Source organism: Actinopolymorpha sp. B11F2 (genome assembly GCF_040195635.1).
In the GTDB taxonomy this organism is placed as follows: Bacteria; Actinomycetota; Actinomycetes; order Propionibacteriales; family Actinopolymorphaceae; genus Thermasporomyces.
Genome location: NZ_JBEFTX010000002.1, coordinates 1 through 57671 on the forward strand (window position 1 = coordinate 1; position 57671 = coordinate 57671).

At 66.0% G+C, this 57671-nt stretch carries 45 protein-coding genes and 4 pseudogenes (1 of these 49 running past the window's edge); 21 read left to right on the forward strand and 28 right to left on the reverse strand.

The annotated features are described in order from the left end of the window. Nucleotides 1-197: 197 nt before the first annotated feature. The 6 genes from ABN034_RS03915 to ABN034_RS03945 all read right to left on the reverse strand — a co-directional run bounded on the left by ABN034_RS03915 (nt 198) and on the right by ABN034_RS03945 (nt 6962). Entirely contained in the window at nt 198-665 is a 468-nt protein-coding gene (locus ABN034_RS03915) for an HAD family hydrolase (protein ID WP_349689593.1), read from the reverse strand. 910 nt (nt 666-1575) lie between these two features. After that, nucleotides 1576-1989, reverse strand: coding sequence for a VOC family protein (locus ABN034_RS03920; protein ID WP_349689594.1), 414 nt, complete (start codon nt 1987-1989; stop codon nt 1576-1578). Nucleotides 1990-2326: 337 nt separating this feature from the next. Next, on the reverse strand, nt 2327-3229 hold the full coding sequence (locus ABN034_RS03925; protein WP_349689595.1) for a phosphotransferase: 903 nt from the start codon (nt 3227-3229) through the stop codon (nt 2327-2329). Between the two features lie 336 nt (nt 3230-3565). Next, complete coding sequence (locus ABN034_RS03930; protein WP_349690064.1) at nt 3566-3907, reverse strand: hypothetical protein; 342 nt, start codon at nt 3905-3907, stop codon at nt 3566-3568. 458 nt (nt 3908-4365) lie between these two features. Next, nucleotides 4366-5418, reverse strand: a complete 1053-nt coding sequence (locus ABN034_RS03940; RefSeq protein ID WP_349689597.1) for a glycoside hydrolase family 43 protein — start codon at nt 5416-5418, stop codon at nt 4366-4368. Nucleotides 5419-6485: 1067 nt separating this feature from the next. Next, on the reverse strand, nt 6486-6962 hold the full coding sequence (locus ABN034_RS03945) for a DUF2243 domain-containing protein (protein ID WP_349689598.1): 477 nt from the start codon (nt 6960-6962) through the stop codon (nt 6486-6488). Between the two features lie 575 nt (nt 6963-7537). Between ABN034_RS03945 and ABN034_RS03950 the strand changes: the two genes are divergently transcribed. The 7 genes and pseudogenes from ABN034_RS03950 to ABN034_RS03980 all read left to right on the forward strand — a co-directional run. Further along, nucleotides 7538-7999, forward strand: coding sequence for an SRPBCC family protein (locus tag ABN034_RS03950; protein ID WP_349689599.1), 462 nt, complete (start codon nt 7538-7540; stop codon nt 7997-7999). A gap of 275 nt (nt 8000-8274) precedes the next feature. Further along, the gene (locus ABN034_RS03955; protein WP_349689600.1) at nt 8275-9168 is read left to right on the forward strand and encodes an SDR family oxidoreductase; all 894 of its coding nucleotides are present in this window, start codon (nt 8275-8277) and stop codon (nt 9166-9168) included. Between the two features lie 246 nt (nt 9169-9414). Further along, nucleotides 9415-10938, forward strand: a complete 1524-nt coding sequence (locus ABN034_RS03960; RefSeq protein WP_349689601.1) for an FAD-dependent oxidoreductase — start codon at nt 9415-9417, stop codon at nt 10936-10938. Between the two features lie 295 nt (nt 10939-11233). Beyond that, nucleotides 11234-12298, forward strand: coding sequence for a phosphotransferase (locus ABN034_RS03965; protein ID WP_349689602.1), 1065 nt, complete (start codon nt 11234-11236; stop codon nt 12296-12298). A 163-nt stretch (nt 12299-12461) separates the two neighbouring features. After that, complete coding sequence (locus ABN034_RS03970) at nt 12462-13409, forward strand: aminoglycoside phosphotransferase family protein (protein WP_349689603.1); 948 nt, start codon at nt 12462-12464, stop codon at nt 13407-13409. 428 nt (nt 13410-13837) lie between these two features. After that, nucleotides 13838-14464 carry a GGDEF domain-containing protein gene (locus tag ABN034_RS03975; RefSeq protein WP_349689604.1) on the forward strand — a complete coding sequence of 209 codons (627 nt, stop codon included), beginning with the start codon at nt 13838-13840 and terminating at the stop codon, nt 14462-14464. A 202-nt stretch (nt 14465-14666) separates the two neighbouring features. Then, nucleotides 14667-15251: pseudogene (locus tag ABN034_RS03980) on the forward strand (histidine phosphatase family protein); the annotation flags it as partial. Nucleotides 15252-15515: 264 nt separating this feature from the next. Here ABN034_RS03980 and ABN034_RS03985 read toward each other — a convergent pair. From ABN034_RS03985 to ABN034_RS04015, 7 genes are all read right to left on the reverse strand, one after another. Next, on the reverse strand, nt 15516-18020 hold the full coding sequence (locus ABN034_RS03985) for a glycoside hydrolase family 3 protein (protein WP_349689605.1): 2505 nt from the start codon (nt 18018-18020) through the stop codon (nt 15516-15518). 3 nt (nt 18021-18023) lie between these two features. After that, entirely contained in the window at nt 18024-20444 is a 2421-nt protein-coding gene (locus ABN034_RS03990; protein WP_349689606.1) for a glycoside hydrolase family 2 protein, read from the reverse strand. 2 nt (nt 20445-20446) lie between these two features. Continuing rightward, nucleotides 20447-22468, reverse strand: coding sequence for an alpha-L-arabinofuranosidase family protein (locus ABN034_RS03995; RefSeq protein ID WP_349689607.1), 2022 nt, complete (start codon nt 22466-22468; stop codon nt 20447-20449). Nucleotides 22469-22544: 76 nt separating this feature from the next. After that, a complete protein-coding gene (locus ABN034_RS04000; protein WP_349689608.1) occupies nt 22545-23465 on the reverse strand; it encodes a carbohydrate ABC transporter permease in 921 nt (306 codons plus the stop codon). Next, complete coding sequence (locus ABN034_RS04005; RefSeq protein WP_349689609.1) at nt 23462-24400, reverse strand: carbohydrate ABC transporter permease; 939 nt, start codon at nt 24398-24400, stop codon at nt 23462-23464. Before ABN034_RS04005 ends, ABN034_RS04000 begins: the two co-directional genes overlap by 4 nt. Further along, on the reverse strand, nt 24397-25917 hold the full coding sequence (locus ABN034_RS04010; protein WP_349689610.1) for an ABC transporter substrate-binding protein: 1521 nt from the start codon (nt 25915-25917) through the stop codon (nt 24397-24399). The genes ABN034_RS04005 and ABN034_RS04010 overlap by 4 nt, the downstream gene beginning before the upstream one ends. Before the next feature lie 104 nt (nt 25918-26021). After that, nucleotides 26022-27245: an ROK family protein gene (locus tag ABN034_RS04015; protein WP_349689611.1), complete on the reverse strand. Its 1224-nt coding sequence runs from the start codon at nt 27243-27245 to the stop codon at nt 26022-26024. A 198-nt stretch (nt 27246-27443) separates the two neighbouring features. Between ABN034_RS04015 and ABN034_RS04020 the strand changes: the two genes are divergently transcribed. After that, nucleotides 27444-28370 (forward strand): nucleotidyltransferase domain-containing protein, encoded by a 927-nt coding sequence (locus ABN034_RS04020; RefSeq protein ID WP_349689612.1) that lies wholly within the window; start codon nt 27444-27446, stop codon nt 28368-28370. After that, on the forward strand, nt 28370-31246 hold the full coding sequence (uvrA, locus tag ABN034_RS04025; RefSeq protein ID WP_349689613.1) for an excinuclease ABC subunit UvrA: 2877 nt from the start codon (nt 28370-28372) through the stop codon (nt 31244-31246). The genes ABN034_RS04020 and uvrA overlap by 1 nt, the downstream gene beginning before the upstream one ends. Nucleotides 31247-31313: 67 nt before the next feature. On the opposite strand, the gene ABN034_RS04030 is transcribed toward uvrA, so the two are convergent. Together ABN034_RS04030 and ABN034_RS04035 are read right to left on the reverse strand one after the other, a co-directional pair. Next, nucleotides 31314-32213, reverse strand: coding sequence for a nucleotidyl transferase AbiEii/AbiGii toxin family protein (locus tag ABN034_RS04030; protein ID WP_349689614.1), 900 nt, complete (start codon nt 32211-32213; stop codon nt 31314-31316). Next, nucleotides 32210-32815, reverse strand: coding sequence for a type IV toxin-antitoxin system AbiEi family antitoxin domain-containing protein (locus tag ABN034_RS04035; RefSeq protein ID WP_349689615.1), 606 nt, complete (start codon nt 32813-32815; stop codon nt 32210-32212). The genes ABN034_RS04030 and ABN034_RS04035 overlap by 4 nt, the downstream gene beginning before the upstream one ends. A 187-nt stretch (nt 32816-33002) precedes the next feature. Here ABN034_RS04035 and ABN034_RS04040 point away from each other — a divergent pair, with 187 nt between their 5' ends. Continuing rightward, the gene (locus ABN034_RS04040) at nt 33003-33818 is read left to right on the forward strand and encodes an LLM class flavin-dependent oxidoreductase (RefSeq protein ID WP_349689616.1); all 816 of its coding nucleotides are present in this window, start codon (nt 33003-33005) and stop codon (nt 33816-33818) included. Between the two features lie 192 nt (nt 33819-34010). Here the strand turns inward: ABN034_RS04040 and ABN034_RS04045 are convergent. Further along, nucleotides 34011-34301: pseudogene (locus ABN034_RS04045) on the reverse strand (GNAT family N-acetyltransferase); the annotation flags it as partial. Nucleotides 34302-34540: 239 nt separating this feature from the next. On the opposite strand from ABN034_RS04045, the gene ABN034_RS04050 reads away from it, so the two are divergent. The 5 genes and pseudogenes from ABN034_RS04050 to ABN034_RS04070 all read left to right on the forward strand — a co-directional run. Continuing rightward, complete coding sequence (locus ABN034_RS04050) at nt 34541-35854, forward strand: erythromycin esterase family protein (RefSeq protein ID WP_349689617.1); 1314 nt, start codon at nt 34541-34543, stop codon at nt 35852-35854. 41 nt (nt 35855-35895) lie between these two features. Continuing rightward, on the forward strand, nt 35896-36729 hold the full coding sequence (locus ABN034_RS04055; RefSeq protein ID WP_349689618.1) for a helix-turn-helix domain-containing protein: 834 nt from the start codon (nt 35896-35898) through the stop codon (nt 36727-36729). A gap of 215 nt (nt 36730-36944) precedes the next feature. Then, a pseudogene (locus ABN034_RS04060) lies at nt 36945-37235 on the forward strand (FAD-binding protein); the annotation flags it as partial. 373 nt (nt 37236-37608) lie between these two features. Beyond that, on the forward strand, nt 37609-38097 hold the full coding sequence (locus ABN034_RS04065) for an FAD-binding oxidoreductase (protein WP_349689619.1): 489 nt from the start codon (nt 37609-37611) through the stop codon (nt 38095-38097). Between the two features lie 37 nt (nt 38098-38134). Continuing rightward, nucleotides 38135-38500, forward strand: a pseudogene (locus ABN034_RS04070) (PPOX class F420-dependent oxidoreductase); the annotation flags it as partial. Nucleotides 38501-38644: 144 nt separating this feature from the next. On the opposite strand, the gene ABN034_RS04075 reads toward ABN034_RS04070, so the two are convergent. The 9 genes from ABN034_RS04075 to ABN034_RS34260 all read right to left on the reverse strand — a co-directional run bounded on the left by ABN034_RS04075 (nt 38645) and on the right by ABN034_RS34260 (nt 47502). Beyond that, nucleotides 38645-39547, reverse strand: coding sequence for a hypothetical protein (locus ABN034_RS04075; RefSeq protein WP_349689620.1), 903 nt, complete (start codon nt 39545-39547; stop codon nt 38645-38647). Between the two features lie 222 nt (nt 39548-39769). Beyond that, entirely contained in the window at nt 39770-40465 is a 696-nt protein-coding gene (locus ABN034_RS04080) for a MerR family transcriptional regulator (RefSeq protein WP_349689621.1), read from the reverse strand. Between the two features lie 185 nt (nt 40466-40650). Beyond that, a complete protein-coding gene (locus tag ABN034_RS04085; RefSeq protein WP_349689622.1) occupies nt 40651-41031 on the reverse strand; it encodes a VOC family protein in 381 nt (126 codons plus the stop codon). Between the two features lie 42 nt (nt 41032-41073). Further along, nucleotides 41074-42255, reverse strand: coding sequence for an MFS transporter (locus tag ABN034_RS04090; protein WP_349689623.1), 1182 nt, complete (start codon nt 42253-42255; stop codon nt 41074-41076). 118 nt (nt 42256-42373) lie between these two features. Beyond that, a complete protein-coding gene (locus tag ABN034_RS04095) occupies nt 42374-43282 on the reverse strand; it encodes a carbohydrate ABC transporter permease (RefSeq protein ID WP_349689624.1) in 909 nt (302 codons plus the stop codon). Then, nucleotides 43279-44235, reverse strand: a complete 957-nt coding sequence (locus ABN034_RS04100; protein WP_349689625.1) for a carbohydrate ABC transporter permease — start codon at nt 44233-44235, stop codon at nt 43279-43281. Before ABN034_RS04100 ends, ABN034_RS04095 begins: the two co-directional genes overlap by 4 nt. Further along, the gene (locus ABN034_RS04105) at nt 44232-45608 is read right to left on the reverse strand and encodes an ABC transporter substrate-binding protein (protein ID WP_349689626.1); all 1377 of its coding nucleotides are present in this window, start codon (nt 45606-45608) and stop codon (nt 44232-44234) included. The genes ABN034_RS04100 and ABN034_RS04105 overlap by 4 nt, the downstream gene beginning before the upstream one ends. A 620-nt stretch (nt 45609-46228) precedes the next feature. Further along, a complete protein-coding gene (locus tag ABN034_RS04110; protein ID WP_349689627.1) occupies nt 46229-47182 on the reverse strand; it encodes an anti-sigma factor RsbA family regulatory protein in 954 nt (317 codons plus the stop codon). After that, complete coding sequence (locus tag ABN034_RS34260; protein WP_502878963.1) at nt 47179-47502, reverse strand: STAS domain-containing protein; 324 nt, start codon at nt 47500-47502, stop codon at nt 47179-47181. Before ABN034_RS34260 ends, ABN034_RS04110 begins: the two co-directional genes overlap by 4 nt. A 363-nt stretch (nt 47503-47865) precedes the next feature. Between ABN034_RS34260 and ABN034_RS04115 the strand changes: the two genes are divergently transcribed. The 4 genes from ABN034_RS04115 (at nt 47866) to ABN034_RS04130 (ending at nt 50845) form a co-directional block, all read left to right on the forward strand. Next, complete coding sequence (locus ABN034_RS04115) at nt 47866-48135, forward strand: GlsB/YeaQ/YmgE family stress response membrane protein (protein WP_349325614.1); 270 nt, start codon at nt 47866-47868, stop codon at nt 48133-48135. Between the two features lie 15 nt (nt 48136-48150). Further along, the gene (locus tag ABN034_RS04120; RefSeq protein WP_349689628.1) at nt 48151-48978 is read left to right on the forward strand and encodes a DUF1206 domain-containing protein; all 828 of its coding nucleotides are present in this window, start codon (nt 48151-48153) and stop codon (nt 48976-48978) included. A 228-nt stretch (nt 48979-49206) separates the two neighbouring features. After that, on the forward strand, nt 49207-50304 hold the full coding sequence (locus ABN034_RS04125) for a PP2C family protein-serine/threonine phosphatase (RefSeq protein WP_349689629.1): 1098 nt from the start codon (nt 49207-49209) through the stop codon (nt 50302-50304). Between the two features lie 142 nt (nt 50305-50446). Next, entirely contained in the window at nt 50447-50845 is a 399-nt protein-coding gene (locus ABN034_RS04130; protein ID WP_349689630.1) for an ATP-binding protein, read from the forward strand. Nucleotides 50846-50931: 86 nt separating this feature from the next. On the opposite strand, the gene ABN034_RS04135 is transcribed toward ABN034_RS04130, so the two are convergent. Then, nucleotides 50932-52755, reverse strand: coding sequence for a protein kinase domain-containing protein (locus ABN034_RS04135; protein ID WP_349689631.1), 1824 nt, complete (start codon nt 52753-52755; stop codon nt 50932-50934). A 446-nt stretch (nt 52756-53201) separates the two neighbouring features. Between ABN034_RS04135 and ABN034_RS04140 the strand changes: the two genes are divergently transcribed. After that, a complete protein-coding gene (locus tag ABN034_RS04140) occupies nt 53202-54143 on the forward strand; it encodes a phosphatase PAP2 family protein (RefSeq protein ID WP_349689632.1) in 942 nt (313 codons plus the stop codon). A 210-nt stretch (nt 54144-54353) separates the two neighbouring features. Here the strand turns inward: ABN034_RS04140 and ABN034_RS04145 are convergent, their stop codons facing one another. Continuing rightward, nucleotides 54354-54833, reverse strand: a complete 480-nt coding sequence (locus ABN034_RS04145; protein WP_349689633.1) for a pyridoxamine 5'-phosphate oxidase family protein — start codon at nt 54831-54833, stop codon at nt 54354-54356. A 691-nt stretch (nt 54834-55524) separates the two neighbouring features. Then, on the reverse strand, nt 55525-57414 hold the full coding sequence (locus ABN034_RS04150; protein ID WP_349690049.1) for a CHASE3 domain-containing protein: 1890 nt from the start codon (nt 57412-57414) through the stop codon (nt 55525-55527). Between the two features lie 165 nt (nt 57415-57579). Here ABN034_RS04150 and ABN034_RS04155 point away from each other — a divergent pair, with 165 nt between their 5' ends. Next, on the forward strand, nt 57580-57671 hold the start of the coding sequence (locus ABN034_RS04155; protein ID WP_349689634.1) for a response regulator. It continues 619 nt past the right edge of the window; the window shows 92 of its 711 coding nt (coding positions 1-92); its start codon is at nt 57580-57582; its stop codon lies beyond the right edge, outside the window.

Here is a 57671-nt window from a genome sequence, read left to right on the forward strand (position 1 = left end):
CCCGACCGGAGACCCAGTTGGAACACCCCGGACAGCGAGGTCCGGGGAATCACCACGCCCTCACACCCGCCAAGACACCCACCACTCCTCAAGCCCCGACTACCAAGCCGATCGGTGGATCCGGGCTTAGAGTACGGGCGCAAACAAGACGCGACACGACGGCACCAGCCAAACGCGATGTCGAGCTCGCATCGAACTCAGTCGCCCGGTGGCCGCGACGGTAGAGATCGGAGTGCGCGACCGGCGGTCGAATCCGCAGGTAGAAGCGAGACCAGTGCGTCCTGCACCTCGCTCACGCCTCGGGTCTGCTCTGCACGTATCCCCAACTTTCTAGCCGCCAGGACATGGTCGTTGCAGTCGTCAAAGAAGAGAAGCCGGTCGGCAGTCATGCCGATCGTGCGAATTACGTGGTGGTACATCTCCGGATCAGGTTTCATCATCCCTAGCTCGTGCGATACAAAGGTCCAGTCGAAGTAATCGACGATCCCCCAACGGTCGAGATGCTGTTGCCAGTGCGCCGGGTTAGTGTTGCTCAGGCATCCCATCCGGATGGTCCCGTGAAGGCTGCGAACCAACTCGACCGATCCCGCAAACGGTCCGGCGGACCATCGAGCAAAGTCATCCACAAACTCGGCGGGCGTGAGATCGAGTCCCCAATCCCTCACAACACCTTCACCAAAGGCGTCGGCATCGCACTGCCCACGTTCGAAGGCCTGTACCCACTTCGACGTAACCCATTTCGAGCGCAGCGCCGGGCCATCCTCTTCGCCGGACAGTTCGGCTAGCCGTTGAAGCCCCGCCGAAATTCATCAGCACGCCGCCGAGGTCGAATAAGATTGCGTCGGGCCTCGGGCTGTCGGTCTCACTCACGATGGCTCCCTTCATAGCTCACACAGCTCCGTTCGATCGCCGAGGAACGACAGGCTCACTTCTTTCCGGTATGGCTGACCTGCCCGGAGGAAGAGCTTGTCAGGCGTGTCGCGCTACCGGCAAGGGCCGAGCGGCAGAAGATGATCGACCCCGACAGCCTGCTTCAAACGCTACGCACCAAGGGTCTGTTTCCCGCTCCGCCAGACGCATTGGTCCTCGACACCTCCACGATGCCTCCGCACGCGGCTGCAAAGCGGGTCATCGACTGGGCCCGTGAGGACAGGTGAGCATGGGTTCCGCCGTGTAGCGCGTGGCCCGTCGTGCCACCCTCGTGTCCCAAGCCGGGAGCCGAGCATGGTGACAGCAATCAGTGACGGTCACGACAACCGACCCCGACGCAGGGACACTCAACGCTCAGGTCGGCCTGAGCGACCGATACGACGGCCTTGGTGACTGTCCTCATCGCGAAGCGCGCAATACCAGCACTTGCCATCCGCACCACGACCGCGAACAACCTAACTCGTTCAGACGGCACGTCATGAGCGTGCCAGATCAATTCAGCGGTGTAGTCGGCAACGGATGGCGGCTACAACAGCTGCTGCAGCAGAGGAGGCGTACGTCGTCGCCATGAGTGCGCCGGCATCTCCCTCGACGATTCCGAACCTGCCGCCGACGGCGAGGACGACGCCGACGGAAGACTTACCCCTACACTCCAGGACCGCAAAATACATTTCCTTCCGGGTCCGCCCAAACCCAATGGATGGACGACGCCTCTTCGGGCTGGGTGATTCTCTCGACCCGGCGAGCGCCAAGCCGCTCCAGCCGTGAGACCTCCGCCTTAACCTGATCCGCCGTGGGCAGGACGCCGGGCCCAGGTGGAGCCATACCAAGGTCGAGATGGAACCTGTTGCCCTTCGACGTACCGGCGCCGTGCTGGACATGCTGGTTGATCCCCTGACAGGAAAGACGCGGCCAGCCACCGCTCGGATCATTGAGCTCGACCCATCCCGGCGAATCCTCCACCACGACATAGCCGAGTACGTCGGCATAGAAGCGTGCGAGTCGCTGAGGATCCGTCGAGTCGAGCACGACTCCAGCCAAGAATCCACGTACATTCATCGAAGCCTCCCAATGCGATGACGTCGGCTATAGGCAGACGAGGCTACGAGGGTCACCCTGACATCTACTGTCAGCAGCCATTGTTCCCTGCGGCCGGCAGGGGCGGCGTGATGCAGTCAACCACCACCACCGGGTCGACCCCACATGAACACGCGTGGGCGAGCTACAGGCGCCCGACCTGGGAGCCTCCCTCACGTGAGGGGTCGAGCTGACCGTCGTCATGCCATACACGTGATCAGACCAGGTACGCCGAGATCGAGCCGTCGATGCGCACGCCGTACACATGGGGCCCGCCAGCATGTGAGGGCCAGTGCAGGGAGCCACCACTGCCGACGCCTCACTCGACGTCATACGGATTCTTCAGCTTCTCCACGAGGTCAGCGGGGGGAATGCATTCCCAGACCCACGCTGCCCGTCCAAGCGTGGGAAGCATGTTGAGCTCGGCGTCTGAGAGCGGGCGGACCGCCTGGTAGCCGTAGAGAACGGCCGCTCTAAAACGTTCGGGAATCCGGGTGTAGTAGTAGGCGAGGTCATAGGCGCGCCAGCCGTATCCGCACAGGTCGAAGTCGAACCAAGTGACCTGTCCGCCGTCGGTGAAGTGAATGTTGAGAACCTGCGGATCGGCGTGGATGACACCCCAACCGCCCGGCCCAGGCTTGAACGCCTGCAGCCGGCGCCTGATTTCCGAAACGTGACCCCGGATGAACTCGACGGCGCCCGAATCGGACTCCCTGGCTGAGGCTTCCAATCTCTTCAAAGGGCGATCCAGAAGATGTCGTTCGTCGAGCGCATACCGGTTGTACATGGTCCGAAACCCATCGCTCGCGACATGGATCGCGGCAAGCGTCTGGCCTACCCGGCGAGCGTGCTCCTCGGTGTCGGCACCGGCGCGACCCGGAGCCCAGGTGAAGAGTACGCAGTAGCGGTTCCCGGTCGCCGTCTCGATCAAGCCCAGGGAGTCGCCGTCGCGACGTCGTACCGAGACCGACACCGGCACGCCTTCAGCGTGGAGGTGGTCCAGCAGGCTGAGTTCAAATCGAAGGTCACCTTCGCCGGCAATCCATGGCTTGTTCTGTCCGTGCAGCCTGAGCGCGTAGCAGGATCCATCGACCTCGACCGCGTAGGTGTCGTTGAGCCCTGACTCCATCAGCCGACAGCCGGTTGGGATACCGACGTCGTACTCGGTCGCCACCATACGAACAAGGTCATCCATCGCACCTGCCCGGTCGTGAGAGTTCATCCATTCTCCCTGCGCGGTGTAGTTGCCAGCGCCATCCGTCGATCTCGCGATCCATACCGTACGCGCCCCCAAGGGCTCGACTCATCGTCCGAGACCGGGACGGCAGGAAGTCGCTGCGCCCGAGAACGGACTCATAGCGCGTGGGTCGGCGCGTGCCATCCCACGTGCAACAACGGGCGGTCAATGAGGGTCATGAACGGGCAACTGCGGGCAGTCACGCTCCGCCATGTGGCCTGGTCAAGGTGGTGGGCAGGGACGGCAGCACTCGGTGATGGGCGTGTCGTAGATGTGTAGTGCGGTCATCGCGTGATCCTTCGATCTGAGTTCCCGCTCATATCAAAGAAGATCAACGCGATGACCGCGAACCCGAGTAGTACACCTGACCGGTTTCTGCACGAGCAGCTGGCGTCCGCGTCGCCGGATCTGCTGCGGCAGCTGCTTGGCACGTTCATCGACGGGCTGATGGGCGCTGATCTTCTCCATCCCACTTGTCGCCACCACAGTCATTGACGCGCTCCTTGGCGACACCATCGGCCGGGATCGGTGGGTCGCCTTCGCGATCATGTCCGCGACCGCTGTCCTCGTCAGGTACTGGCAACGAACCATCGTGACCAGCGAAGGGATCTCCATTTGCTGGTTCATCGAACGAAATGTGGCATGGAGCCAGATCAGCGCCATCACGTTGGAGCGTGAACTCGGCGAACGGTTCATCACCCTGCACGTATCAGGCAAGAGGCGGCCTCTGCCCGCCCCCCGGACAATCTCCCGGATCGGAGTCCGCGAGGTTGAGGATGCCTATCACCTCGTCACACAGACCTGGCTCAAGCTGCGTGGTCCCGAATGGCAGCCGCCGGCCGCTCCACAATGGAACCCCTGGGGAACACCGCCGCCGACAGACGAAGCCCATGGATGACCTGCAAGTGATGAGCGCAGGTGGGTGGTCCCCAAGACCCGGACGCCGTGCCACCGCACGGCCGTGATGAAACGAAACGCAGTCGGACAGACTCCGTGCCCCAAGCCATGGACGATCACTGTCTGCAACGGTCAACCACGGTCACGACAACTCGCCAGGTCGGTGCCAGCCGACTTCTGACCAGTGTTCGGCGGGTCGGGCAGCCTGTGTGTAAGGCGAGGGCTCAGAAGAGGATCGGCTCGAACGGGTTCTCCTCGTTCGGTCCGTCGATCACTGGCCCTTCGTCGGTGAACTTCAGCCGGGACAGCCAGACCAGGCGGCCGGGAGGCGACCCGACGGCGTCAGGCTGCCAGGCGTGGTAGACGTACCACCAGTGCGGCCCGACCTTGATCGGCATGCCGTGGCCAGGGCCGGCGGCGACGTCGTTGCCGGCAAGGATCGGACCGTTGCCCTGTTTGGTCCACGGCCCGGTGATCCCGGGCGCCGTTGCCCAGCAGACGCCGTAGGTGTTCCTCCAGTACTCGCCGGTCGAATAGAAGCAGTAATAGACGCCCTTGTGGATGATCACGGACGCGCCCTCGATCGTGTAGATCTCGTAAGGCTGGTCCATGCCGATGATGCGCTTCGGCTCGCCGACCAACTCCAATCCGTCGTCGGTGAGCCGCTGGAGGTAGATGTAGGACGGCAGGCCACGAGAGTTCCCGTCGTTCTTCCACAGCAACCACAGCGAGCCGTCAGCGTCTCGGAAGGGTGACGCATCGATGCTCCCGCCCTCGTCGACCTGACCGATCAAGGGCGTTGTGCGCTCGTCCACGAACGGCCCGGCCGGAGATTCGGCCAGGGAAACCGAGATTGCCTGCTGGTTCATGTCGGCGCGGCGAGCGGTGTAGTAGGACAGGTAGCTCTGTCCGACCTGGATGACCTCGGGCGCCCAATGTCGACCTGGCACAGACCACGGCGCGATCACCGGCATCCCGTTGCCGACCTCGGTCCAGTTGACCAGATCGGGAGACGTCAGCACCGGCATCGCGCCCATCTGACCTGCGGTCGAGTACAGCCAGAATGCTCCGTCGGCGTACAGCACCGCCGGATCGGGGTGGTTCGTCGGTTCAACGGGATTCTGATACCCGCCGGTGCCCTGGGCGCGGGCCGGGATCGTGTCGCCCAGGGCTGCGATGGCCGCGGCGCCGCCGGTGGCGCCCAGCAGCGCTCGCCGGCTGACGGACCTGGCGGGACGGAATGGCTCGAAGGAACGCGATGCGGAGGTCGGTTTCAATGCTTCTCCTGTGACCCTTGGCATGGGTACGCCCACTGAGGGCGAACGGACTGAATCACGATATTGACGATCTCTCACGTTGTAAATCAGATCGGCCAGCCATCTCTGCGCCGCGAACCTGCTCGTGGCTCCCGCGCACGCGGACCGCAGCCGCCGAGATCTAAGGCGCTGAAGACGCCGGCCACGCGCGCGTCGCGGCGAAGAGGGGCGGTCGCCAGGCAACGTGCAGTCCGGCGACAACCCGGGCAAGAGGCAGGACGTTGAGGGCTCACCCGGCCACGGCGGATGTCAATAGCTCTGACAATGAACGGGAGTACGTGCGTCCTCAGAGCGTGACCGCGCGTGCCGTTGGTCTCTATATGGTCCCCGTCTTCTAGCTGACGATCAGCTTGAAGTGTCGAAACAAGCCCGTCGCGGATGGGATCACGTGTACCGACCTGGCGGTGCTGTAGTAGGGGCTCATGGAGGCAACGGCTGCTAGGTACCGCCAGGTGATGGAGAACCTTGGTTGGGTCATCGAGGTCCTGAAGGTCGAGGCAGGCAACGGTGACGTTGCGGCCCGAAACTGGTGGATGAGGCTGGCGTCATTGCGGGAGTGGGTCAATGCTCAGGAGGATGATCCTGACGCGGTGCTAGAGGCCATCCGAGAACAGGTGCACTCCTTGTACGAGCCGGCGCGTGGGCTCGGTGAGTTCTATCGGCACCATGACGACTTCGACGTCAGGGTGAGACTTAACGAAGAGTGGACACAGCGCATAGGCACGCTGCGCCCGCCTCGGGCTCGTCCAGGTACCCGAGGCGGGCGTACCTGACCGGTGCCTGCCGCGTTGGCAGTGGCCCCACCTTCTCCAACATCGCCCGCCACGCGGGCGCCCCCGGAGCTGGTCGGCCTGTCGTCGGTGGAGACCTTCTCATCTCCTTTGGCCGACTTGCTCGAGCAGCCGAGAGCACAATGACTCCATGCCCGCCTCGACCTTGCATGAGCCTCCAGGACTCAAGCGCAATCTGCAGCTCGGACCCTGACCTGCGAGGACTGCATGACCACGGCAGCGGCGGCTTGGTGGCGATCACCTCCCGCTGGCTCCCGCAACAGCCGGCCGCGTGGGTGTCGGCCTGGACAGCGCCAGACCGGCGATGAGCAGGATTGCACCTACCGTGAGAAATCCGAGGTCGAACAAGAGTTCGTTCGGTCCTGGGCGGACGTGGTGCACCCCGAGGATCTGATGGTCGACGATTCCTTCGAGCAGGTTGAACAAACCCCACCCTGCGAGTAGCGCACCGATGAACTGCGTGCCGTTCGATGCTTGTCCGTTGCTTCGGACCAGGAAGAGCCCGATCACGACGACAGTCAGGCACAAGAGGTGGAAGATGCCGTCCCCGATCATGTTCGTTCGCATGCCTTGCTCGGTCTCGATGGTGACCCACCCCGACAGCATGTGGTGCCAGCCCAGGATCTGGTGAGCGACGATCCCGTCGACGAATCCACCAAGTCCGAAGCCGGTGACAATGCCAGCCGCACGGCCAGCCGCATAGGAGCCGGGCACACCTCACCGCCGTCCTCGTCTAGCCTCGGGATTTCACGCCGCTCACCCGACGACGTGAAATCCCGAGGCTAGACCGTTCGATGGAGCGGTCCACGACACACGTCAGAGGGATCCCGCGCGGACAGCTCCAAGCCCTACCTCTGATGGGGTCCGGTTGCCGGCCGTGCACGAGCCCAGCCGGAGCCCACTCCAGAAGACCGGACTTCCTTTACGAAGATACAACCGACCACCCCGGCCGGTGTCCTTCAGGTCTTCGACTTCCTTCACCGGCGCGCCGGTGTAGGAAGGACTCCGAGCCCTGGCGGAAGATCATGCGGCGAAGGACCGGTCGAATGAGACCCGGCAATGCGGGAGCGAGTGACCATGCGCGGGCTGTCGCAGTGCGCCTGGATTGCGGTGCCCGTGACGGATGTCGCTTCGTGACAGGACGTCATCCCCTGCCCTGGAATCGCTCTGGTGTGAGGCTGGAGACAAGCCCGCGGCAGGAAGAAAAGCTCCCCCATGTAGCTCGTCACTGCCGGGCGGGCCGTGAATATAGACGACTGTTTACCCAGTGGAGGGTGGTGTGGTTGAGGATGACGACAGAAGAGTCGATCGTCGTAGACGTTCCGGTGCGGGCGGTCTATAACCAATGGACTCAATTCGAGGACTTCCCGCGGTTCATGTCTGGAGTCGAGCGGGTTGTCCAAGTGGACGACACACACAATCACTGGGTTACGAATATCGGTGGAGTACGGCGAGAGTTCGACACTCGCGTCACCGAGCAACGTCCTGATGAGCGGATAGCGTGGACGACCGAGGAGGGCGAGGTTCGCCAGGCCGGCATCGTAACTTTCCATCGACTGGACGAGACGCACACCAAGGTGATGGTCCAGCTCGACATGGAGCCCGAAGGGGTTGCCGAAGCGGTTGCGGAGAAGCTGGACGTGGTAGGCAAACAGACGTCGGCTGACCTGCGAAAGTTCAAGGCGTTCATCGAAGCCCGTGGCACCGAAACTGGCGCCTGGCGCGAAGAAGTCGACCGCCCACAGCCCTAGATCTTGGCGCTCCTGCGTGACCCGAACGTCCTGGGATGGTGCGCGCCGGAAGCTGGGTGTGAGATGCCTCCCAAGACGGCCTGCCCAGAAGCTCGCGGACTTCTGTCGCGGCATTTCGACTGGGAGGTGGTGACGAGCGACCCGGAATGGGTGGCCCTTGCGCAGCCATTCCGGCATCTGCCTGTCCTTCCAGCAAGCGGGGACATATGTGCCACCAGCCGGCCTGAGCTGGTTCTCGGATGGAGTGTGGATGGAGTACAGGAGGGAGCGGCACCGTGAGCGGTGATCAGACAAGGCCGCAGGATCCGCGGGAACGCTACCCGCGTCCGGGCTTTCCAGAGCAGGTACAGGAGCATCCCGGTCTGGACTCGGAGATGGAGCCGAAGCCGGACTACGGGTACGACACCTACCGCGGCTTCGGACGACTGGAGGGTCGGTCGGCGGTCATCACCGGCGGTGACTCCGGCATCGGCCGAGCGGTCGCGCTGGCGTTCGCCCGTGAGGGCGCCGACGTGGCGTTGTCCTACCTGGAGGCTGAGGAGTCCGACGCGGCGGAGACCGCCCGGGTGGTCGAGGAGGCGGGCCGGCGCGCGGTCAGAATTCCGGGCGACATCAGCGAGCGCGCCCAGTGCGGACGCGTGGTCAGCCGGGCGGTCGAGGAGTTCGGCCGGCTGGACATCGTGGTGAACAACGCGGCGTACCAGATGACGTTCGACGGCATCGAGTCGATTCCGGACGACCTGTTGCTGCACACGTTCAAGACCAACATCATCGCGATGTTCTGGATGTGCCAGGAGGCACTGCCGCACCTGGAACCGGGCGCGTCGATCATCAACGTCGCCTCGATCCAGGCCTATCAGCCCTCACCGCCGCTGTTGCCGTACGCCACGACCAAGGGCGCCATCGTGACCTTCACCAAGGGTTTGGCACTGGAGCTCATCGAGCGCGGCATCCGGGTGAACGCCGTCGCGCCGGGCCCGGTGTGGACGCCGATCATCCCGGCCTCGATGGATGCGGAGAAGACCGCGAAGTTCGGCGGCAGCTCACCGACGGGCCGACCCGGCCAACCGGCGGAGCTTGCACCGGCGTTCGTGTTCCTGGCGTCGGGCGAGTCCAGTTTCGTCAACGCCGAGATCCTCGGCGTCACCGGCGGCAAACCACTCGCCTGAGGAACGTGGGTGTCATCCCGCCAAGGCACCGGCCTCTACCGTGTCGCGGTTGATCGACCAGACCAGTGTCCAGGCTCAGGGATGCGGTTCTCAACGACCAGAGCGTTCATGAGTGGCCGGTCCCGAGGCCCAGGTCCAGCTCCAGCTCACGGCAACGTTCAGCATGCCAGCTCGAGAAGGCCAACTGAGGCGATCAGCAGGTAGCGGGTTGTGTGATGCGGTTCGCCCCGTGGGTATAGGCCCTCCATGTCTTCCTCGCGAGCGATGGGCGGCGAGTCCTACTGGATGGATTCGACCGGCCCGACCCGGTATCCATGGCTTGCGGGCGACCAGACCGCGGACGTCGCCGTGATCGGCGGCGGCATCGCGGGATTGTCGGCCGCGTGGGAGCTGCTTCGGGCGGGCCGCTCGGTCGTGGTACTGGAAGCGGACCGGATCGCCGCCGGCGTGACTGGCTACACGACCGCCAAGCTCTCCGCGCTGCACACGCTGATCTACACGCAACTCACGCGGTCGGTCGGTGCCGACGGGGCCCGCACCTATGCGAGGTCCCAGCAGAACGCGGTCGAGCATGTGGCGGGGATCGTCGCCGAACTCGGCATCGACTGCGAACTCGAACGTCGTCCAGCGTTCACGTGGGCCGACTCGGCCGACCGGGTGGGCGAGATCCATGCCGAGGCAGAGGCCGCCCGCGAGGCAGGATTTTCGGCGACATTGGTTACCGAGGCCCCCTTGCCGTTCCCGATTGCTGCCGCGGTCAGGGTCGAGGATCAGGCTCAGTTCCACCCGCGCAAGTACCTCCTCGCGCTGGCGGAGGAGATGACCCGGCGTGGTGTCGACATCTTCGAGCAGACGCGCGTCGTCGGACTGTCCGAGGGAGAACCATGTCGGCTCGAGATGGAGAACGGGCGCACTGTCACGGTGCAGGATGTGGTCGTGGCGACCCACTATCCGGTGTTCGACCGTGCCTTGCTGTTCGCCCGGCTCGAACCTCAACGGGAACTGGCGGTGGCCGCCCCGATCTCGGCCGATCAGGACCCTCGTGGCGTCTTCATCTCGCCCGAGGACAACACCCGGTCGGTGCGGAGCGCACCGTATACGAGCGGCACGCGTCTCCTGATCGTCACGGGGGAGAAGTTCAAGCCGGGGGCACCCGGTGTCTCCTCCCGTATGGAGCGACTCGAGGCTTGGCTACGCGAACGGTTCGATGTCGGGCCGACCGCCTATCGGTGGGCGACGCAGGACAACACGACGACCGACAAAATCCCGTACGTCGGACTGTTTCACCCCGGCTCCCGCCATGTCTTCGTCGCCACCGGATTCGGCGGTTGGGGGATGAGCGGCGGCGTCATGGCCGGTCGGTTGCTCACCGCACTGATCACCGGTGCGGAGGTGGGTCCCGAAGCCGAGCTGTACGATCCGCGTCGCCTGCGCCCTCTTAGCGAAGCAGGTGCGCTGCTCACTCAGCAGGCATCAGTTGCTCGTCACTTCGTGGGCGACAGAGCCCGCTCGTTCCGGGACAGTGTCGACGACATCGAGCCAGGTTCGGGCGCAGTGGTGAGGGTGCGCGGCGAACGATGTGCTGTCTACCGGGACGAGTCAGGTCGCACCCATGCGGTCTCCGCCACCTGCACGCACCTCGGCTGCATCGTGGCGTTCAACGACGCGGAGAGGGCATGGGAATGTCCGTGTCACGGATCTCGGTTCGCCATCGACGGTGCGATCCTGCAGGGCCCCGCGAACACCCCGCTCGAGAACCGCGGGATCTAGCGGCGAGGTCGCTCTGTGGATGAGACGCCTCCGCGAAGGGCCTAGCCGCAGGGGCATCAAGCTCGAGAGGAGCCGTCCGAGCACTGGGGAGACTGGACCCCCCGGCGCGCTCCTGGCCGTGCCGATGGGACAGTTACCTAAAGTGCGGAGTGGATTGGCGCGGTGAGTGTGTACTCAGATTCTCCAGCCAGTCGTTGGCAAGTAGCCTGATGCGGTGCCCGTCTACCCTCTTACGTCTGTGCGCCGTGAGCACGTTATGGCTGTGCTGACGGCGATCGCGGGTCGGACTTGTCGAGTGGTCTCCGAGCAGCCCCTCGGCCACGAGTGGGCTCCGGTCACCCGCCTGGTTCTCGATCGCGATGTGCCCGGGGTCGGTTCGTCGGTCGTGGTCAAGACCTGCCGAGTAGACGGCGACGGCCACGGGGGTCCGGCGTTCCTGCGACGGGAGACGGCAGGTCTACGAACGGCCACGGCGAGCGGTGTGTCCGCGCGGCTGGTTCACGCCGATGATGCAGTGGGCATGGTGATCCAGACCGATCTTGGTGATTGGCCGAGCCTGCAGGATCGACTGTTGGCGAACGATCCGGAAGCGGCGACAGCAGGCATGGTCGAGCTTGCTACGGCGGTGGGCCGACTGCATGCGTCGACTCTCGGCCGCGATCATCAGCGAACGCTTGACGCGTTCGGTGCCGACGTGGACTCCGGTTTGCCCTACAACCTTGATGCGGGACGCTGGGATGCCATCGAGCGGGCCTGCACGGAGCTGGGCCTGCCAGCGGCGCGGTCAGCACGAGACGATGTGGTGCAGCTGCTCAAGCGTGTCAACGATCCAGGCGCAATTGCTGCACTCGCGCACATGGACCTCAATCCGACCAACGTCTTGATCACAGATTGCGGCGCCTGCCTGGTCGACTTCGAGGGTTGCCGGTTCGGGCACCCTGGGATCGACGCAGCTTTCCTGCACTACCCGTTCCCGCACCACAGCAACCCCTGGGGACTGCTGCCAGAGGCGGTCATCGAGTCTGCCGACGTGGCGTATCGATCCGCTCTCGCTCTCGGCGGTGCCGATCTGGTGCTCCACGACTACGACCAGATGCTGGCTGACGGCGCGGCGATCACTCTGATCGGACGGATCAGCCGACTGCCGTTGGTCGCCAGTTCGGGCCAGTCCCGGCACGACAGCTGGCGCCGACGCGGGCAGATCGTGCAGCAGATTCGGACATATACCCAGCTGGCCGAGCGGGCCGAAGGGTACTCGGGCTTCATCGGCTGGCTCGGAAAGCTAGAAACAGCCATGATCGACCGATGGTCGGACGCCGCTGACCCAGCACCACCGCTCTTCCCGGCATTCGCTAGCTGAACGTAGGCATCAGGGAATGCTCGGCAACTGATCGACGGAGTACCACACTTCGAACACCGACGTGTTGCCAGCATCCCGCGTCATCGGACTGGGTTGCCCTCGTGTGACCCGACTGCAAGAGTCGTGCGGCCAGCATCTGCGCAACCGTGCGCTCAGGAGCGACATGATCACGATCCCAGAGCGGTTGCGCACGAAGGCGTCGAACGTGGGCCAGGGCAGCCGTGAGTGGCTTGCGGACCTTCCCGAGGTGTGCCGCCGGCTCGGCGACGAGTGGTCGTTGGACCTTGGCTCGCCGTATGTCGGGTGTCACGTGTCACTGGTGGTCACGGCGAGCCGAGGTCCGCGTCGGCTGGTGTTGAAGGTGCCGATGCCGTCGACTGTTGAGTTGGGCACCCTGCCCGCTGGTGCTCGCGCCGCTGAGGCCGATGCATTGCGGGAATGGGCGGGCGACGGGGCGGTCGAGCTGGTAGAGCATGATCCCGCTACCGGCGCCATGCTGATTGAGCGCTGCGTGCCCGGCGCGAGCCTGGACCACCTCGACAACCATGATGACGCCGATCGGGTAGCTGCCGAGATCCTCGGCCGACTGCACCGGACTGGCCCGCACGGGCCGCAGTTCGATCGTCTTGCCGATCGCGCTATCCAGCTCGCGCACGCGCTGCCTGCGCGGTACGTGATGGCCGGCGCACCGTTCGAGCAATGGTTGCTCGACACCGCGGTCGAGTCACTCGGTCACCTCTGCCAAGCTGGTCCGTCCGAAGTCTTGCTGCACGGCGACTTCCACCTTGAGAACATCCTGTCCGCCGGGCGGGAACCGTGGTTGGCCATCGACCCATTGCCAATGGTTGGTGACCGTGCCTACGACGCGGTGCAGTATCTCCTGTTCCGCATGGGCGACCTTGCAGATCCCACGACCGAATGGGCACCGGCGATTGCCCAGTTCTGCGTCCGTCTTGACCTCGACCCCGAACGCGTAAAGGCCTGGACGTTCGCCAGGCTCGTCTCAGATGCACTCGCCGAGTACGCCCAAGGCCGCACCATCCTGGCCGAACTCGAATCCCGGCAAGGCGATCTTTGGAGCGCGCGGCTCGTTCACAACCTCCGCGAATGATCTTCACATCGTCGTTGACCAACTGTCGGCGCAGCCTCGTCCATCCTGCCCGGTTCGGCGATCGAGCGAGGAATACCGCACGATCCGAATACATGCCTGTTGCCAATACGTGCGAATGCGGCCGTGGACGGCTCCGGTGCCGGCCGGCACGGCGGACGGCGGTTGTCGGCTGAGCGTGGCGGCAGGTTCTGGCGCAGCTGTTCGATTCGTCGTGGCCGGCTCCGGCCTCTGCCCGGACGGACTCGGCAGCCAGTTGAGGCAAAGTCCGAACGCATCGTCGCGTTTCTTGGCGGTGGCGCGCTTTAGGAGTAGGTACGTGCCTGCAGGGTGAACGGGTCGGCGTCGCGGGGGTCGGCGGGTCGAGCCGGTCGGAAGCATTAGGCACCATCCGGCTTGACGCGGCGTAGTACGCGTGACATATATATGTGATGGCTACTACGACGAAGAGGAAGTCGATCATCGACCGATCCACCGCCCTCAGCACGCTCGAGAAGGCGCTCCACCACGGAAGCGCTGCCATCGCGGTGGCGATGACCGACCTTGACGACTTCGCAACTCTCAATGAACGTCATGGGCAGCAGGCAGGCGATGAGGTCCTGGTCGCGTGGGAGGCCACGCTCGACCGCAACCTGCCGTCCGATGCGCAGGCCGTTCGGGTCGGCGGCGACGAGTATCTGGTCCTGCTCCCCGGACTGTCGGCAGAGAACGCCCTCACCTTCCTCGACGAGATGCGTTCCCACTTCGCCTCCTTGGACATCGGCAGCGACGAATTGCGGAGCTCCGCTTCAGTCGGCGTCGCCGCCAACCCGCCACACGGCACGACGGCTGAAGATCTCTGGCGCAGCGCGAGCCAAGCGCTCATGCGTGCCAAGCGCGGAGGGCGGGACCAGATCGCCATCTACGTCGAGGAGAAGATGGTCCTCAAGAGCAACTACTACAGCCGTGCAGGCCTCGACAGGCTCGCCAAGCTTTCTGCGGCGACGGGCCGCACGGAAGCATCCCTGCTGCGAGAGGCGCTCGACGACACGCTCGACAAGTACAGCGACCAACTCTGAGCCCAACGGGCGCTCGCCACCCGCATTCCGTTTATCCCAACTCGATTTGGGTGTGTGATTGCGGCACTCTCTGCTGCACGGTCTCTCGCGGTTCTCGGCCGGTGTCGTCAGGAAGCGATCATTTGTTGACACGGGCGGGGAGCGGCGCACGCCTGGGACGGGAGGGTGAGCCAGCCAACCGCCCGAGCAGGTCTTCCTCGCCAGGCACGGACAGACCGAGTGGAACCTGGCCGGCCGCCGGCAGGGCCAGCTCGACTCGCCTCTGACCGCTGAGGGCCTCCGGGAAGCGCATCGCAACACGGCCGCCCTCGACGGCCACCACATCGACGCCATCTTCAGCAGTCCCCGTGGCCGCGCGACCACAACCGCCCAGGTGTTCGCCGATCACCTTGAGCTTCCGATCACCATCATCGACGAACTCGCCGAAGTTCATCACGGCGACTTCGCTGGGTTGACCACAGGCGAAACCCACACCCGCTACCCCGGAGCGCTGGAAGCTCGCGACGCCGACAAGTACCACTGGCGGTTTCCAGGCGGGGAGAGTTACGCCGATGCCTACCAACGCGCCACAGCCGCGCTGGCAACGATCACCCGCCATGGGACGACAAGGCCGCTCCTGGTGTCCCACGAAATGATCGGCCGAATGCTCCTCGCCCGCCTCCTAGACCTCCCCGGTGCCGAAGGGCTGGCGCTCAACCACCCCCACCGGGTCATCTACCAGGTCGACCCACATCGATACACGGTAAGCGAGCTACAGACGCCCGGCCCCGCAGCAGCGCTCTCATGAGGAGGCTCGTCCTCCTTGTGCAGCTGTCTGCGGTCTTCGCAACCTCCAAACGAACGGCGGCACGACGGATAACTCGCTTGTGCGGCGGAGGCGATGTTCGCACACATCACGAAAGCTTGGCTTCTCCGCCGCCGCGGTCCCGGCGCCCCGGTCCGCCTGGAGCGCTAGTCCGTCGTCAAGGACCGTTGGTGTATACCAATGACGCTTCCATGTTGGTCAAGCGACCGTTGAGCCGGCGACGGCTGGGCAAACGTCTCCTCCTTGTCATTGGATCGCGTTCAGGCTGATCGCCCGGGCTGCGGAGCCGGCAACCAGGCCACTCCATCGTGCCCTCGCAGTGAGTACGTACAGCGCCGGTCCAGCATCGTGCGGAACGCGCACCCGGTAGCTGACCCGAACACTGTCATGCAGTGGCACCACGGCCGGCGGCGGAGAGGCCAACGCGACATCCCAGCCGGCAGGCGCAGTGAGACCGATGTGAGGAGTGGCGAGAACCTGGCTTCCGGTGTTGTTGAGGGTCACGGAGACCTCGGCAGTCGTGCCGCCTGCCACCAGGTCCGGCGCGGTGACGGTGAGGCCCTGGGCGCCGTCGGCGTGGTGGGCCTGGAACGTCTTCTGCAGTGGGAGGTCGCGTGACGACGCGCCTGCGAACACTGTGTACGTGCCGGGCGCGACGTCCCAATTGTGCGCTGCGGTGTTCCAGTACGAAAGCGCCGAGGCCGGCAGGGTCATGGTCACGCGTTCGCTCTGGCCGGGGGCCAGGCGGACCTTCTCGGTCGCGACCAGTCTGCGGGGTGGCTGGCTCACAGTGTCAGGGAACCCGAGGTAGACCTGCGGTGTCGCGGTTCCGGCGCGCGGCCCGGTGTTGGTCACCTGCAAGCTGACCTTGACGGCTCGGCCCGGGGTGACGGATGTGGGTGTGACCTCCAGATCGGCGTAGTCGAAAGTGGTGTACGACAGGCCGAAACCGAACGGAAACAGCGGCTCGATGCGTTGCGCGTCGTACCACCGGTAGCCGACCTGCAGCTGTTCGGAATATTCGTACGCACCGTCGGTGTGCGGGTAGCGCGGCGGGCTGTGGCAGCAGTCCTGCTCGAGGTTCACCGGGAACGTCACTGGCAACCTGCCAGACGGGTCTGCGTCGCCGAACAACAAGGCGGCCAAGGCGTTGCCGTTCTCCTCACCGGGATACCACATCTGCAACAGGGCGTGGACGTCTGAGACCCATGGCATCCGCACAGCGCCTCCGGTGTTCAAGACGACGACGGTGCGCGGGTTAGCCGCGTGGACCCTCTCGATGAGCTGGTCCTGGTCGCCGGGCAGGTCGATGTCGGCGCGGTCCTCGCCTTCCCTCTGATCGGCGTGGGCGATGACCACCGCGACGTCCGCGTCGCGTGCGACCTCCGCGGCCTGGTCGAGGTCGCCACCGGTCGTGGTGGTCACCTGCACGTCGTCACTGACCCGATCCCGGATCCCTTTCAGTGGGCTGACCGTGTAGTACGGAACTACCCGCGAACTTCCGCCGCCACCCGGGTGTGCGACGGCCGCATAGTCACCAATCACCGCGATCGAACGCAGCGACGACGCGTCCAGCGGTAGGACACTCCGGTCGTTCTTCAGCAGGACAGCACCCTGCTCGGCCACCGTGCGGGAGAACGCGCCATTGCGCTCGACCGCGACCGGCCTTGCCGGCACGCGGTCGGCGTCGAACATCTTCAGGCGGAACCTCATGGTGAGGATCCGACGCACCCGCTCGTCGATCAGTGCCTCGCTGACCTCGCCCTGCCGCACCAGTTCGGCCAGTTGGTCGTACCACTTTCCCCACTCGCGGCCGGTGAACGACTGGTCAAGGCCGCCGTTGACCGAGCCGATCGCACTGGTGGTGGCGGCATAGTCGGAGCCGACCACTCCGTCAAAGCCCCATTCTCCTTCGAGGATCTCGCGGATCAGATAGGCGTTCTCACAGTTGTGAACACCGTTGACCATGTTGTTGGCGCACATCACCGAGTACGCCTGCCCGTCTGTGGCGGCGATCTGCCAGGCCGGCAGGTAGATCTCCCGCATCGTCTGCTCGTCGACATTCGACGTGGTGCTGTGTCGGTCGAGCTCCTGGTTGTTCAGCGCGTAGTGCTTGAGCTGGGCCGCGACGTCCTGGCTCTGGAGGCCGCGGGACCAGGCGGCAGCCAGGTGTCCGGTGAGGTAGGGATCCTCGCTGAAGTACTCGAAGTTCCGCCCGCCCTGTGCCACCCGGACGATGTTCATCGCCGGGCCGTAGAGTACGTCGACGCCGCGGGCGCGGGCCTCCTCGCCAATCATTCGTCCGTACGCATAGGCCAGGTCAGGATCGAACGACGCGGCGAGGGACACGGTGGCCGGCAACGCCGTGGACGGCCCCAGCTTGCAGTTGTCCGGATAGATCTCTCCGAAGCAACTGTCCTTGACGCCGAGAGGGCCATCGGCCAACTGCAGGGGCGGTATACCCAGGCGTGGCACACCGGGGACGTAGCCGACCGAGTGCACGCCGCGTGGCCGGCCGACGCCGTACATCTGTTGGGTCTTCTCCTCCAACGTCAGACGCGAGAGCAGGAGCTCGACGCGTTGCCCGATCGGCAGGGACGAGTCCAACCAGGGCCGGTCGTCCTGGGCCACGTCCGTGCTGACGCTCTCCGCGTGAGACCTCGGTGGTACGACCGCGGCGGACATTGCGAGCAGGGCCAAGAACACTGTCGTCGTCAGTGCGGCGCACACACCGAATCGCCTGGATTCCATGGTTCATCCCTCCCACTCTGGTGCGACGCCGCGGACCAGGATCGTGATCGCCGGGGATCCGAGGTCGGGATGGGTGGCGGTCACGCGCACCGGCCCGGCGCCACCGTCGACCGACCGGACCCAGACCGCGCCCACACCTCCCGCGTCGGCGAACGGGAAGGGGTTGTCTCCGATCAGATCCGCCGGACCAGTGAGTCGCAGGGTGACCGTGCCCCCGGCGTAGGGCCGCGGTGCCCCGTAACGGTCCACCGCGCGAAACACCACGCGGGTGGCGTCCGAGCCGTCGCCCGCGAGATTGTCGTCGTCGGCCGCGAGGAGCAGCCGGTCACGCGTCCGATCGGCGGAGAAGGAACGGGACACGACGCGCTGGTCGCCGACGTAGCCGTCGATCCGTAGCTCCGGCGGTCGTTCGGCGGCGACGCCCCCGAGGTCGACGAGCGACGGTGGATACCGAAGATGGGGGAACCGCTCCCGATCCGGGACGACAGTGGCGTGGTGGCGGTCGTCGAGGAGGACCTCGAGGCGGTCACAGTTCGACGCCACCAACGCCTCGGCACCCGGGCCCTCCGGCATGAGGTCACCGAAGTGCCAGAAGAAGGCGGGCTGGATCACCGGTCGAGTAGCCGGATCGACCTGTGCCTGGTAGATCGCCGCGCCCGGCTTGGGGACGCGGAAGACATCGACCACCCCCGACCACTTCAGCCGGTCGTACGTATTGGACCGGGCCGAGCTGTAGTCGAAAGCCGCCCAGGCGAGCACGCCGCAGTAGCGGTCGTTCGAGTTCGCGTGGTTGTGCACCTCGGCGTGGTAGAGCGCCTGCTGCTGCTGGACATCTGGTGGATCCGTACGCCGGTAGAACTGCTGGAAGCGCGGCCACTGGCCGACCGCCTCGGTAACGAGGTACGGACGGTCCTCGCGCGGCGGACGCAAGGTCGCGGTGCCCGAATAGTCGTTGAAACCGAAGACGTCGTGCTGGAAGTTCTCGGAAAGGTACCGCGGTCCATTCACCGCACCCGAGGTGGGACGCGTTCCGTCGTACGTCTTCGCGGCCTGCTCGGTTCGGGCGTAGAAGGCCGGATCATCGACGGACTCGTTGATGCGTACACCCCAGACCACCACCGAGGGACGGTTCCGGTCGCGGAGCACCATCTGTTCCACGTCGCGCACCGCGAGGTCCTGCCATGCCTCGTCACCGATGTAGTGCCAGCCCGGCATCTCCTCCCAGACCAGCAGTCCCAGTTCGTCGCAGGCGTCGAGAAAGGCCGCGGACTGCGGGTAGTGGGAGCAGCGCACCATGATGCAGTTCAGTTCGTGTCGGAGTATCTCGGCGTCGCGTCGTTGGACCCGCGCGGGCATCGCGAAACCCCTGTACGGGTGGAGCTCGTGGCGGTTCAGTCCGAACAGCGGGAGCCTGCGACCGTTGAGGAAGAATCCATCCATCTCGAATCGCGCGTCGCGGAATCCGAGACGGGCTCGGTGCTCGTGCACCGGCTGCGGAGGAATCGAGAGCACGGTCTCGACGTCATGCAGGTGCGGGGCGTCGACATCCCACAGCGCGATGGTCCCGAGGTCGGGGAGCGTGAGGTGCACCGTGGCCTCACCGGGGCGTGCGATCTCGACTGCGGTGGAGTCGCGGGCGACGACGCGTGAACCCTGCCGCAAGGTGACGTCCACGCGCACGGGCCGCGCGGGAGCTACTGCAGCGTCGATCGTGCAGATCACGTCGACGCGACGATCGGCGTCAAGGACATTCACGGGCTTGGCGAACACGTCCTTGACGAAGATCTGCGGTACCGCCCGCAGGGTGACGGGACGGACGACTCCACCGGGTTGGAGAAAGTCCGGGCTCGGGGCGCCGGCTGGGTCGCCCGAGGGCGGCACCTGGAGCCAGCGTGAGTCGACGGCCAGTGCCAGCACGTTTCCGCGCTGTTTCACGTGATCTGTGATCTCACGGCTGAACGGAAGGTAGCCGCCAGAGTGTCGCTCGAGTTCGCTGCCGTTGAGGTACGGCGTCGCGACTACGTTGACCGCCTCGAAGTCGAGGAACAGTCGATGGCCGAGCAGGTCGGGAGGTACGTCGAAGTGGCGGCGGTAGACGAAGACCTCCTCCCACGGTGAGCTTTCCCATCTGCGCCAGGAGAGATCGACCACCGTGTGGGGGACGGCTACCCGCGCGAACCGCGTGTCGTCGAAGCCAGGGCTAGTGCTCCCTGGCGTGAGACGGCCGCCGAACAGCCAGTTCCGGTTCATCGACAGGATCCGCGCGGCTCCGCCGTAGGTTTGGTAGGACGTGGACGTCGCGGAAGCCGGCCGAGTCTCGGCACCGCCGAGAAGCGACCAACCTGCAAGAGCGCCACCTCCGGCGAGCGTCGCCTCGAGGAAACGCCGGCGATCGAGCTGAGCAAACCCGGGGTTGCCTGTCACGCCTAGCTCCTTTCACTGAGCTTGATCGCGGTCACCGAGTGCGCGGGGAACGTGTGGTCGAACCCTCCATGCCCGACGGCGACCGTCCGGGTGGTGAGCCGGACCGTGTCGGGCCGGGTCGGGGTGTTGTACGACAGGTAGCTTGGACCGTTGACCGTCCACACCTCGGCTGCGGAACCGTGCCGGTAGCCGACCGGATCGACGCGGGCCGTCACGTCCTGACGGGCGTCGCGGTTGATGACGATCAGGTACAGCTGTCGCCGGTCGTCCGTGCCGGCGAGCGCGGTCACCGCCTGCAGGTGGTCACCGTTCTGCAGCATGTGTACCGGCGAGTCGACCACCTGGCTCGCCACGAGCGTGTCGCCCATCATCTGGGTGAACAGGGTGAAGACGTGGGCCTGTCCCTGCGGAACCGTCTCGGGCCCGGGGCCCGCGATGATCGCGTTGTCGGGGGCGCCGACCGCCGTCGAGCCCTCCGGTGGTTCGGCGAAGACGTAGTCGACGAGGGTGTGCCGCATCGCGACCGACACTCCGCCGAGGTCGATGAGCTCGCGCAGCAGTTCGGCGTTGTAGAGACCCTGGTCGAGCGAGCGGTGGTAGTGCTCCACTCCCTGTGGGTTACTTCGTGCGAGATGGCCGTACTCCGACACCACGATCGAGACGTCCTCGGACCGTTCACCGGCGTGCGTCCTGATCCGTTCCTGCGCAGCAGCGACCACCGCGGATCGGTTGTCCGCCTGCGCGAGGAACTGTGCACGAAACTCCTCGACGGGCAGGTCGTTCGACAGCTGGTTGGGGCCGACGTAGGGGTGTTGCACCACGCAGTCGTACGCATGCTCGGACCCCATCGCGGCAAGGAATCCGACCGTCGGCATCGCCGAGCACACCTGGATGTCGGGGTTGACCGCCTTCATCTCGCGGTAGAAGTCGACGAAGCCGTCGTGCGGGCCGGAGGTGTAGGTGAGCGTGATGACGGCATCCTCGGCGGGGATGTTGCCGTGCGCGCCGTCGCCGAAGGTGATCTTTCCGGTGTCGCGGTCCAGCTCGTAGACGTCCTCCGTGCCGGCCGAGTCGAGGTCGGTGACCTGACGCCACTCCTGACCATCGACAAGAACGGTCTGGCCGGACGGCGCGACCGGTGGGTACTTCGCGTACTTCACCTGTCCGGCGGCGCCGTTGCTGACGGCGGCGTTAGGGCCGTGATCGTCGTAGGTCGCGACCGGTTGGCGTTCGAACCGCGTCGAGCCGCCGAACGCATAGAGCTCGTGCGTCGACGCCTCACTCTCGCCGGAGCGCCAGTACTCCTGAGCGGCGAGATCAGGCTCGTTGGCGACCTCCCAGTACGGAATGTCGTACGGCGCGGGATGACCGTTGTCGGCGCGCACGTCGGCCCAGGCCGTGCCACCACGAGGGTTGGACCCGGCCGGCGCGGTCATGTACTCCACCCAATCGGCGGCCTCCCGGGCGTCGCCGGTGGCGAAGTTCACCACGATGCTGCCGGCGGCGTCGAGCTGTTCGAGGAACTGGCCGAACTCGTCGGGGCCGAACTCCGCGGCTAGTGGCTCACCGAAGGACGCCGTGCCGTGAGGGCTCCGCTCGCGTTGCCCGACGGGGCCGACTGCGCGCTTCCAGCGGAAGGTGTTCGCGATCGTGCCGCCCGGGTAGCGGACCGCTGTCACTCCGGCCGCGCGCGTCTGGGCGACGAGCCCTGGATAAGCGCGGTGCTGGCCGCTGTCCCACATCCCGAAGCCGTCGTAGGCGTAGCGGTGGTTGACGCCGTAGAGCAGCGGGCTGATCGCACCCCTGGCCCGTGCCGGTTCGACGACGATCCGGGTCCGCGGGTCTTGGTTGGCGTCGACCGTGGCGTCGCCGGTGGGGGCTTTTCGCTCGCCCACGCCGACCACTGCATGGGCGGTGGAGGCCAGGAGCACGACGGCGACAGCGGCGATGCCGGCCGCCCTCCGGAGGTTACGTGACAGGCCCGTGGGGGAATGACGACTGTCGACCTTGCTCGGCTCGGCCATCTCTTCCGGTCCCTTCTGCGTGGCGCGGCCCGAGCCCGAGGTGCGGAGGTGCTCGGGTGCTGTGCGCTTTCGCAGGTCACTGTTTGACGGCGCCTGCGATCCCTTCGACGAAATAGCGTTGGAGCAACAGGAAGACGACGATGACGGGCAGCAGGCTGATCGTGCTGGCGGCGTTCATCTGGGCATAGTTGGTGAAGTTCTCGCCCTGGAAGGAGTAGACCGCCACTGCGAGGGTGCGCAGCTCTGGCTGGCTCAACGTGAGCACAAGCGGCAGGAGGAAGTCGTTCCAGCTGGCGATGAACTGCAGGATGATCACGGTGGCCGTCACCGGCTTTGCCAGTGGCAGGAAGATCCGGAAGAACACTGTGAAGAAGCCGGCGCCGTCTATCGTGGCCGACTCCTCCAACTCTTTGGGAAGCTGCCGGAAATAGCCGGCATAGAGCAGCAGCTGGATGATGTGGGCCTGCCCACTCTCGGCGAGGATGATGCCGAACAGCGTGCCGTCGAGGTTCAGCTTCGTGATCAGGTCGAAGATCGGGATGATCGTGTAGCCCTGGGGGAGGAACACCAGCGCGGCCAGGGCCGCGAACAGTATCTTGCGGCCGGGAAAGGCGTACCTGCCCAAGGCATAGCCCATGGTTGCGGTGGTGAACACCACGATGGCCACCCCCGAGACCGACACGATGACCGTGTTGATGAAGTACCTTCCGATCTCCGCGTCGACCCAGGCCTCGGTGTAGTTGTTCCAGAACCACTTGGTAGGGAAGAGTCCGAGCCCGGCGAACACCTTGCCGTTCGGACGCACCGACGCCGACATCATCCACAGAAACGGATAGATCCACACCAGCGCGATGGGTGTGAGGATCGCGTAGGTCAGCAGCCTCTGGCCGCGCCCCCGGGACACGCCGCCGCGGGGCATGTGCCACCAGCGCTTCGTCGACGGATCCGAACGTGTGTCCGGCGAAGAACGGGCCCAGACGTCTCGTGTCGTTGTCATGACGCTCCCGCCAGGCCGGCGCCGCGACGGAACTTGCGTGCGGTGAAGATCTGTGCAACGGCGAGGACGATCAGCAGGATTCCGAACAGCACGCCGGCAGCCGAGGCGTATCCGAGACGCTGAATCGACACCTGCCCCTGGGCGCCAAAGGCCATTCGGTAGATGTAGAGCTCCATCACCTCGGTGGAGAAGTACGGCCCGCCATGGGTCAGCGCCTGCATGAACGCGAACACCTGCATGTTCCCCACCAGCACAATGAGCGCGATGACGACCGCGAACGGCGTCAGCATCGGTGCGGTGATCGAGATCGTGCGCCGCCACCACCCAGCCCCGTCGACCTGTGCGGCTTCGTACAACTCGTTCGGGATGGTCTGCAACCCGGCCAGCCAGTAGATCATCGGCTGCCCGAGCCACTTCCACACGAACAGCCCGATCGCCGTCCACATCACCGTCCGGGTGTCGGCGAGGAAGCCGATCGGTTCCTCGATCGCGCCGAGCGCCCGCAGCGCCTGGTTCGCCGGCCCGTTGAAGCTGGAGAACACCATGCTCATGACGATGCTGACGATCGCGGTCGTGGTGACCACCGGAATGAAGAAGAGCGTCCGGAACAACGGTGCCAGCCGGAGCGCCCGGTCGTTGAGGACGATCGCGAGTAGGAGTGACAGGAACAACTCGATCGGCGTCGCTACGCCGGCGAACCACAGCGAGCGGGCGAAGGCGTTCCAGAAGTACTCGTCGGCCATCAGGTCGCGGAAGTTCTGCAAGCCGACAAAGTACTTCGCCGCGTCGACTCCGCTCCAGTCGAAGAACGCGTAGTACCACGACATGACAAGCGGATAGAAGGAGAACATCGCAATGAGGATGAACCCAGGAACCATCAGCAGGTAGACCGCCCACGCGGCCCGGATCCGCTGTGTGAGCGAGGACCTGCTCATTGTTCGTACAACGCGGTGTAGGGCTTGCGTGGATCCCAGTCGGAGAAGACCCAGTCGTCCCGGTCGACGTCCGCACCGCGCGACCTGGCCTTCGCGATCGCATCGTCCAGTGACTTTTCCAGCCGGTCTTCCATCTGCCGCATCGCGGCTTCGACACCGTCCTTGATCTGGCCGGTGTAGAGACCGACGAGGGTGTCACTGAAGGTCGGTGTGGCCGGGACCTGGGCTTCGTACACCTTCGCCACGTCGGGGTTCCGCGCGGCGGGTTCGGGGCGCAACACGGTGTGCTTTGTCCCGAGCTCGAGTGCCTTACGCTGCAGGGGATCGGGATCGAGTTCGTGGATGGCATCGGGGAGCGCGGGCGGGTCGGCCGCACCGATGCGTAGACCGATCTGCACCTGCCCGGCGGCCGTGGTGAGATAGGCCATGATGTCGCCGATGACCGCGGTGAGCTTGGACTTGCTCGAGTAGACGTAGTTGTTCGAACCGCCAGGACCGTGAGTCGACGGCCAGATGTCATTCGGGTCCTGTTGCGGAGGCAGGTTGAGGCCGAGCCGGAACTCCGGGTTCTCCTCCTGCCAGGGGACGATGTTCCAGGGGCCTTGCATCATGATCCCGGCCTGTCCCAGGGGCATCCGCGCCCTGGCGCCTGGTGCGTCGAGGTTGATCGAGTCCGGATGGGCGCTGCCGTCGGACTTGATCGCCAATATCAGCTCGATCGCCTCGATCACTGCCGGGTTGGTGACGTTGAATTTGCCGGTGCGCAGGTCGACACCTTCGGCGCCACCGTGCACACCAGCCATTTCACACATCGCGTTGATCGGGGTGGAGAGGCCTCCTGGTTGGGCGAGCCCAAAGATGGTGCCGTAGTAGCTTCCGGCGCCCTGCTTGGTGATTTGCTTGGTGACCTCGCGGAACTGCTGCCAGGTGAGGACTTCCGTACCCAGGTCGACGTCGAGTCCCCTGGCCAGGTCGGCGTTGAAGAGCAGCAGGGTGTTGATCCGTTGCTGCCCGGTCAGCGGCAGGGCGTACGTCTTTCCACCGAAGTCGGTGACGCCGTCGGCGAACGCACCCGGCGGAAAGCGCTCCTTGACAGCCGAGAAGTCGGGAACGATGTCGTCGTACGCACCGATCCAACGATTCGACACGGCCATGCCCATGGTGATCTGGACCGGCAACTGGAACACGTCGGGTGCCGTGCCGTTGCGCACGCCGAGGGTGACCACCTCGGTGATCTGGTTCCAGTTCGTCCCTTCGTAGCGGACGCTGATGTTCTTGTGCTTCTCTTCGTACACCGGGAAGAAGTCTTCGAAGAACCGTGCCTTCATGTCGCCGGAGTCCATCCAGCGCAGCTCGACGTCACCCGTTGGCAGCGTGCCCGCCGGGTCGGGGATTCGAATCGTCCCGGTCGGCCTTTGAGAATCCGGCGAACCGCCCGTGCCGCTGGTGGTTCCGGAGGTGTCGACGCATGATGCGGCGCCGATGCCGGTGCCGGCAACGCCCAGGAGGGTCAGCATGCGGCGACGTGAGAGTGATCGCGTGTGCTCTCGTTCGTGGTGTAGTGCGCCTTGCTCGGTGAGACCGTCGCTTCGAGATGGATGATGCATGATCCCTCCATCGGCTACGAGCAGCGTTTGCTGGTGACTCTCTTTCGTTGCTTCGTCGTCCCGGCCGGGCCTCCGCTCGGATACCCGGCGAGCAGCTCGGATTGGCGGAGAACCAGCGCGACCCCTCCACGTGCTGCTCCCAGCTCGCCGAGGCTGGCGGTCCGAAAGGACAGCCGGCGGCGCACCTGGCGGTGGGCGTATGCCTGGATTGCCTCCCAGGCAGGGTCGAGGAGCGGCTGCCCCGCGGCAGCGAGCTCCCCTCCGATGACGATGGCTTCCGGGTTGAGGACATTGCAGGAGGCCGCGAGGACCCGCCCGATCCGCTCGCCCGCTGTGGCGAAGACGGCATTGACGTCGGAGTCGCCTACACGTAGTCGTCCGAGCACTCCGTCGAGATCGCGAGAGTGGCACTGCTCCAGCACCGCACCGAGCGACACGTAGCGCTCCAGGCATCCGCGGCCCCCGCACCAACAGGCAAGTCCCTGCGGATCGACCGACACATGCCCAACCTCGCCAGCGCCGCCGTCGGCACCAGCGAAGAGGTGCCCACCGAGGATGAGTCCACCGCCGACGCCGTACGACAGCCGCACGTAGAGGACGTTCTGGATGCCCGTGGCGCTGCCCCAGATGGCCTCTGCGAGTGCGGCAAGGCGCGTGTTGTTGTCGACAAAGATGGGGACGTCGAACCGTTCGGCAAGCATGCGGTGAACCAGGTCCGTGCGGCCCGGTCGCGATCGGGCCGCGCCTGCTGCTGACCCGGCCACCGGACCGACGACGCCGACCCCGACACCGCCCAGGGCGGCGAGCGATATCGCGGAGTTCGACGTGAGGTCATCGACCAGCCTGAGTGCGAGCTCCACTCTGCGCCGCCAGGATGTCTTCTCGGCGCAGGGTGCTCCGCGTGAGGCGACAACCTCGTGCGCAACGTTCACGATGACGACGTGCGTACGCCGGTGGCCGAGGTCGATTCCGACCGCCAGTCCGCCGGACTTGTTCAACGCCAGTACGCCGGCGGGGCGTCCACGCCTGGGCTGGGAAGCGGTGACGTCGGTGACCTCGACTACCGCGCCGATGGCAATCAGGTGCCGGACGATTGCCGACAGGGTGGTTCGAGACAAGCCGGTGATGTCCTCGAGCTGTGCCCGTCCGAGCGCGCCACGCGTGCGCAGGGCTGCAAGAACTCGCTCCTCGTGGCTCTCCCGGAGCAGCCGCAGCACCGTGGGACGGTCCTCACTCATGTCAGCACTGTGCACCGATCATGCATTTATGTCAATACTCAAGCATATTGCACTGGCGGCCGCGAACGACTTGTGCCGCCGACCTCCCACATGCCCCACACGCCGAACAATGGTGGGGCGGCGCTCCCAAGCTCGTCGACAAGGTTCTGCGGCCGATCGCCATTGCATGGGTGGATGCCGCGTGGCAATATGCTTCGAATGCCAGTGGTGGTTTCCGGCCCCGTGCGAGAGCATTTCGAGTCTGCCCTCGCCTCGCTGGTCCGCAAGCTCGAGTCCGACCCCACGGTCGTGGCTGCGATGCTCTTCGGCAGCCTGGCCTATGCCACGGTGTGGGAGCGTTCCGACATCGACTTGGTCATCGTCCGCGATGACCGGAAGGCGCGGAGCGGCTCCGAGAGCGTGCCCTTGACCGAGCAGGGCGTGCTCATCAACGCTTCCGTCATGACTCGCGCCGAGTTCCGGCGCAGGATCCAATCAGCTACGGGGGCCTTCATGTCGATGAATTCCCTGGGCCGGATCCTGTTCACACGCGACGAGGGCCTGAGCCGCGTGTTCGAGGACGCGCGCGTCCTCGGTGAGCACGACCGGCGGGTTGCCCTGCTGCGCAGCGCCGCCGGCGTGGTTCCGTTGCTGGACAAGACGGAGAAGTGGCTGGAGGTCGCGGACGATCCGCATTACGCGGCCGTGTGGCTGATGGACGCGGTGCGGGCGCTGGCCGTCGTCGAGGTGCTCCTCCGGGGCGAGATTCCCAACCGGGAGGCGCTGGTCCGGGCTCTGGAGCTGAACCCCGCCTTCTTCGAGAGCGCCTACACCCGCTTCCTGGGCGCACCGCCGACGCGCGGCTCGGTGCGTACGGAACTGGACCGCGTCGACGACTATCTGGTCTCGCGGCAGGAAGAGCTGTTCGGGCTCCTACTCGACTACTTCCGCGAGGAGGCGACGATCCGCTCCCTGACCGAGATCAGCGCCACTTTCGAGCGTGAGTACGGGATCGGCACCGCCGCCTACCTCGCCTGCCCCTGGCTTGCCGCCCACGGGGTGCTGGTGCCGGCCTCGGTGCCCTATCACCTGACCGAGCACAGCCGGGTCGAGCTCGACGCCCAGGCCTACCTGATCCCCGGCTGATGGACGCTTCCCCACGCACCGAGATCTCGATCCGGGGTGCGCGCGAGCACAACCTCAAGAACATCACCGTCGACATCCCCCGCGACCAGCTGGTGGTGCTGACCGGGCTTTCCGGATCGGGTAAGTCTTCGCTCGCCTTCGACACGCTCTACGCGGAGGGGCAGCGCCGCTATATGGAGTCGCTGTCCACCTTCGCCAAGCGCTTCATCGCCCAGGTACGCAAGCCCGAGGTCGACTTCGTCCTCGGGCTCTCGCCCGTCATCTCGATCGAGCAGCGGACGTCGACCGCCAACCCGCGCTCGACCGTGGGCACCATGACCGACGTCAGCAACTACCTCAACCTCCTCTACGCGACCGCAGCCGACGCCCACTGCCCGCGCTGCGCTCGGGAGGTGCCGGTGCTCTCCCCGGGCCGTGTCGTGGAGCGCGTTCTGGCTCTGCCGGCGGGCACGCCCGTTGACCTGCGCGCGCCCGTCTATCCGGTCTACGGGGAGGACCAGCGCTTCGTCCTCACCGAGCTGCGGCGCAAGGGCTACCGCCACCTCGTCGCCGACGGCCGCGAGCTGGACCTGGCCGAGGACCTCGAGCTGCCCGACCAGGAGTTCGCTGCTCTCGAGGTCGTCTGCGACCGTCTCAGCGTGCACCGTGGGGCGGAGCGGCAGCTGCTCACCGCCGTGCGCGATGCCCTGGTCACGGGCGAGAACTTCGTTCGGATTGTGCCCACCGCTCCGGCGGCGCTCGAGCTTGGCTGCCCGGAGCACGGGTTCGTCGCCTCCGACCTGGCCCATCAGCTGTTCATGTTCAACAACCCGGCCGTCGCCTGCCGCACCTGCTCCGGGCTTGGTACGTACCTTCAGGTGCACCGGGACCTGCTCATACCCGACCCCGGCAGGAGCATCCGCAAGGGCTGCTTCTCGACCATCACCTACGACGCCGAGACATGGTTCTCGCGCATGCTCTACAGCCTGGCCGTGCGCTACGGCTTCGATCTCGACACCCCCTTCGCCGACCTGCCCGGGCCGACCCAGGACGTACTTCTCCACGGCACCCGCGGTGTCCGCATCCCGCTGCTGCGCCCTCCCGAGGCGCTGCGCCGGGACCGGGGCTTCGACCGCGACGGGCTGGAGATGGCGTTCGACGGTGTCCAGGGCCACATCGAGCGCGCCTATCGCGCCTACCGCCAGCGCTCCGACACACGCAGGGAGATGGACGAGTGGCTGCGCCGGGTGATGGTGGAGATGACCTGCCCCGATTGCCGGGGCACCCGCCTGCGTCCCTCACGCCAGCTGTTCGAAGTCGGGGGGCGTACGCTGCACGAGCTCGGCGGCCTGAACTTCGTCGAGCTGCTGCAGGCGTTGCGCTCCCTGCCGCCGCCGCGTCGGGGTGGTAGCGCGGCCGGGCACGTGCTGGACGAGATCACCGGCCGCCTCGAGCTCCTCGTCGGCATCGGTCTCGACTACCTCGACTTCAACCGCCGATCGAGCACCCTTTCGGGCGGGGAGTCGCAGCGCATCCGGCTCTCGACCCAGATCGGATCGGGCCTGATGGGCATGCTCTACGTGCTCGACGAGCCCACCATCGGCCTCCATCCTCGTGACGCCGGGAGGATGGTGGCCATGCTCCGCCGGCTGCGCGACCTGGGCAACACGGTGGTCGTCGTCGAGCATGACGAGGACATGATCCGAGCCGCCGACCACCTGGTCGAGCTGGGGCCCGGGGCGGGCGTACACGGAGGGGAGGTCGTCGCTCAGGGCACTTTGGATGACCTCCTCGAGTGCGAGCGGTCCCCGACCGGGCAGTTCCTCTCTGGCGGCCGCTCGATCCCGACGCCGAGCTCGCGGCGGCGGCCGGATGGGCGCCGGCTTGTGGTCCGCGACGCCCGCGAGAACAACCTCCGAGGCATCGACGTGGAGTTCCCCCTCGGCCTCCTCGTGTGCGTGACCGGGGTCTCCGGGTCAGGCAAGAGCACCCTGGTCAACGACATCCTCTACCAGCGCCTGCGTAACCTGATGATCGATCCCCGACAGCTCTACGGCCTCCACGACCGCATCGACGGGCTCGAGCATCTCTCGGGCGTGGTCGACATCGACCAGTCGCCGATCGGGCGCACCCCGCGCTCCAACCCGGCCACGTATCTCGGTTTCTACACCGCCATCCGTGAGCTGTTCGCGGCGACGCCCGAAGCGCGTCACCGCGAGTACGGACCCGGCCACTTCAGCTTCAACGTCAAGGGAGGCCGCTGCCCCGACTGCGCGGGTACCGGCACCGTGCTCACCCAGCTGCACTTCATGCCCGACACCGAGACCCCGTGCGAGGCCTGCCGCGGCACCCGCTTCAACGCCGAGACGCTGGAGGTGACGCACGAGGGAAAGTCGATCGCAGAGGTGCTGGACCTGTCCGTCGAGGAGGTGCTGGACTTCTTCGCCGGCCACCGCCCGATCGTGCGCAAGCTGGCGCTGCTGGACCAGCTCGGCCTCGGCTACCTGACGTTGGGCCAGTCCGCCACCACCCTCTCCGGAGGCGAGGCGCAGCGGCTCAAGCTTGCCCTGGAGCTGTCCAAGCTGCAGCGTGGCCGACACACCCTGTACATCCTCGACGAGCCCACCACCGGCCTCCACCTGGCCGACATCGCGCGCCTTCTCGAGTGCCTCAACCGGCTGGTCGACACGGGGCACACGGTCCTCGTGATCGAGCATCACATGGACGTGGTGAAGCATGCCGACCACGTCATCGACCTCGGCCCCGAGGGCGGGCACCTGGGCGGCCGGGTGGTGGCCGCAGGCACGCCCGAGGAGATCGCGGCCCACTCCACGTCGTTCACCGGCCGCTCGCTGCGCAGCCACCTGGGTAGCAGCGACTCTCCCGCAGAGGTCTGAGGCGACGAGAGATGAGACCGTCGCGTCCAGCTCAGGCGCAGGTGCGGTGAGTGGCGTTGTGCCACCGCTAGCCCCATGTCCGTGTCTTGGGGTCCCACTGGCGGCTGGCGACGGTCGCTGTCAGTGCGGGATCGGCAAACGCAGTGACCTCGTTGAGCACGTCGAGAAATATCGACGGCAGGCGGTCGTCCAGGCGCTGTTTGTGTCGCCAGGAAGCCCACCGTGCTTGCGCCAGTGTGGCGTACCCATCGAGGGCATCCGCGAGCGGCCACAACTCCACGTGGCGGTAACCGGCCACCTCGGCTAGCGCACGCTGTAGTTCGGCCCCGTCGACGGTGTGACGTCCGGTGAGGAGATAGACGTCTGCGAAGTCGCGCCAGCGGGTGTTGATGGTGCCCTTTTGTAGTGCGGTGGTGATCTTCTCCGCGTACACCATCGGCAGCGGGTAGCCGGGCAGGCTGATCGTTCCGCCGAGGAGCCTGGGCAGGTCCACGATTCTCGGGGGTGGGTAGATCGGGTCACCGATGTTGATGTCGACGTGCAGGCTGAGCCTTGCGCTGGCCAGCCTCGCGGTCAGCGTGACACGGACGCCGCTGTACTCGTCGTCATCCCGGATGATCTCTGCAGTTGCCGCACCGGTATCAAAGACAATCCCGTCGTTCACGGGAACGGCGGCGATGTCACGCACGAGCCGCAGCACCTCCTCGCGCTCACCAACGATCGCGCGGGCCTGCATGTCCACGTCTCGGGTCGGTCGGCGGGCGTCGTAGGCGGCGAGAAGCACGCCGCCTTTGAGCACCAACTTGTCGCCCTGCTGGGAGGTTGCGAGGCGAGCGAGGAAGCCCTCGAGCGCGTAAAGCTGGTGCAGTTCGTCGGTGGGACGATGCTGGCTGCGGGCCAGGTGCTGCAGATCCAGGTAAGCGCGGCCCTCGACGGTGGTTCGCGTGGGTCGACGGTTCGCGGTCATTGCAGGATCTCCAGTGCGGCACGGAGCGCCGGCTCGGCCTTCGGGAACGCCCGAGCCATCCGCAGCAGCGTCGCGGGCTGGGCGCCACGGCGGCGTAGCCAGCGGCGTAACGCCTCGACAGCCACGTCGGATCCCTCGAGGTGGCGCAGCCGGAAGGCGTCGATGATGCACCGCTCCGGGCTGTACATGCCGATGGTTGTTTGCTCGGTCAATGTCAGTTCGTCGCGGCCGATGTCGAAGGTGTCCGGGGCGAAGGCATGCCACATGACCGGAGCCTGCGTGCGCGGTCGGCGCTGCCCCCGTGGGAGGGCGACGTCGATGCGGGCTGGGATGGTGTCGCTCAGCCCGTGTCGGGCTAGGGCGGTCGTCAGGCACAGCGTCGCGCGTGGTGCGCGATGCGCGATCTCCAGCAGGTCCGGATCAGCCTCGCCTGCTGAGTCGGCCCGACGGAACAACCCGCGTCCGAGTTGTTCGATCACCCCCGCGTCACGCAACGCGTACAGGCGCCGGTCGGACAGTCCGCCCGCGCGCGCCTCGGTGTACGAGAACGTGGTCGGAAGGCCAGCGAGGGCCTTCTCCGTAGCTTGATCGGCTGACCTCACGGGGGAAACTGTATACACATGCGGCCATTGTGTATGCGATTTCCTCCGCCCGGTGGCTTTGGCTCCGGCGGTCACGGCGGGTGCAAGGGCCTGCCTTGGCCGGCGGAATCGTGTACGCCGGAGAACGTAGTGCATGCTGCGTCGTCCGAGGAATGCGCTCGCAGATGGGGTGCGTCATGGTCATGTCATGACAGACCGTCCCTTTCGTTTCGGCATCGTCGGCGTACCGGCTGACCTGCCGTCTATGACATCGCTCGCTCGCCGTGTCGAGGGCCTCGGCTACGACACTCTGGTGTCGCCCGACCCACAGGGTGAACTCGACCCGATGACCACGCTGGCCGCTGCCGCGGCCGTCACCACCACCCTGCACGTCGGCACCTTCGTCGCGGTGGAACGGTTCCGTGAGCGCCGGATGCTCGCGTGGCAAGCGCGCTCGCTGACTTCCCTGACCGATGGGCGGTTCGAACTCGGACTCGGCACGGGGCGGCCTGACGCCGCGACACGCAGCGCCGAGATGGGCCGAGAATTCGGCTCCGTCGGGGCACGGGTCGAGCGCCTGGGCAGGACGCTTGCCTATCTACGTCAGCAGCCTGGAAGACCGAAGCTGTTGGCCGCTGCGTCCGGGCCCAGGATGCTCACTCTCGCGGCCCGGGAAGCCGACACCGTCACCATGGCGTGGAGGCCTCGCACGACCGAAGGAGAGGCTAGGGTTTTCATAGACCGGTTCCGCGAGGCCGCTGGCGCCCGGATGAGTGAGATCGAGCTCGCGGCGAACCTGCTGGCGGTCGGCGATGCCCCGGCGCCCTGGCTGGAGCGGTTTACGGGCGTAGGAGTTGCCGAGCTCGTCGCCGGTGGGGCTGTGACGGTCCTGCCCGGGGCGGCCCGGCATGGCGCGGACACGTTGCTGCGTTGGCGGGACGAGCTCGGGATCTCCTACATCACCATCAACGCCGGCTACGTCGACTCCTTCGCGCCGGTGGTCGAGTTGCTCAAGAACACTTAGCCCAGGGGGCGCCGGTTCAGCGCGCCGACTCGATCGCCGCCCATTGGCGTTGGTCGATGCTGCCGACGGCGAACTCGGCGGACCGCGCATGCTAGGCCACCGAGTGACGCCCGACGACTTCCGACCGGTGATGTGGGCACCTCAGTCCGAAAGTGAAACGGTGGGATGCGCAGCGAAGTCCGCAGCGCCGCCCTACTGCCGGTAGGACGGTGCGGACTGCCACTCGGCACGACTCAGGGCGTACTCGACCAGGTCGTGCTCGGCTCCGTCGACATCGTCCAGACGCTGGAAGGTCTGGACGAGGGTCAGACCGGCCTTTTCCATGACGCGCCGGGAGCCGTCATTGACCGCCATCGCTTCGGCAAAGACCCGCTCCACACCGAGCTCGGTGAAACCCTTGCGGATCAGCGCGACCGAGCCCTCGGTTGCGTACCCCTGGCCCCACGCTGACCTGCGCAGGCGGTACCCGAGCTCGATCTCGCCCTCACGGGCGTCGGAGTCCCGGTTGAGGTGGTCAGGACGAGGCGGGCGTGGGGCTCAGCGGAGATGACGATCCGGCTGGAAACTCCGGTATACGCCCCGTGGCGTAGCCGGAGATACGTTCAGGTGGCGATGCCCCGGCTCGCCCCAGAACGCCAGGCTGGAACGTGTTGGTGAACGCTCGGCCCACCGTGTACGCGCACCCCGCACACGATTCCGGCCCTGGAAAGGACTGACGAGCCATGATGATCACCCGCCGGCGTTTGCTGATCGTCGCGGGCGGCCTCGCGGCCGCCGCCGCACCCGCGACCGCCCGGGCCGACTCAGGGAGCATCGAAGCATGGATCGCCGCGAACGCGGCCGGTCTCGACACCGTTGACCCGCAGGCGCCGCTGGCCGACCTGCGGGTGTTGAAGAGCAACATCGACGGAGTGCGGATCGTCGGGCTCGGTGAACCGGCCCACAACCTCGCGGAGATCACCACGCTGAAGCACCGCGTGCTGCGGATGCTGGTCCAGCAGCTCGGCTTCCGTACCGTGGTCTGGGAGGACGACTGGTCCCTCGGCCTGCTGATCGATGACTACCTACGCACCGGTGAGGGCGACCTCGACGCCCTGGTCCAGGAGATGAGCTACGGCGCCTGGCGGAACCGCGAGGTGGTCGAGGTGTTGACCTGGCTACGCGGCTACAACATCACCCACCCGCACAACCGGGTGCACTTCGTGGGTGCCGAGCATTACGGCACCCGGGCGTTCGTGTACGACCGGCTCTCCCGGTACATCGCCGAGACCGCACCTGAGCTCCACGCCGAAGCCGCGGGCCTTATCCAGGCATTGCGGCCCGATCCGGCGAAGCCGATCGGACAGCACGCCTGGTGGTTCTTCGAGGAGGCAGGCCAAGACGTGCAGCAAGCCTATCTGCGCCGAGCCGCACGGCTCAGGGCTCTGGTGAACCGAATCCACGGCTCCGCTGGCGACCGCGACTACTCGCTCGCCTACCAGACGGCACGGCAGATCGAGGCGTTCTACACCCACTACAGCCTCGACGAGACCGAGATCCCGTCTTACCGGGACGCCGGATCGGCCCAGACGATTCGCTGGTGGCTCGCACACTCCGGCACTCGGACTGCCTATTGGGCCGCCGCGCCACACACGTCTCGCGCGGCCGAGGTGCAGCTCACGGCGCCGGCAGGTACGACAGCCTACGTCCCGGTCGGGTCACACCTCGCCCGATGGTACGGCGATCGCTATCGGGTGATCGGATTCGCGTTCGACCACGGAACCTATCCGACCAACGACGGGACCATCACGCTGCCCGCACCGCTGCCTGAGTGGTACGAACGACGGTTCCATGACCTCACCTACGAGCAATCCGCCCTCGACCTGCGGCGCCGGGGCGCACCCGGCCCAGTCCGGGACTGGCTGTCGGCCCCGTTTCGAACCCGCGGCTACCCCGAGGCCGGCGAAGCCTCGTCCGCGACCGGGGGCACGCTGGCGGAGTGGTACGACGTGGTCATCCACCGCCACGTCGTGACACCGGTCGACCCCTATCCCTAGAAGATGGTCATGCCGGGAGCCACGCCCAGGCGAGGATGACCATGGAGTGTTACGTGGAGCGCCCGCCGTTGCCGGGACTGGCGGGCGTCGTGCGGACAGTTTGGATCCAGCGCACCGGTGAGGCGGCGTACGTGCAACGGCACCTGCCCACGGGCGGCGTCGAGATTCACTTTCCGCTCGGTGGCCATCCCCAGCTGGTTGGCCCGCTGACCCGTCCGGAGATCGAGGTCATTCCGGCGCACACCACCATCGTCGGTGTGAGGTTCCATCCGGGGACCGCGCCGCCTCTTCCGACGGTGCTCGACGACCTGGTGGACCAGCGCCTGGGCTTGTCGGAGCTGTGGCGAGGTTCGGTGGAACGCCTCGTGGAGGCGGTCGCCCGGGCCGGGGACCCCGAGCGGGCGCTCATGGTTGTGCAGGCCCATCTCCTGCAGGAGTTTCGACGTACGGTCCGCGTGGATCCGCTGGTGGGCGACGCCGTGAAGGCGCTGATGCCCTGGCACCCGGTCAACATCGACACCGTGGCCACCCACCTGGCACTCTCCGCGAGCCAGCTGCGCCGCCGCTGCCTGCACGCGGTGGGGGTGAGCCCCAAGGTTCTCCAGCGGACGTTGCGATTTCAGGGGTTTCTGGCGCTGGCCCAGGCCGGCGCCACAGCCACGGGTCGGCGTGGTGCCGATGGCATGGCAGGACTTGCGATCGACGTGGGGTACGCCGACCAGGCACACCTCAGCCGAGAATGCCTCCGGCTGACTGGCCTCACCCCGAGGGCGCTCCTCGGCGGCGACCTCGACCGGTGCGCCTGTGTCCATGACCACTCCGCCTCCTACGGGCCCTTCCTTGCCATCCGGAGCAGGCCGCTCCTACGAGGCTGACTCTGCGCGATTCGTTCAAGACCCGTCGGCTGGCAGCTCATAGCTTCAAGCTCATGCCCGACCTGGCCGAGTTCGCCAATTCGCTCGACGGCGAGTTGTTCAGCCCTGACTCGTCGGGTTACGAAGCGATCCGCGGCCGGGTCAACCTCGTCTACCGGGAGGTGCGTCCCCGGCACGTCGTTCTGTGCCGCTCGGTCTCGGACGTCGCCCGCGCCATGGCGTACGCGACAGCCACCGGGGACCGTATCGCCACTCGTGGCGGGGGGCACTGCTTCGCGGGCCGATCGTCGACGGACGGGATCGTGCTCGACCTGTCTGGCCTCCATGGCATCTCCGTGGCAGCTGACCGGATCGCCACAATCGGAGCTGGCGCCCGCCTGGAACAGGTGTACGCGGCGCTCCACGCCCACGGCCGAACCCTGCCAGCCGGGTGCGGTCCCACCGTCGGCATCACCGGCCTCACCCTCGGCGGCGGGCTCGGGCTGCTCGGGCGTCAGTACGGGCTGACCTGCGATCGCCTCGTCGGCGCACAGGTCGTGCTCCCGGACGGCAGCGTCGTGGAGTGCGACCACGACCACGAACCAGACTTGTTCTGGGGTCTGCGCGGTGCGGGGGGCGGCCAGTTCGGTGTGGTCACGGCACTGCGGTTCGACACGGTCCCGGAGCCGATGACCACCCGGATCGAGGCGCACTGGTCGGGCATCGCTCTCGAGGAACTGGTCTCGGCCTGGCAAGCCTGGGCACCGGACGCCCCGGACGAACTCACTGTCGAACTCAGCCTTGTGTCCGAGCCCGGAGGACCTGCCCAGGCCACCCTGTTCGGCGCCTCCACCCTCGAGCAGGGGTCGACCCGGGAGCTGCTGCAGGAGTTCATCGACCGTGCCCCCCGAGATCGAGTTGCGCGCCGGCTTGCCCTACCACTTTCTGAAGAGCACGTTTGCCGAACCGGAGGACGTACCCGAACGCGCCTTGCGGATGAGGTCGGAGTTCTTCTCCCACTCGTTGGCCAACGGCACCCTCGCGTCGCTCCTGACCCAGCTCGACGACCGAACGTCCATGGGTCGACGGGAGATCGCCTTCACCGCGATGGGCGGTGCCTACAACAGGGTCGCCGAGGACGCCACCGCGTTCGCCCATCGCGGCGAACGCTTCCTGCTCGCGCACATCGCCGAGGCAGCCGATCCCTGGGTCGACCGTTCATGGGCGACCGCCCACACGGACGGGTCTGGGCGTGTCTACCCCAACTTCCCCGACCCGGCTCTGGACGACTGGGCCACGGCGTACCACGCGGGCAACTACGCCCGGCTGAGAGCGGTCAAGAACGCCTACGACCCGCACCGGTTCTTCGACTTCCCCCAAGCCATCTGAAGGAGAGATATGAGCAAGGTCGCTCGACCCCGACGTACGCCGCGTCCTCGACGGCACCTCGATCGCCCACCTGGCCACCGTCCTGCCGGACGGCTCGCCCCATACCGTTCCCGTCTATGTCGGCGCCCACGGCGACCGCATCGTCTTCTTCACCGGCCCGGGCATGCGCAAAGCACGCAACCTGCGCCGCGACCCCCGGATCGCGTTGTCCATCGCGCCCGTCGACAACCCGTTCACGCCCGTCGTCATCCGATGGCGGGTCGTCGAATGGATCGAAGGCGATGCGGCGTGGGAGATCATCGACCAGCTGGCCACGAAGTACACCGGTACGCCCTACCCCCGAGAACAGGAACGCGTCGTGCTCGTGATCGAACCCGAACGACAGACCATCGGCATCGGCTGAGCTGCCCGAGCCCATCGCAAGGAGCGCGTGCCGGCCGCCGACCCCCAGCTGAAGCGCTCACGTGGAACCAACATCGGTCGCCGGCGTCCGCATGAGGCAGGGTGGTGGGCCAGGGACGGGATCGAACTGCCGACCTTCCGCTTCTCAGGCTGGCTCGTCCGAAGTGGAGCGGACGCCGGCGTCCTGCAGTGAGTACCGGTGAAGTGTGACGCCCGGTGGAGCGAGGCGGATGACGTCGCCCACGGTGAGAACCTGGTGAGCGCTAAGCCATTCCTGACCTGGCTTCTGCAGCACCCAGCCGCCTCCAAGAGTGACCGCCGCATGCGTGTTGTTGCCGTCGGCGTCACGCCATACCAGCACGGTGCCCGGCAGGTCGTCACTGCCTCCCACGGCGCAGTTGGCGGCTAGCCACGCTTCGAAGGGCTCATCGTCGGCGTTGGGGGCACCTGCTGCCGCCATGACGGTGGCGAAGCAGTTTGTTGCGCTTCCGCGGGCAAATGAACTTCCTCTGCTCCCTCTGGCGAAGGTTCCGCTGAGTTCTCGGGCACGGGGAAGTATGGACGAGGCCGCCCGCCAGATCTCCTCCGGTACCGACCTGCGCTGACATGGCAGCTGCCACTCACTGGCAACGCGCTGGAGGACGTCATCGAGATGAGGCTCGACCAGGGTCGGCCACCAGACGAACCGATGCCCGTCAGCCTGCTCGCGCAGCACCCGTGCATCGAGGATGTCCGTCCAATCGCTGACGGAGGGCACTGCACCTCGCCCATGTCTGGCCTGCGTTCGGACGAGCCTGGCACGCACATCGCGTGGCTGAGCACGGAACGCGCCCTCGTCAAACCAGACGGTTTCCAGATCCTTGGCGAGATTCCACACCTCGTAGGTGTCACGAAGCTCGGGCGACAGGTCGTCTGCGCGACCTTCGGATGTGAGCCCGAGTTCGGCCGCTTCGGCGGCGGTCAAGAAGAACGGCTGACAGGCTGGCGCCAGCCAGCCGGCCCAGCGTCGCACGAGTGACGTTTCGACCTCGATCCCCAACACGTCCACCGCCGCATGGTACGAGCCGGGCGACCACCAAGGCGACACGTTTGAACGGGAGTCGCTGATACCACCGTGCCCGCCCCTGACCTGTCCCGGACGGCCGTCACCAGCCATCGACAACCCACACCTGCCAGGACCAGTCCACGGTCAGCCACGCCCCAAATCGAGGGGTGACCTGGAGAGGGTCACCTCCTGTGCTGGTCGACCTGCGGACGTACGACGGTAGCCCTAGCGTTGGCTCAGGGCGATCCGGTTGCCGCTCGGGTCGTCCACGATCGACGTACGCGGCTTCCATTCGAACTCTTTGGGTGGGTGGACCTCGGTCGCTCCGGCGTCAAGGGCGGCCTGGTGGGCCGTGTCCAGATCGTCCACCCAGAGGGTGAAGCAGGTGCGCTTGCCGGGGTAGCCACTGTCGCATTGCTGTTCGATCGTCAGCAGGAAGAACGAGTCGGTGTCCCACGCCCCGAAGGTGAACGAGGTGATCGACTCGTTGTACTCCACGTCGGGAAGGATCGCGGAGTAGAACTCCACCGCCTTCGGTATGTCGTCCGCGTGGATGGTGATCTGAACCGGCCTGGCTGCAGCCGTGCTCTCCTGCATCGGGACTCCTTTCTCCAAGTACTCGTTGACCGCGCGTGCCCGGTTGAGAAGTCGGTCATGGTGTCGCGCGAGGACGCGTTCGATGGCCGCGTCGTCGGCGTGGATCGCGTCCCGGATCTCGTCGATGGGGAGATCGATGGAACGCATTCGGCAGATCAGTCGGGCAGTGCGGACCTGATCGGGGTGGTAACGGCGATAGCCGGTCGACGGATCGACGTACCAGGGACGCAGCAGGTCGATCTCGTCATAGTGCCGCAGCGCGGGGATCGACAGCCCAGTACGGAACGAGAAGCTGCCGATAGTCATCAGGTCGTCGTTACCCATGCCCACCATGGTGAGGCCTCAGGTTGGCTGAGAGTCAACAGGCGCGGTACACGACGGGGCTACCAGCAATCCGCTCGTTGTACGCGTTGATCAGTCCGGGCCCGCAAGCCGCGCGCGAAGTCTCGTGGCCAGAGCCGGAGCTCGCGTGATCTACGACGAGTAGAAGCGACCCTCTCGCTGACGCTCTACTCCCAGACCCGGGAGTACTTCTCGAAGGTCTCGGTCTCACTGTGTTGAGGAATGACGCAGAGGAGGTGACCCCCCGGAGCCCGGAGGATTCGACAGTCGAGCCACCGGTTGATCTCGACTGCCCCAAGGCCAACGAGCCGCGCCGTTTCTGCCTCTACATCATCAGTTTCAATGTCCAGGTGGTAGCGAGCTTGATCATCAACCGCCTGAACTGCCATCACGAGTCCGGGGAACGACTCAGGGAGCGAGGTGAACTGCTCTTCACCTGGGACTGGTCGTGCCGGAACTCCCAGAGCGGCCGACCAGAATGTAGTGGCGGCGGGCACTTCATCACTCGGCACATCGATCAGGAGGGTTGAGAATCGGCTGCGATGCACCGCAGAACGCTAACAGTCCCCGCTTCCATCGACCACGGCGGATCAGGACATCGAGTCCGAGGTGGACCGTTCGCAGTCTTCCAAGCGCATGATCGTGAGCCTCCTACGCGGCCCTTGGCGATGATGTCGACGATGCTGAAGGTCATCTGGTAGACGGATGTAGCGTCCTCGATTCTGGTCGTCTGCGGACTCGTTGACGATGGCGGAAATCGCAGGGCCTTGGATCAGTTCGGTCGTGGTCACGAGGACCGCGGCTAGCAGGGCGAACGTGAGGCTCAGGGCCATTGGAGCGAGTCCTGCGAGGAGTATGCATCCGTATCCGACTCCGATGATCAGCTGTGAACTGAACAGGACATGATCGCGCCGCCGGCCTGTGATGGCCGCGACGACGGGTGCGGCTCCGAGCGCGCCGAGGATGGCGTTGAGGGCGAGAAGTGTGCCCGGTGTCCAGCCAGGTAGGTCGGCGAACTCCACGAGAAAGACTGGAACGGCGATCACGAATGACAGCGACAGCAGCACGAATCCGAGATTGACGCAGACGAACCCTAGGAATGGTCGGTCGTGGAGCACAGCAGACCAACCCGCGGCTGGTGAGCGGTCTGGAGTCCTCTGGCGAGGGAGTTGGCCCGGGCTGGGGTCGAGTCGGGTCAAGACCGCAGCCACGATGAAGGAGGCAGCGTTGACAGCCACGATCATGCGGTAGCCGAGGGTGCCTCCGAGGGCGACGGCGACACTTGCGCCAAGGGCGCCGACGGCAAGGCCCGCGTTGCGCATGGCATTGATGAGAGCGAACCAACGCTCCTGCCCGTCCTTGTCGGCGACTTCATGCACAAGAGCGGGGTAGGCGACCCAGAACAGCGAGTTTCCTACTTGGACGCCGATGGCCGCGAAGAGCATCGGGGTGAATGAATCGACGAAGAGGTAACTCGCGAACCCCATCGCTTGGGCAATGTTGGAGATGATCACTGCACTCTTGGAGCCGATACGATCTGTGAGTATTCCCGCGCCACCAGTTGCGGGCAGACGCACGATCGCTGCGATCGAAAGCGCCAGGCCAACCTGTTGCAAACCCAGCGGTGGGGGCAGACCTCGTCGGCGGGGCGCCCGCTGGGGAAGAGCAGAAACAGCCCACTGCCTAGGGCATCGATCCCGAAGGCGCCCAACAGACGGCCATGGCCGCGGGCATTCGGAAGTCCCGGAACGCTCATGCAGCCGTGGACTCACACGGACGATCCGATCTCTCCGACTCAGCGCGGCAGGGGTTTTCGGACTTGGGCATCTGGCGCGTCCTACGACCAGCCCTCTGGGAGATGGACGGTCTTGGTGGGTGAGTGCGGGTCGGTTACCCCTTGATGCCGGAGTTGGCGACGCCTTCGATGATGTAGCGCTGCAGGACGACGTACAGGATCAACACTGGGATGGAAGCGATGGTCGCGCCGGCCATCACGACTGGGTAGTTCGTCGATTCCGCACCTTGCAGGGTCGCAAGCCCTGGCGCCAGGGTGAGGCGTTCCGGTGAGAACAGCACGAAGATCGGCCAGATGAAGTCGTTCCAGTTGCTGAGGAATGCCAGCACCGTCAGGGTTACCAATGCCGGCTTGGACAACGGCAGGATGATCCGGGTGAAGATGATCCACTGGTTCGCGCCGTCGATCAGCGCTGTCTCCTCCAGCTCACGAGGAATGGACAGGAAGAACTGCCGCAGGAAGAACACGCTGAACGCCCCGGCCGCACCGGGGACCACCAGCGCCCAGATGGTGTCGGTCCACCGGAGGGTGTCGACCAACAGGTAGTTCGGCATCAGGAACACGAAACCGGGCAGGAACAGCGTCGCGATCAGTACCGCGAACAGCAGGTTCTTGCCCCGGAACTGCATCCTCGCCAGTGCGTACGCCGCGAACGACGACACCACGAGCACCAGGACGCAGTGCAGGGTGGCGGCGACGAACGAGTTGAGTGTCCACAGCAGCACCGGATTCTCGCTGTCGAGGAACACGAACCGGTACGCCTGCAAGGTCAGCGCATCAGGGATGAACGTGACCGGGATCGTCCGGGCATCCGCCTCGGTCCGGAACGACGTCAGATACATCCACAGGATCGGGACGACGAAGACCAACGCCAGGATCACGATCGCGACCCAGAACAACGGCCCGTTGCGATCCCTCCGGTACGCCCTGCGGCGTCGCGTCCTGCCGAAGGCCGACCGCGAGTCCGGCGTCGTCGCCTCCGACGTCTCATGGATGGCCGTCACGGTTTCCGCTCCCTCTGCAACAGGAAGTTGGCGATCGCGATCAGGGCGAGGAAGAACGCCAGCACGTACGACATCGCCGACGCGGTGCCCATCTGGAACCGTCGCAGGCCTTCCTCGGTCATCACCATCAACGCCGTCCTGGTGCTGTCACCGGGACCGCCGCCCGTGACCAGGTAGGACTGGCCGAACATGTTCGCACTGGCCAGGATCGTGATCGTGACCACGAACACGAAGATGTTCCGGAGGCCGGGAATGGTGATGTGGCGGAACTTCCCCCAGGCTCCTGCGCCGTCGAGTTCGGCGGCTTCGTAATGCTCGTCAGGGAGCGACTGCAGTCCGGCCAGGTAGATCACGCAGTTGAAGCCGAGGGTCCACCAGACCGTCATCCCCACCAAGGCAACCCAGGCGGCCGGCTGCTCCTGCGTCCAGCCGATCGGTGGCACCCCGAACAGGCCGAGAAAGGCGTTGATCAACCCGAACTGGGTGTCGAGCAGGTAGTTCCACAGCAGGCCGACGATGGCGATCCCCAACACGAACGGCGCGAAGATGATCGCCCGGAAGACGTTGCGTGCGGGAAATTTACGGTTCAGGATCAACGCGACGACCAGCGGGCAGATCACCAGGAACGGGACGCTGATCACGGTGAAGATCGCGGTTGCCCGCATCCCGTTCCAGAAGCTCTCGAAGGTCAACGACCCCGGACTGAACAGGTCTGTGTAGTTCTTCAGCCCGACGAACGGCTTCTGCGGAAGCATGTAGTCCCAGCTGTGCAGACTGATCCACACGCCGAAGAACGCCGGCCCGATGACGAACGTAACCAGCAAGATCACGAACGGCAGGATGAACAGATACGGCGTCACCGGATGGTGGTAGCGGACCTTCCTGGGCGCTGATTGGCCACGCGCGCCCGGACCTACCCCTGTCACCGACCCGGGCGTGGTGGCGGTGCTCATCCGTACTTCTCCATGTTCTGCTGGAGAATTCTGTTGCCCTTCTCCTGCGCCTCACCCAATGCGGTCGCGGTGTCCTTCTGACCGAGCATCGCCGAGCTGACCGCCGGTGCCCAGTCCACCAGGCAGTCGGTGATGCCAGGGATCGGCGGAGTGAAGTTGATGTAGTCCAGTTGCTTGGCGAACTCGACCACCGGACCCTTCTCGTCGAACTTGGGATCCTCGCGGACGTCGTTGCGAGCCGGAACCTGGCCGGCATCGGCCCAGTCGAGTGAGTGCTTGGACAGCCAGTTCAGGAACACCCGGCCCGCCTTCGACCGGTTCTCGTCTGCACCGCCCCGGTTGTCCGGCAACACCATCTGATGCGAGCCGGACCAGACCGCCTCGGTGCCGCCGATGTTCGGCACGATCGCGGCACCCCACTCCAGCTCCTTGACATCATTCAGCGGCGTGACCATCCACGAGCCGTTGAACATGAACAACGACTTGTCGTTCTGGAACGACACCACGTCGCCGTCGGCGGCCGCCTTCGGCGGGCTGTAACCCTCCTTGATCAACATCTTCAGCCACTCGACAGCCTTGACTCCGGCCTCCGACCCGAACTCGACCGCTGAGCCGTCCTTGGCCACCATCTGGCCGCCGAACTGGTACAGCAGGGTCTGGCAGAGGAGCCCGGGAGCACTCAGCGCGGACACCCACATGCCCTGCATACCCTTGGACTTCGCCGCGTCCAGCGCGGAGAGGTACTCCTCCTCGTTGGTCGGCGGCGTCTCCGGATCGAGCCCGACCTGCTCCATCGTCTTCTTGTTGTAGTAGAGCCCGGCACAGTGGATGTCCAGCGGGACGCTCCAGTGCTGGCCGTCGTACTGGCCGGCCTGCCAGGCGATCGGCACGTAGTCGCCCTCGCCGAGCCCGAGCGCGTCATTGACGTCGTCAAGTGGCTGGATCACCCGCCGGGCGGCATTCGTCGGCACCCGGTCGATGTGCATGATCGCGATGTCCGGACCCTTGCCTTGGCTGACCGCCGCCGGCAACTTCTCGTAGTACTGCTCCCACGCGATCGCCTGCTGTTTGATGGTGATCTTGGGGAACTCTTTGGAGAACCTGGCGGTGAGGTCCTTCATGATCGGGCCGTCACCGCCGGTCAGGCCGTGCCAGAAGGCAAGTTCGACTGCCGGACCGTCGTAGCCCTCGGCGCCGCCGTCGCCCTTCGGCGCGGTCTGTCCCGGACGCCCCGAGGATCCCGGACTACATGCAGCGACCAGTCCGACTCCGGCCGCGACCGCACCGCCGAGCAGAGCCCGCCGACCGAGCTGCGACGCCGCCGCGCGTCCAGTCCGATCGGGCTCTGGAGCGACAGAGAATGGACGGTTCATGGACTTCCTCCTCGAAGTCATACCCGATCGGTTGCAGGCCCCGCCCCCGGTGACGCCGAAGCTGTCCGACATGACCGACGGCACTTTTGCATCCTTGTAAAGATTGCGCAAGGGTCCTGCCCACATCCTGTTTCCACCGTTGTAACGGGAAGGCGACGGACCCTGGTTTCGCAGTTGATGGACACATGAGGCGGCCGAGTTCGGGGGTTGGCCTGCGGGAACGCGTGTGGGGCCGGCGATCGGGCGTGTGTCCAACCGTGGAGCGCGCAGCGTTGGGTTGCGTCTGCCCAGCTCAGGCGGGGTCAAGATCGTCCTGGTCCGCCAGTTCGGCTGAGTCGTCTGTAAGAGTTTGTGGCGGCTGGCCTCGGGCTGGCTGGCAGGGTGAGCGCCGGTCACTCGGGGCCCGTTGTGACTCCTGAATCGTCTGACCCCTCGCGGGTGTCATGGCCGGGATCTGTCCAGTGGGTGCCGGCGCCGACCCTGGCTCACGACGATGGCTTGGTCAGGAGCGAGTCCGCCGAGGGATTGCCGGTCCGCCGCGTGGCTCGTTACACGCATGCCTCGTAGTGATTCTCGCCCTGGGCAGCGTCCAGCGGGTGCCCGTATGACCACTGGCCTCTCTAGGCCGCCGATGCGAGGTGCATGTGCAGGCGGATCGTGGTCGTTACTGCGCCTCGGTCGATCTGCACCAGGTGGCAGATCCTGTTGACCAGAACGAGGCCGCGGCCGCTGTCAGCGTCGGTTGCTACGGGGTGCCGTCCGACGAGTGGGTCGGAGATGTGACCTGCGTCCCTGACCTCACACACCACTTCGTCGTGCTCGTGCCAGACACGGAGGATGCCGGGACCGTCGGTGTGGGCGACCGTGTTGGTGGCGACTTCGTTCACCGCCAGCCTGAGGTCTGTGAGCAGATCAGGCCGCAGGTGGGCCCGTCCGGCCACTGCAGCCACGAGGTGTCGGACGCTGTCAAGCGCACCGTCGGAGAAGATAAGTGTCTCGGGTGTAGAAGCTGGCTCCGGCAACGATTTGAGGCATTCACGTGCCAGCGTAGTCGGGTCCGCGTATAGGCAGCTATCCCATCGTGTTCCGCCCTCGGAGCGCAAAGTCGGGTGGCTACGCATCGCATCCCGGATTGCCCTCGAATCCAGGCCGTCCAAATCGTAGGGGCAGATAATTTCGACGGGTCGATGCGCGAACGCGATATTGATCAGTGCCTCATGCTGAACAGCCGTCACGTACTCGTCGTCGGTGCGGCCGGGCCAGATCGGCTCGCCGACGATGGCCACGCGCTGGCCGGTGTGTTCGTCGGCAAATGCATACAGGACCTCTGCGATGATCCGAGTCGGATTTCTGCCCGCCTCCTCCATGTCGACGAATCGCACCCGGGGCCAAGTCGGTCCCAGCTCGGAGCGCAGCAGGTCGATCTTGCGTGGTGCAACCGCGACCAGTACCGCGGAGCCCGAGCTCAAGCCATGTCGAATGAATCGCATGACGCCTGCCAAGAAGCCAGACGTGGCATGGTAGAACATTGCATCGTGGAGAAACGGTTTCGTTTGGCCATTCAGGCTGTTCATGATGAAATCACCCGGATGTTCTTGGGCACTCCGAACATCAAGTTGAGGACTCGCCGAAGTTCGTCCGGCGGACTATGCAACACCAGCCCGTTGTCTGGCCCCAGGCGTGAAGCCAAACGCGCGATCTCCGTCGCACCGGCAACGTCGATGAATGTCACGTCGCCGAGGTGGAGGTGTACGTCGCCCTTGGCTTGACCCAGCGAAGCCAGGCAGCTGCGTAGCTCCTCTATGGCCGACCGGTCGATGTCCCCCGCCAGGTACAACCCGTCCCGAGACGGCACAATTTGCGGTGCTGCCCCCCGCGTCGGCGGAGTCTCCACAAGGCCGAGTATGCGCGCATGCGAAACCGACCACAACCGTGGGGGGAGCCTCGCACGCCCCGCGTGGTGAGCGGTCGTCCCTTTCCGGGTGTGGAGGACGAAAGACTCGACGTAGACGACTGTGAGGTCTGTGGTGTCGTCACGGTGCCACTACATCAGCAGGTCGTTGCTGCTCACCTCGTACCGCAGCACACGCGACAGCGAATAGTTACGGTTTGACTACGCCTTTCGCGGGGGACTTTCGAGCCGTACAACGAATGATCCGGGGTCGGCGCAACGGCGCGTTGACCCCGGTTCGTCGAGTCGAGCCCCACATCGGTCGCTGACCGGCGCCGACCACACCCCAAGACCTTGGGAGCATCGATGGGTATCGTTGCGTTTCTGATCCTCGGCCTGCTCTGCGGCATCATCGCGAAGTTCCTGTTACCAGGCCGCGATCCTGGCGGCCTTCTCGTCACACTCGTGATCGGTGTCATCGGCGCCCTCGTCGGGGGTTTCCTGGCCACCGCCTTGTTGAAGTCCGACCCGATGGACGGGTTCTGGGATGCGTCATCGTGGCTGACCGCGATCGCCGGGTCGGTCCTGGTCCTGCTGGTCTGGCGCGCGGTCCGCGGCCGCCGCGGCCGTCGCTGAGAACGGACGGCTCCGTTGAACACGGCCGCCGAGGCCGAGGACGCCACCAGGCGCGCCGCACGTAGCTCTTCGGTGCGGTTGCTGGGCCGCATCGGAATCATCGCCTACGGGCTCGTCCATCTGCTGATCGCCTTCCTTGCGGTGAAAGTCGCCACCGGCGAGGCCGGCAGCGGCGCCAAGACCGACAAGTCAGGTGCCCTGCAGGCGCTGGCGTCCCAGCCCGGCGGTCCCTTCATCCTCTGGGCCGTCGTGGTCGGCCTGAGCTCGCTGGCTCTCTGGCAGGTCGCCGAGGCCGTCTGGGGCTACCGCGGCACCAGGTCCAGGACGACGCGGATCCGCAAGCGCCTGACAAGCGTCGGCGAAGCGGTGGTGTTCGGCGTCCTTGCCTACACCGCCGGCAAGGTCGCCACGAGCGGCCACAGCTCTTCCGGCGTCGACACGACCGTGACCGCTCAGGTCCTCGCACTTCCGTACGGTCCGCTGCTGGTCGGGACGGTGGGCGCGGCCGTGGTCGTCATCGCGGTCTTCCTCGTCCACCGAGGACTGACGCGGCGCTTCACCGAGGACCTCGACCTGTCCGGCACCGGACCCGTTGCCCGCAAGGTTGCCGTCCGGCTCGGACAGATCGGCTACCCGGCCCTCGGCGTCGCGTACGGCACACTCGGCGGCCTGGTCATCGTCGCAGCCGTTACCCACGATCCCGCCAAGCCCCTCGGTCTTGATGCCGCTCTGCAGACGCTGGCCGGCCAGCCGTACGGACGGGTGCTCCTAGGACTGGTGGCGGCGGGCCTGGCCTGCTTCGGCACCTACTGCCTCTACGACGCCCGCTATCGTCGCGACTGACAGCGAACCTGTCTCGGGTCGCAACGTAGGGTGGCGGCGGGCCCAGGGCGGGCCGCGGGGGCGCCGGCAGTCGGTGGGATGGGAATGAGCCGCAACGGCCCGATTGGTCCGAGCCACCCTCAGGACGGCGTCAGCGCAAACGGTCAACCGGATACGGCGGGAGCTGGCTTTGGCCGTCACTTCGGCGACCTGCTGGTGGAGCTGGATGCTTCTCCTCCTTTCGAGCTCATGGATGTTCTCTTCCATCGTCTCCGCGACACCACAGGTGCCAGCGCAGGCGTCCTACTTCTCGCCGACTACGCGGAAACCACCCTGGAACCCGTTCCTGGGCAGTGGGGTCCGCTGGCAGCCGAGGTCCATCAGGTGGATGGGCCGACCGCGGGCAAGGCGTTCAGGACTCAACGACCCGTGAGCGTCGACGATGGGTCGGGAACGTTGGTGTTCGTCCCGGTCTCCGTTCGGCGGGAACGCCTCGGAGTCCTTGCGGTGAGACTCGATCGTGAACAGACGGACTGCTGGAGTGAGCTGCGGCTGATGGCCCAACTGCTGGGCTATGTCATAGCCGAAGCGCGCCGGTACACGGATCGATTCGAGCGGGTACGCCGGCGTCGGGACCTCCAACTCCCTGCCGAGATCCAGTGGGAGTTGCTTCCTGTACTGGCCTATCAGGATCGAACCCTGTCCATCGCCGGGAACCTCGAGCCTGCCTATGAGATCGGCGGGGACAGCTTCGACTACGCGGTCGACAGGGGTTTCGTCACCACCACCGTCAACGACGCGATGGGCCACGGGCTTCGCGCGGCACTGATGGCGAGCCTCACGGTGTCGACCCAGCGCAACGTCCGCCGGTGCAACGGCGGGATTCGGCAACAGGCCGAAGCGGCCTCAGATCGCCTGGTGGAGCAGTTTGGCGAGGACGCCTTCGTCACCAGCCTCATGGTGCACCTGAACACGGCCACCGGCGAGGCGTCCGCCATCAACGCCGGACATCCGGCAGCTCTCATCCTGCGGAAGGGGGAGGTGGTGCCCCTAGCCCTTCCGCCAGACCCACCGCTTGGAGTCGAGCCTGGTTACGACTACACCCTTCATCGAGTGGACATTCAGCCCGATGACAGGTTGCTCCTGCTCAGCGACGGCATCCTTGATGGAAGAGCAGGGGACAGCTCTGATCATTTCGGCAGCTCGCGAGTCGCCGCCGTCCTCACCGACTCCCAGGCGCACGCCCCGACAGAACTCGTGCGGCAGATCACCTCACGCGTGATGGACTACTGCGACGGCAAGCTGCAGGACGACGCCACGGCCGTGTGCCTGGACTGGTTCGGGTGAACTGTGGGGCTGTCTCCAGAGCGCAGTTGCCCGGTCACGATTGGGGGCTATGACGGCCTGTACCGGACATCTGGGTCGTTGTCGTCCGTCTCCGGGAAGGTGACTCCTCGGTAGCAATCGGGGACGGAAAATGGTGAAGTCCATGGCGGACACAGAGTGGTGGGCCGAGATCGACCTTCCCGCTACAGTTCATTCGCCCGGGGCTGCCCGACGCCTTGTCGAGGAACTCCTGCTCGCCTGGGGGCGGCCCTATCTTGACGATGCGGTGGAAGTTGCGCGCCTGGTCGTTTCTGAACTCGTCACCAACTCAGTTCGGCATGCGAGTGACGGAGGGGTCCTGCATCTCCTCCTCCGCGCGGATCAGAGTGGCGGCGTCTACCTGGCAATCTCCGACGGATCTGCAGTTGCTCCGGCCATGAGGGACTTGACGAGTGATTCCGAGGGTGGCCGAGGCCTGCACATCGTGGACAAGCTCGCCGCTCGGTGGGGGGTCACGACCGATACTGCCGGCGGCAAGTCCATCTGGGTTCAGCTCAGCTGACGGTCATCTGGCACCAAAGGCGTCTGTGGGGTGTCACCGTACGTGCCCACCCGATGCAGTAGCGGCGGCAACCACAAGGAGCGCTGTCAGGGTTCGGATGTGGGTGTCGGTGAGGGACTCGGACTGGGTGTGGGTGTGGGAGTGGCCACGGGCGTCTCTGTCGGCCTCGTAGTGGTTGGGCGCGTGCTTGGCGTCGGCTCTGGAGTCGGTCTCGGCGGAGCGGGGGACGGCGTGGGGGTCGACTTCGGACTGTTCGCCGATGCGCGAGGAGTGGGCGACACCTCCGTGCCAGCCAACAGCATGAGTACCGCGCTTTCCACTCGTGACCTGGTGCCGGCTTGCGGGCGGGTGCTCAGGACCGTTCGCTGGTTGGCAACCGACGATGATGACCTTCCCTCACTGGTCAGGTTTGGCCGGAAGCCGGCCAGCTCCAGCGCGCCGCGAGCGTCCGCCACGGAGTATCCGGTCACGTCTGGTACAGACGACCACCCACTGGCGACGGTGAGCTCGACCTTGGTGCCGGCCAGCACGGTGGCGCCGCCCACCGGCGTAGTATCCAGCACCGTTCGTGCCCTGTCGGATGCGTCCCGTTCGGTGGTCGCGCCGAGCCGTAGCCCAGCTCGGTCCAAGGTGATGCTGGCCTCGTTGAGGGAGAGACCCGCCAGCTGCGGCATTGTCACCTCTGCGGCGCCGGAGGACACCACCAGCCGGACCGTATCCCTCCGCGCGACCAGTGCACCGGCCGGCGGTTCGGAACGAATCACCAGCCCTGACCGCACAGCATGGCTCTCCACAACATGGTGCTCGCCGGTACGCAACCCCCTGGCACGTAAGCGGTGTTTGGCCTCCGCGACCGTCAGACCCGCGAGATCCGGAACGACGACTGAGGCGAGTTCGCCATTCCCGTCCGGCGCCTGTCGATCCAGCGTGGACCACCAGAGTGACCACCCCGAGAGCAGACACAACACCAGGGCGGCGCCTGTCATGGCGAGCACGAGCCGGCTTTGCTGACGCGCGGGAGGATCCTGGGTGTCTGGTAGCAGGTCGGCGGCGAGGGGCCGCGAGTGGTCGTCGACAGGCAGGTCGTGAGCGGCGGCGATGATCGCCGCTCGCATCGCCGCAGCGTCCGGAAAGCGGTCGGCGGGATCCTTGGCGAGTGCCCGTAGGACCGGTGGGTCGAGGGAGCGCGGAACATCCGGATTGATCGCCGAGGGAGATGGCGGCTCCTGGTGGACGTGGGCCCACACGGTGGCGTGCGCCGACTCGCCGGTGAACGGCGACGTTCCGGTGAGCAGTGCGAAGAGCAGGCATCCGACCGAGTACAGATCGCTACGCGCGTCGATCTCGGCACCACGTGCCTGTTCGGGAGAGATGCTGGAAGGCGTACCGAGTACCACCTGGCTGTCGTCAGCTCGTGAACCGGCACCTGTCGTCGAACTGACCGCGGCGGCGATACCGAAGTCGGTCACCTTCACCTGACCAGACACCGTGATCATGACGTTCCCGGGGCTTACGTCGCGGTGGACGATCCCGCTGGCATGGCTGTGCCCGAGCGCGTCCAGGACGTGCGCGGTCACTGTCAAGGCTTCTCGGGGACTCATCGGCCCGCTCGTCTCGAGGATCTCCCGGACCGTTTGACCGTCGACGAGTTCCAACGCCATCCACGGCACATCCTGGTCGATGATTTCCGGATCGCAGACGTCGTAGACAGCCACGATGCCTGGATGGTTCAGCGACGCGGCTGTCCACGCCTCACGTACGAACGCCGAAGCGATCTCCGCGTCGGCAGCGAGGTGTGGGTGAAGCATCTTGACCGCGACGCGACGGCCGAGTCGCAGGTCGTCGGCGAGATGGACGACAGCGCAACCGCCGGTCCCCAGCTGGTCGCGAACGACGTATCGTTCGCCCACCACGAGATCGTCACGAGACGCCGCTTGAACAGCATCCACCCGCCCCTCCCCTTTCGTTGACCCACCGTCCGCCGCCATCCGTTGACGGCACGATCAGCGCGACCGCTCACCCTCGGCCCCTCCCCGCCCGGAGTCCATACCCAGGCTCCACAGCAGACCCACGGACATGACCGGCACCGGCCGCCCGGCGGTTCGGAGGTCCCAGGCCCGAAGCCGCACGACCGGTGATCCGCCCGGCCGGCTGAGTCCGTCCAACAGCAGCGTCCGTTGACTTTCCGCGACGCCTCCCGAGGTCCTAGGGTCGCTCGCGGCCATCCTCCTGGCGCGGTCGCCAGTAGTGAACTGTCGTTGACTGAGGAGAAACCGGGCAGGTATCCAGGCCCGGCGTGCCGGATTGTGCCACGTTTTGTGGGGTATTCCGACGAATGCCCGGGTAACGTGCGCCCATGATGCGTCTTGTGCGTGGGCTGGTTGCCGGCTGGTTGCTGCTGTTGGCGTTTGCGCAGGTCGTCGGGCTGGCGTTGGTCTGGTGGATCTTCATCCGTACGCCCCGTGGCCAGGTGCTTGATGCCAGCGTGTTGCGGGCCAGCACCATTGGTCGGAGCCAGGTCGAGGATCTGGTCAACCTGATACTCAACGCGGTGACGGTCGTTTCGCTGGTCGTGGCGACGGTGGCTATCGGCTTTGTTGCGGTTGCTCGCCGTCGCTATCGGCTCGCGGTGGTGGCCACATTGCTGGTCGTCGGTGCCAATGTCACCAGCCAGGTGTTGAAGCGTTTCTTGATCGAGCGCCCGGATTTCGATATCGCAGGGACCAACATCGGTGCACCGAACAGTATGCCGAGTGGTCATGTGACGGTGGCGGCTGCAATTACCGTTGCGGCTGTGCTGGTGTTGCCGTCGCGGCTGAGCGGTCCGACCGCGGTGGTCGGCGCGGCGTACACGGCGCTGACGGGTATCGCCACGTTGTCGGCTGGCTGGCACAGGCCCAGCGATGCGCTGGCTTCTCTGCTCATCGTGGGGTCGTGGGCGGCCGGGGGTGGCTATCTGCTGGTTGTTGCTCAGAGAAACCAACCGGTCAGCGAACCTGCCGATTCTCATCACCGAACGGTCGCCATCCTGGCTCTGGTGGGTGGCAGTCTGCTTGCTGTTGCGGTGCTCGCCACCGGCCTCACCGACCAGGGTGAACTGACACCGCCGGTCGACCTCGATACCAGCCGACTGCTCGGTGCCTATGTCGCCGGTGCCACCGGCGTCACCGGTGCCACCTTCCTGGTGATGGCCGTGGTCCTGTCCACCGTGCATCGGGTGGTCCCCAAGCTCGATCAACCGAGGCTGATCGACACCATCGCCGAGCACGCACCACTCCAGGTGAAGTCCTCGACCTGAGTGACGCCGCACCGCCCGCAGTTGGATTGCCTTGCAAGCTGTGACCGGAGTCGGCGCCGGACTTGGTCACCGGTCGATCCCGTGAACGACGACGGCTGCTGTGTCAACGCGCGTCGATGAACGGCTCGAGAGCCCAACCGTGCACCAGTGGGGAGCGCGAGCGTTCCAGTGAGGTGGAACACGGCCTGGCCAGCATTCCGGATCATCGGCTCAGCCACGAAATTCCTTACAGTCCCGAAAGGGTCCGGTCGAGGACGCTTCTGGGGCAAGGTCTCGTGGGTAGGAGCGAATGCGTTGGCCGTGGATCAAGCACAGTGGGATGCGGATCAGGCTGGCACCAGGTGGTGCGGCGGTGGTCGGGTACAGGCTCGAGACCCTCGCCAGGTCGGCCACGTCAGTGATCAGCGTGGCTTGGCCCACACCGGAGACGGACCAGCCAGTCTGCGTGTCGATGTCGATGTCGTCGACATGGAACGCCACGACCTGGTTGTGGATGGCAGGTATCCAGGGGGACTCCGCGCTCAGACGAACGACGACGGCGTCGTCGTCCGTGTCGTCAACCCGGAAGAGGACGGGATGGACGGCTGGGAGTGCGTCGGCGATGACGACGAGACGCCCGAGCCGTGCGTGCGAGAGCAGGCGCAGACATTCGTTTCGGCTGAGATTCTGGGCGTGGCCGTTGTCAAACATCTCGCCTCCCGTCATTGCGTACAGATGTCTGCGGAGGTTGCTGCGTGTGGTAGCAGCCACCAGGCTGATGACGCAAAGGAGTCCGTCGCCGCGGGTGAACGCGAGGACGCCAGGTACAGCTGGCAGCCACGGAACTCGGGGGAGGAGAACGCGGGAAGACGCTGCCGCAAGGCCAGGGCTTCGCGGCAAAGGTGCAGCGTACAGGTACCAGTTCTCTGCTGCTGGTCGACTGCGAGTTCGGCGTACCAGGCCGCCGCTGACGGGCGCGGCTGAGCGGCTCGTAGCCGGTGAGATCGTCGCCACCGTCCATCGACGACCCGCTCTTGGGTACGGACACGGAGAACGTCCGGAACGGCGGCCGCAGGCGCAGGTTCTCCGGTCCGTTGCGTGGATCGCCGGCTGCCGTCGTGGTGGAGTGGCGTTCGCCCATTCCGTACCTGTTTCGTCCTGTCGACCTGTACCGCCCGGCTATCAACCTGTTCCGGACTGGTCCCGCATCACCACGATCGGAACGTGTCGAGCGGATGTGAGAAAGCATCCGTCCGGCGGGGCCGCAGCGTCGTCATGGCGAGCCCCCAAACCGTGCGTGCAGGCGGCAGGGGTCTCGGCGTACCAGCTAGCAGGTATGCCGGCGCCAGGCCACAAGCCCCTGACGATCTAGGCCATCCAGGTGCGGTGACGGCTGGTCGGCTCAGTCGCCTTCGACTGGCAGGCTGAGCTCGATCGTCGTGCCCTGACGTGGCGGGCTGGAAATCGTGAGTGTGCCGCCGAGCGCCTCAATCCGGTCGATGAGGCCGACGAGGCCGGAGCCACGCGATGGGTCAGCTCCACCGACCCCGTCGTCGCAGACGGACAGGTGGAGGTGGCCATCCGCGACAGCTCCGGTGATGTGGACCACGGAGGCGTTCGCGTACTTGCTGGCATTCGTCAGCGCCTCTGCCACGACGTAGTACGCAGCTACCTCGACAGCCTGGCGCAGTCGTGTCGTGATGTCGACGTCCAGATCCACCGCGATGGCAGAACGACGAGCCAGCGACCTCAATGCGGGAACCAATCCAGCGTCCGAGAGCAGCGCAGGGTGGATTCCGCGCGCCACCTCCCGCAACTCCTCGATGGTGTCGCCCAGCTCCCGCGTCATGCCCTCCAGCGAGGAACGCAGGTCAGGCTGCCCGGGAAACACGCCGGTCGCCACCGAGCGCAGGTCAAGCATGAGGGAGACCAGGCGCTGTTGGGTTCCGTCATGCAGGTCGCGCTCGATCCGCCGTCGCGCCTGATCGGTGGCCGCGACGACTCGGGCGCGGGACGCCAAGAGGTCGGTCCGGGCCTGGGTGTTGGCGATCGCGATGGCGACCAGGTCGGTGAACTCGGCGAATCGCGTCTCGGTCCCCGGCGCGAACCTGTCTTCGTGCGTCGAGTACGCCGAAAGCACGCCCCACAGCTGGCCAGCCACCACCACCGGTGCGCCCACGGCCGAATGCACATCCATCTCTCGCATCGACCGGGCGATGCTTCCAGGAGCGTCGGTGAAGCTGGTGATGCGAACGCCTTGTCCGGTCTCCAGGGCGAGGGCGGCAACATTCCGGCCCTCGAGACTCAGGCGGCTCCCGACGGGGCTGTTCGGGACGGGGGTACCCCACATGGTGACGACCATCGCTGTCTGGTCGGCTTCGTATCGGAGCAGGCGCGTGCCGTCCGCGCCGAGGACCTCGCCCACCTCTTCGGCAACTGCGGCGAACACAACCTCAGGTGGCTCACCACGGGCGACGAGAGTGGCGAGGCGGCGCAGCACGGTCTGTTCGTCCACTACCCGGCCGAGCTCGTCGCGGTTGCGTTCCAGTGACTCGGCCATCGTGTTGAATGCCCGTTGAAGAGTGCCGACCTCGCCGACACCGCTTGTCGGCGTGCGCGCCGCCAGGTCGCCAGCCGCCAACCGGTTGGCCGTCCCCGCTGTTTGGCGGACCGGCCGGATGAGGGTACGCGACAGGTACATCCCGAACACCACGACGAGGGCGACCGATCCGGCGATTCCGGCTGCGATGGCAACGTTCGTGGCGCGTGCGCTTCGGTTCCAGCTGGCCTCGCCCTGCCTGGCGAGTTCGTCGGCGTTCGTCGACAGCCGGTCGACGTCGGCCCGGATCGCGTCCACGCGACGCTTGCCCTCGGCCGTCGCGGCCGCGTCCAAGGCGCCACCTCCGCCCTGGGTGCCAACGCCGGGGTCGCCTTGTGCGGCCTCGACGAGGGGGACCGAATAGTCCGAGACGTACGACTCTCCAGACCTGACCAGCTGGTCAGCTGTGGCCGCCAGCGGCGTTCCGTCGGTGAGCTGCTCGAGCCGCATGCTCGTCCGTGGCAGCTCGCGACGCGCGGCGTTCCACGGTTGGAGGAACTGCTTGTCGCCGGTGAGGAGGTAGCCGCGCTGTCCCGTCTCCAGATCGACGACGACCCGCTCGAACTCGTGGGCGGCCGCGACCACCTGCAGAGCGTGGCGGGTGAGCCGCCCGGCGTCGGCTCGGTGTTCGGACGCGACCAGAACGACGACGAACGCGGCGGCCACGACCAGGGCGAGCAGCCCGCTCGCCACGGCCAAGCGAGTCCTCAGCCGCCCAGGCATCACGGTGCCCTCCGTGAGCAGGATCCAGGCGATCTGCGCGAAGCCATCCGCAGGCCGGAGGTTACGCTGAACCCGAGATGACCGGAGCGCCACTTGGATACAGCCAAGGCGGAGCCGGCCGGCACGTAGGTCAGCATGGACGTTCCCGAGGGCACCCATCGCCCCAGCCTCGAGAGTGACGAGACACCGTGGGCAAAGAAGGCCCGGGTGATCGTGGCGGACGATGA

What these genes read in the sequence shown, in the direction of transcription:
- ABN034_RS03920 (WP_349689594.1), bottom strand. Translation starts at nt 1,989, where the DNA reads ATGAATGTACGTGGATTCTTGGCTGGAGTCGTGCTCGACTCGACGGAT.
- ABN034_RS03925 (WP_349689595.1), bottom strand. Translation starts at nt 3,229, where the DNA reads ATGAACTCTCACGACCGGGCAGGTGCGATGGATGACCTTGTTCGTATG.
- ABN034_RS03930 (WP_349690064.1), bottom strand. Translation starts at nt 3,907, where the DNA reads ATGGCGCTGATCTGGCTCCATGCCACATTTCGTTCGATGAACCAGCAA.
- ABN034_RS03950 (WP_349689599.1), top strand. Translation starts at nt 7,538, where the DNA reads ATGACGACAGAAGAGTCGATCGTCGTAGACGTTCCGGTGCGGGCGGTC.
- ABN034_RS03960 (WP_349689601.1), top strand. Translation starts at nt 9,415, where the DNA reads ATGTCTTCCTCGCGAGCGATGGGCGGCGAGTCCTACTGGATGGATTCG.
- ABN034_RS03970 (WP_349689603.1), top strand. Translation starts at nt 12,462, where the DNA reads ATGATCACGATCCCAGAGCGGTTGCGCACGAAGGCGTCGAACGTGGGC.
- ABN034_RS03975 (WP_349689604.1), top strand. Translation starts at nt 13,838, where the DNA reads ATGGCTACTACGACGAAGAGGAAGTCGATCATCGACCGATCCACCGCC.
- ABN034_RS03985 (WP_349689605.1), bottom strand. Translation starts at nt 18,020, where the DNA reads ATGGAATCCAGGCGATTCGGTGTGTGCGCCGCACTGACGACGACAGTG.
- ABN034_RS03995 (WP_349689607.1), bottom strand. Translation starts at nt 22,468, where the DNA reads ATGGCCGAGCCGAGCAAGGTCGACAGTCGTCATTCCCCCACGGGCCTG.
- ABN034_RS04000 (WP_349689608.1), bottom strand. Translation starts at nt 23,465, where the DNA reads ATGACAACGACACGAGACGTCTGGGCCCGTTCTTCGCCGGACACACGT.
- ABN034_RS04005 (WP_349689609.1), bottom strand. Translation starts at nt 24,400, where the DNA reads ATGAGCAGGTCCTCGCTCACACAGCGGATCCGGGCCGCGTGGGCGGTC.
- ABN034_RS04010 (WP_349689610.1), bottom strand. Translation starts at nt 25,917, where the DNA reads ATGCTGACCCTCCTGGGCGTTGCCGGCACCGGCATCGGCGCCGCATCA.
- ABN034_RS04015 (WP_349689611.1), bottom strand. Translation starts at nt 27,245, where the DNA reads ATGAGTGAGGACCGTCCCACGGTGCTGCGGCTGCTCCGGGAGAGCCAC.
- ABN034_RS04020 (WP_349689612.1), top strand. Translation starts at nt 27,444, where the DNA reads ATGCCAGTGGTGGTTTCCGGCCCCGTGCGAGAGCATTTCGAGTCTGCC.
- uvrA (WP_349689613.1), top strand. Translation starts at nt 28,370, where the DNA reads ATGGACGCTTCCCCACGCACCGAGATCTCGATCCGGGGTGCGCGCGAG.
- ABN034_RS04030 (WP_349689614.1), bottom strand. Translation starts at nt 32,213, where the DNA reads ATGACCGCGAACCGTCGACCCACGCGAACCACCGTCGAGGGCCGCGCT.
- ABN034_RS04040 (WP_349689616.1), top strand. Translation starts at nt 33,003, where the DNA reads ATGACAGACCGTCCCTTTCGTTTCGGCATCGTCGGCGTACCGGCTGAC.
- ABN034_RS04050 (WP_349689617.1), top strand. Translation starts at nt 34,541, where the DNA reads ATGATGATCACCCGCCGGCGTTTGCTGATCGTCGCGGGCGGCCTCGCG.
- ABN034_RS04055 (WP_349689618.1), top strand. Translation starts at nt 35,896, where the DNA reads ATGGAGTGTTACGTGGAGCGCCCGCCGTTGCCGGGACTGGCGGGCGTC.
- ABN034_RS04080 (WP_349689621.1), bottom strand. Translation starts at nt 40,465, where the DNA reads ATGGGTAACGACGACCTGATGACTATCGGCAGCTTCTCGTTCCGTACT.
- ABN034_RS04100 (WP_349689625.1), bottom strand. Translation starts at nt 44,235, where the DNA reads ATGAGCACCGCCACCACGCCCGGGTCGGTGACAGGGGTAGGTCCGGGC.
- ABN034_RS04105 (WP_349689626.1), bottom strand. Translation starts at nt 45,608, where the DNA reads ATGAACCGTCCATTCTCTGTCGCTCCAGAGCCCGATCGGACTGGACGC.
- ABN034_RS04110 (WP_349689627.1), bottom strand. Translation starts at nt 47,182, where the DNA reads ATGAACAGCCTGAATGGCCAAACGAAACCGTTTCTCCACGATGCAATG.
- ABN034_RS04115 (WP_349325614.1), top strand. Translation starts at nt 47,866, where the DNA reads ATGGGTATCGTTGCGTTTCTGATCCTCGGCCTGCTCTGCGGCATCATC.
- ABN034_RS04125 (WP_349689629.1), top strand. Translation starts at nt 49,207, where the DNA reads ATGGATGTTCTCTTCCATCGTCTCCGCGACACCACAGGTGCCAGCGCA.
- ABN034_RS04130 (WP_349689630.1), top strand. Translation starts at nt 50,447, where the DNA reads ATGGCGGACACAGAGTGGTGGGCCGAGATCGACCTTCCCGCTACAGTT.
- ABN034_RS04140 (WP_349689632.1), top strand. Translation starts at nt 53,202, where the DNA reads ATGATGCGTCTTGTGCGTGGGCTGGTTGCCGGCTGGTTGCTGCTGTTG.
- ABN034_RS04145 (WP_349689633.1), bottom strand. Translation starts at nt 54,833, where the DNA reads ATGTTTGACAACGGCCACGCCCAGAATCTCAGCCGAAACGAATGTCTG.